General features: G+C 62.8%; 55 protein-coding genes and 1 pseudogene (2 of these 56 only partly in view). 35 read left to right on the forward strand and 21 right to left on the reverse strand.

The features are described 5' to 3' along the window. On the forward strand, positions 1 to 52 hold the end of the coding sequence (locus DQG19_RS12285) for an MIP/aquaporin family protein (protein ID WP_116126563.1). Its footprint begins 695 nt before the window's first position; only the last 52 of its 747 coding nucleotides appear in the window; its start codon lies beyond the left edge, outside the window; its stop codon occupies positions 50 to 52. A 15-nt stretch (positions 53 to 67) separates the two neighbouring features. Here the strand turns inward: DQG19_RS12285 and DQG19_RS12290 are convergent, their stop codons facing one another. The 3 genes from DQG19_RS12290 to DQG19_RS12300 form a co-directional block, all read right to left on the reverse strand. Then, positions 68 to 1054, reverse strand: coding sequence for a Kelch repeat-containing protein (locus tag DQG19_RS12290; RefSeq protein ID WP_116126564.1), 987 nt, complete (start codon positions 1052 to 1054; stop codon positions 68 to 70). Positions 1055 to 1060: 6 nt separating this feature from the next. Continuing rightward, positions 1061 to 1651 (reverse strand): DUF1080 domain-containing protein, encoded by a 591-nt coding sequence (locus tag DQG19_RS12295; protein ID WP_116126565.1) that lies wholly within the window; start codon positions 1649 to 1651, stop codon positions 1061 to 1063. 68 nt (positions 1652 to 1719) lie between these two features. Next, complete coding sequence (locus DQG19_RS12300; protein ID WP_157974480.1) at positions 1720 to 2301, reverse strand: hypothetical protein; 582 nt, start codon at positions 2299 to 2301, stop codon at positions 1720 to 1722. A 310-nt stretch (positions 2302 to 2611) separates the two neighbouring features. Between DQG19_RS12300 and DQG19_RS12305 the strand changes: the two genes are divergently transcribed. Both DQG19_RS12305 and DQG19_RS12310 read left to right on the forward strand, forming a co-directional pair. After that, positions 2612 to 4456, forward strand: coding sequence for a glycoside hydrolase family 13 protein (locus tag DQG19_RS12305; protein WP_116126567.1), 1845 nt, complete (start codon positions 2612 to 2614; stop codon positions 4454 to 4456). Positions 4457 to 4632: 176 nt separating this feature from the next. Continuing rightward, positions 4633 to 5226 carry a hypothetical protein gene (locus DQG19_RS12310; RefSeq protein ID WP_116126568.1) on the forward strand — a complete coding sequence of 198 codons (594 nt, stop codon included), beginning with the start codon at positions 4633 to 4635 and terminating at the stop codon, positions 5224 to 5226. Here DQG19_RS12310 and DQG19_RS12315 read toward each other — a convergent pair. Beyond that, positions 5215 to 5916 (reverse strand): hypothetical protein, encoded by a 702-nt coding sequence (locus DQG19_RS12315; protein WP_116126569.1) that lies wholly within the window; start codon positions 5914 to 5916, stop codon positions 5215 to 5217. The genes DQG19_RS12310 and DQG19_RS12315 overlap by 12 nt on opposite strands. 279 nt (positions 5917 to 6195) lie before the next feature. Here DQG19_RS12315 and secDF point away from each other — a divergent pair, with 279 nt between their 5' ends. After that, a complete protein-coding gene (gene secDF / locus DQG19_RS12320) occupies positions 6196 to 9258 on the forward strand; it encodes a protein translocase subunit SecDF (RefSeq protein ID WP_116126570.1) in 3063 nt (1020 codons plus the stop codon). 203 nt (positions 9259 to 9461) lie between these two features. Here the strand turns inward: secDF and DQG19_RS12325 are convergent, their stop codons facing one another. Continuing rightward, the gene (locus DQG19_RS12325; protein ID WP_116126571.1) at positions 9462 to 9725 is read right to left on the reverse strand and encodes a hypothetical protein; all 264 of its coding nucleotides are present in this window, start codon (positions 9723 to 9725) and stop codon (positions 9462 to 9464) included. A 159-nt stretch (positions 9726 to 9884) separates the two neighbouring features. Here DQG19_RS12325 and DQG19_RS12330 point away from each other — a divergent pair, with 159 nt between their 5' ends. Beyond that, a complete protein-coding gene (locus tag DQG19_RS12330) occupies positions 9885 to 11039 on the forward strand; it encodes a Gfo/Idh/MocA family protein (RefSeq protein WP_232826510.1) in 1155 nt (384 codons plus the stop codon). Between the two features lie 266 nt (positions 11040 to 11305). On the opposite strand, the gene DQG19_RS12340 is transcribed toward DQG19_RS12330, so the two are convergent. Both DQG19_RS12340 and DQG19_RS12345 read right to left on the reverse strand, forming a co-directional pair. Further along, positions 11306 to 12634 (reverse strand): sugar porter family MFS transporter, encoded by a 1329-nt coding sequence (locus DQG19_RS12340; RefSeq protein WP_116126573.1) that lies wholly within the window; start codon positions 12632 to 12634, stop codon positions 11306 to 11308. 57 nt (positions 12635 to 12691) lie between these two features. Continuing rightward, positions 12692 to 13051: a hypothetical protein gene (locus tag DQG19_RS12345; RefSeq protein ID WP_116126574.1), complete on the reverse strand. Its 360-nt coding sequence runs from the start codon at positions 13049 to 13051 to the stop codon at positions 12692 to 12694. A 99-nt stretch (positions 13052 to 13150) separates the two neighbouring features. Between DQG19_RS12345 and DQG19_RS12350 the strand changes: the two genes are divergently transcribed. Then, positions 13151 to 14422, forward strand: coding sequence for a metal-dependent hydrolase family protein (locus tag DQG19_RS12350; protein ID WP_116126575.1), 1272 nt, complete (start codon positions 13151 to 13153; stop codon positions 14420 to 14422). A gap of 7 nt (positions 14423 to 14429) precedes the next feature. On the opposite strand, the gene DQG19_RS12355 is transcribed toward DQG19_RS12350, so the two are convergent. Next, complete coding sequence (locus DQG19_RS12355; protein WP_116126576.1) at positions 14430 to 15938, reverse strand: ArnT family glycosyltransferase; 1509 nt, start codon at positions 15936 to 15938, stop codon at positions 14430 to 14432. Next, entirely contained in the window at positions 15935 to 16717 is a 783-nt protein-coding gene (locus DQG19_RS12360) for a ParA family protein (protein ID WP_116126577.1), read from the reverse strand. Before DQG19_RS12360 ends, DQG19_RS12355 begins: the two co-directional genes overlap by 4 nt. Before the next feature lie 115 nt (positions 16718 to 16832). On the opposite strand from DQG19_RS12360, the gene DQG19_RS12365 reads away from it, so the two are divergent. The 13 genes from DQG19_RS12365 (at position 16833) to DQG19_RS12425 (ending at position 26571) form a co-directional block, all read left to right on the forward strand. Continuing rightward, entirely contained in the window at positions 16833 to 17144 is a 312-nt protein-coding gene (locus DQG19_RS12365) for a hypothetical protein (RefSeq protein ID WP_116126578.1), read from the forward strand. Further along, positions 17131 to 17799, forward strand: coding sequence for an ATP-binding cassette domain-containing protein (locus tag DQG19_RS12370; RefSeq protein ID WP_116126579.1), 669 nt, complete (start codon positions 17131 to 17133; stop codon positions 17797 to 17799). Before DQG19_RS12365 ends, DQG19_RS12370 begins: the two co-directional genes overlap by 14 nt. 65 nt (positions 17800 to 17864) lie before the next feature. Next, positions 17865 to 18749 (forward strand): type I methionyl aminopeptidase, encoded by an 885-nt coding sequence (gene map, locus DQG19_RS12375; RefSeq protein WP_232826511.1) that lies wholly within the window; start codon positions 17865 to 17867, stop codon positions 18747 to 18749. A 247-nt stretch (positions 18750 to 18996) separates the two neighbouring features. Continuing rightward, a complete protein-coding gene (gene infA, locus DQG19_RS12380) occupies positions 18997 to 19215 on the forward strand; it encodes a translation initiation factor IF-1 (protein ID WP_099105792.1) in 219 nt (72 codons plus the stop codon). 36 nt (positions 19216 to 19251) lie between these two features. Then, a complete protein-coding gene (gene ykgO / locus DQG19_RS12385; RefSeq protein ID WP_072010990.1) occupies positions 19252 to 19368 on the forward strand; it encodes a type B 50S ribosomal protein L36 in 117 nt (38 codons plus the stop codon). A gap of 17 nt (positions 19369 to 19385) precedes the next feature. Next, complete coding sequence (gene rpsM, locus DQG19_RS12390) at positions 19386 to 19763, forward strand: 30S ribosomal protein S13 (RefSeq protein WP_116126581.1); 378 nt, start codon at positions 19386 to 19388, stop codon at positions 19761 to 19763. Next, positions 19763 to 20161 carry a 30S ribosomal protein S11 gene (gene rpsK / locus DQG19_RS12395; protein WP_116126582.1) on the forward strand — a complete coding sequence of 133 codons (399 nt, stop codon included), beginning with the start codon at positions 19763 to 19765 and terminating at the stop codon, positions 20159 to 20161. The genes rpsM and rpsK overlap by 1 nt, the downstream gene beginning before the upstream one ends. A 109-nt stretch (positions 20162 to 20270) precedes the next feature. Then, entirely contained in the window at positions 20271 to 20885 is a 615-nt protein-coding gene (gene rpsD, locus DQG19_RS12400) for a 30S ribosomal protein S4 (RefSeq protein WP_116126583.1), read from the forward strand. 161 nt (positions 20886 to 21046) lie between these two features. Further along, positions 21047 to 22048 carry a DNA-directed RNA polymerase subunit alpha gene (locus tag DQG19_RS12405; RefSeq protein ID WP_116126584.1) on the forward strand — a complete coding sequence of 334 codons (1002 nt, stop codon included), beginning with the start codon at positions 21047 to 21049 and terminating at the stop codon, positions 22046 to 22048. Positions 22049 to 22260: 212 nt separating this feature from the next. Continuing rightward, positions 22261 to 22800, forward strand: a complete 540-nt coding sequence (gene rplQ, locus DQG19_RS21650; protein ID WP_116126585.1) for a 50S ribosomal protein L17 — start codon at positions 22261 to 22263, stop codon at positions 22798 to 22800. Positions 22801 to 22906: 106 nt separating this feature from the next. Then, positions 22907 to 23935 carry an LLM class flavin-dependent oxidoreductase gene (locus tag DQG19_RS12415; RefSeq protein WP_116126586.1) on the forward strand — a complete coding sequence of 343 codons (1029 nt, stop codon included), beginning with the start codon at positions 22907 to 22909 and terminating at the stop codon, positions 23933 to 23935. A gap of 41 nt (positions 23936 to 23976) precedes the next feature. Next, on the forward strand, positions 23977 to 25173 hold the full coding sequence (locus tag DQG19_RS12420) for a multidrug effflux MFS transporter (protein ID WP_116126587.1): 1197 nt from the start codon (positions 23977 to 23979) through the stop codon (positions 25171 to 25173). 15 nt (positions 25174 to 25188) lie between these two features. After that, complete coding sequence (locus DQG19_RS12425) at positions 25189 to 26571, forward strand: sodium-dependent transporter (RefSeq protein ID WP_116126588.1); 1383 nt, start codon at positions 25189 to 25191, stop codon at positions 26569 to 26571. Between the two features lie 166 nt (positions 26572 to 26737). On the opposite strand, the gene DQG19_RS12430 is transcribed toward DQG19_RS12425, so the two are convergent. The 3 genes and pseudogenes from DQG19_RS12430 to DQG19_RS21660 form a co-directional block, all read right to left on the reverse strand. Then, the gene (locus DQG19_RS12430; RefSeq protein ID WP_116126589.1) at positions 26738 to 27880 is read right to left on the reverse strand and encodes a DUF819 domain-containing protein; all 1143 of its coding nucleotides are present in this window, start codon (positions 27878 to 27880) and stop codon (positions 26738 to 26740) included. Positions 27881 to 27995: 115 nt separating this feature from the next. Beyond that, positions 27996 to 28451, reverse strand: coding sequence for a TPR end-of-group domain-containing protein (locus DQG19_RS21655; RefSeq protein WP_410503629.1), 456 nt, complete (start codon positions 28449 to 28451; stop codon positions 27996 to 27998). 126 nt (positions 28452 to 28577) lie between these two features. Beyond that, positions 28578 to 28775, reverse strand: a pseudogene (locus tag DQG19_RS21660) (TM2 domain-containing protein); the annotation flags it as partial. Positions 28776 to 28956: 181 nt separating this feature from the next. On the opposite strand from DQG19_RS21660, the gene DQG19_RS12440 reads away from it, so the two are divergent. The 4 genes from DQG19_RS12440 to DQG19_RS12455 all read left to right on the forward strand — a co-directional run bounded on the left by DQG19_RS12440 (position 28957) and on the right by DQG19_RS12455 (position 35522). After that, positions 28957 to 29373: an acyl-CoA thioesterase gene (locus DQG19_RS12440; RefSeq protein WP_116126591.1), complete on the forward strand. Its 417-nt coding sequence runs from the start codon at positions 28957 to 28959 to the stop codon at positions 29371 to 29373. Then, entirely contained in the window at positions 29360 to 30373 is a 1014-nt protein-coding gene (locus DQG19_RS12445; protein ID WP_116126592.1) for a YihY/virulence factor BrkB family protein, read from the forward strand. Before DQG19_RS12440 ends, DQG19_RS12445 begins: the two co-directional genes overlap by 14 nt. A 246-nt stretch (positions 30374 to 30619) precedes the next feature. Further along, a complete protein-coding gene (metH, locus tag DQG19_RS12450) occupies positions 30620 to 34303 on the forward strand; it encodes a methionine synthase (protein WP_116126593.1) in 3684 nt (1227 codons plus the stop codon). A gap of 76 nt (positions 34304 to 34379) precedes the next feature. Next, positions 34380 to 35522 (forward strand): T9SS type A sorting domain-containing protein, encoded by a 1143-nt coding sequence (locus DQG19_RS12455; RefSeq protein ID WP_116126594.1) that lies wholly within the window; start codon positions 34380 to 34382, stop codon positions 35520 to 35522. 13 nt (positions 35523 to 35535) lie between these two features. On the opposite strand, the gene DQG19_RS12460 is transcribed toward DQG19_RS12455, so the two are convergent. Next, the gene (locus tag DQG19_RS12460) at positions 35536 to 36303 is read right to left on the reverse strand and encodes an ion transporter (protein WP_232826512.1); all 768 of its coding nucleotides are present in this window, start codon (positions 36301 to 36303) and stop codon (positions 35536 to 35538) included. A gap of 63 nt (positions 36304 to 36366) precedes the next feature. Here DQG19_RS12460 and DQG19_RS12465 point away from each other — a divergent pair, with 63 nt between their 5' ends. Beyond that, a complete protein-coding gene (locus DQG19_RS12465; RefSeq protein ID WP_116126595.1) occupies positions 36367 to 37173 on the forward strand; it encodes a sterol desaturase family protein in 807 nt (268 codons plus the stop codon). 210 nt (positions 37174 to 37383) lie between these two features. Beyond that, positions 37384 to 37785, forward strand: a complete 402-nt coding sequence (locus DQG19_RS12470) for a four helix bundle protein (RefSeq protein ID WP_116126596.1) — start codon at positions 37384 to 37386, stop codon at positions 37783 to 37785. 51 nt (positions 37786 to 37836) lie between these two features. Here DQG19_RS12470 and DQG19_RS12475 read toward each other — a convergent pair whose 3' ends face one another. Continuing rightward, positions 37837 to 39246 carry an exonuclease domain-containing protein gene (locus DQG19_RS12475; RefSeq protein ID WP_116126830.1) on the reverse strand — a complete coding sequence of 470 codons (1410 nt, stop codon included), beginning with the start codon at positions 39244 to 39246 and terminating at the stop codon, positions 37837 to 37839. A gap of 149 nt (positions 39247 to 39395) precedes the next feature. Between DQG19_RS12475 and DQG19_RS12480 the strand changes: the two genes are divergently transcribed. Together DQG19_RS12480 and DQG19_RS12485 are read left to right on the forward strand one after the other, a co-directional pair. Next, entirely contained in the window at positions 39396 to 40544 is a 1149-nt protein-coding gene (locus DQG19_RS12480) for an exo-beta-N-acetylmuramidase NamZ domain-containing protein (protein ID WP_232826513.1), read from the forward strand. 77 nt (positions 40545 to 40621) lie between these two features. Then, entirely contained in the window at positions 40622 to 41629 is a 1008-nt protein-coding gene (locus DQG19_RS12485; protein WP_116126598.1) for a hypothetical protein, read from the forward strand. Positions 41630 to 41639: 10 nt separating this feature from the next. Here the strand turns inward: DQG19_RS12485 and DQG19_RS12490 are convergent, their stop codons facing one another. Beyond that, positions 41640 to 42047 carry a hypothetical protein gene (locus DQG19_RS12490; protein ID WP_116126599.1) on the reverse strand — a complete coding sequence of 136 codons (408 nt, stop codon included), beginning with the start codon at positions 42045 to 42047 and terminating at the stop codon, positions 41640 to 41642. Continuing rightward, positions 42040 to 42441, reverse strand: a complete 402-nt coding sequence (locus tag DQG19_RS12495; protein WP_116126600.1) for a hypothetical protein — start codon at positions 42439 to 42441, stop codon at positions 42040 to 42042. Before DQG19_RS12495 ends, DQG19_RS12490 begins: the two co-directional genes overlap by 8 nt. A gap of 187 nt (positions 42442 to 42628) precedes the next feature. Here DQG19_RS12495 and DQG19_RS12500 point away from each other — a divergent pair, with 187 nt between their 5' ends. Genes DQG19_RS12500 through DQG19_RS12510 form a run of 3 tightly spaced genes read left to right on the forward strand, consistent with a single transcriptional unit; the run spans position 42629 to position 46156 of the window. Next, complete coding sequence (locus DQG19_RS12500) at positions 42629 to 44098, forward strand: nicotinate phosphoribosyltransferase (protein ID WP_232826514.1); 1470 nt, start codon at positions 42629 to 42631, stop codon at positions 44096 to 44098. 26 nt (positions 44099 to 44124) lie between these two features. Then, a complete protein-coding gene (locus tag DQG19_RS12505) occupies positions 44125 to 44838 on the forward strand; it encodes an NUDIX hydrolase (protein WP_116126601.1) in 714 nt (237 codons plus the stop codon). A gap of 52 nt (positions 44839 to 44890) precedes the next feature. Further along, a complete protein-coding gene (locus DQG19_RS12510) occupies positions 44891 to 46156 on the forward strand; it encodes an aminotransferase class I/II-fold pyridoxal phosphate-dependent enzyme (protein ID WP_116126602.1) in 1266 nt (421 codons plus the stop codon). A 49-nt stretch (positions 46157 to 46205) separates the two neighbouring features. Here the strand turns inward: DQG19_RS12510 and DQG19_RS12515 are convergent, their stop codons facing one another. Beyond that, complete coding sequence (locus tag DQG19_RS12515) at positions 46206 to 47384, reverse strand: cystathionine gamma-synthase (protein ID WP_116126603.1); 1179 nt, start codon at positions 47382 to 47384, stop codon at positions 46206 to 46208. A 626-nt stretch (positions 47385 to 48010) separates the two neighbouring features. On the opposite strand from DQG19_RS12515, the gene DQG19_RS12520 reads away from it, so the two are divergent. Next, the gene (locus DQG19_RS12520) at positions 48011 to 50176 is read left to right on the forward strand and encodes a PQQ-binding-like beta-propeller repeat protein (RefSeq protein WP_232826515.1); all 2166 of its coding nucleotides are present in this window, start codon (positions 48011 to 48013) and stop codon (positions 50174 to 50176) included. On the opposite strand, the gene DQG19_RS12525 is transcribed toward DQG19_RS12520, so the two are convergent. Next, positions 50173 to 51762: an ArnT family glycosyltransferase gene (locus tag DQG19_RS12525; protein ID WP_116126604.1), complete on the reverse strand. Its 1590-nt coding sequence runs from the start codon at positions 51760 to 51762 to the stop codon at positions 50173 to 50175. The two genes, DQG19_RS12520 and DQG19_RS12525, sit on opposite strands and share 4 nt — an antisense overlap. Positions 51763 to 51800: 38 nt before the next feature. Between DQG19_RS12525 and DQG19_RS12530 the strand changes: the two genes are divergently transcribed. The 3 genes from DQG19_RS12530 (at position 51801) to DQG19_RS12540 (ending at position 53804) form a co-directional block, all read left to right on the forward strand. Then, the gene (locus tag DQG19_RS12530; protein WP_116126605.1) at positions 51801 to 52334 is read left to right on the forward strand and encodes a hypothetical protein; all 534 of its coding nucleotides are present in this window, start codon (positions 51801 to 51803) and stop codon (positions 52332 to 52334) included. 424 nt (positions 52335 to 52758) lie between these two features. Then, positions 52759 to 53319 (forward strand): phosphoribosyltransferase, encoded by a 561-nt coding sequence (locus DQG19_RS12535; protein ID WP_116126606.1) that lies wholly within the window; start codon positions 52759 to 52761, stop codon positions 53317 to 53319. Then, positions 53319 to 53804: a GNAT family N-acetyltransferase gene (locus DQG19_RS12540; RefSeq protein ID WP_116126607.1), complete on the forward strand. Its 486-nt coding sequence runs from the start codon at positions 53319 to 53321 to the stop codon at positions 53802 to 53804. Before DQG19_RS12535 ends, DQG19_RS12540 begins: the two co-directional genes overlap by 1 nt. Here the strand turns inward: DQG19_RS12540 and DQG19_RS12545 are convergent. The 3 genes from DQG19_RS12545 to DQG19_RS12555 are packed head-to-tail and all read right to left on the reverse strand — an operon-like array spanning position 53801 to position 55751. Then, positions 53801 to 54571 carry a TIGR03915 family putative DNA repair protein gene (locus tag DQG19_RS12545; RefSeq protein ID WP_116126608.1) on the reverse strand — a complete coding sequence of 257 codons (771 nt, stop codon included), beginning with the start codon at positions 54569 to 54571 and terminating at the stop codon, positions 53801 to 53803. The genes DQG19_RS12540 and DQG19_RS12545 overlap by 4 nt on opposite strands. Then, complete coding sequence (locus DQG19_RS12550; protein WP_116126609.1) at positions 54568 to 55467, reverse strand: TIGR01777 family oxidoreductase; 900 nt, start codon at positions 55465 to 55467, stop codon at positions 54568 to 54570. The genes DQG19_RS12545 and DQG19_RS12550 overlap by 4 nt, the downstream gene beginning before the upstream one ends. Positions 55468 to 55472: 5 nt before the next feature. Next, complete coding sequence (locus DQG19_RS12555; protein WP_116126610.1) at positions 55473 to 55751, reverse strand: hypothetical protein; 279 nt, start codon at positions 55749 to 55751, stop codon at positions 55473 to 55475. A 119-nt stretch (positions 55752 to 55870) separates the two neighbouring features. Between DQG19_RS12555 and DQG19_RS12560 the strand changes: the two genes are divergently transcribed. Further along, a protein-coding gene (locus DQG19_RS12560) for a Na+/H+ antiporter NhaC family protein (RefSeq protein ID WP_116126611.1) crosses the window boundary here: on the forward strand, positions 55871 to 56224 show its 5' portion. 1134 nt of this gene lie beyond the right edge of the window; 354 of the gene's 1488 nt are visible here — the first part of the coding sequence; it begins with the start codon at positions 55871 to 55873; its stop codon lies off the right edge, out of view.

Genomic DNA, 56224 nt, shown 5'->3' on the forward strand with positions numbered 1-56224 from the left:
CGGAGCGGCGGTTGCGGCGGGCCTGTGGCACTTCGTGCCGGTGGCCCTGTAGGCCGGATACGTCAGCTTACTCCAGGTCGGCGCGGATCATATCGTCCAGTTCCGGCTCGCCCCCGCGGTGGCCGCAACCGCTGGCCATGATGAGCCGGCCGCGGTCCCGTACGATGCCGGTGCCGTGACGGCCGCGCACCAGGGGCGGGGCGGCGGTCCAGGTGCTCGTACGTACGTCCAGCGCTTCCACGTCGGCGTGGGCCAACTCCTGGCTGTCGGATTCGCCGCCGATCACGATCAGGCGGTGGTCCAGGCCGATGGCGGCGCTACCGGCCCGCCGGGTGGGGATTTCGTTTTCCAGCGTAGACCACTCACCGGTGGCAAAATCGTAGACGTCCACCGCCCCGATCGTATTGGCGAAGGGGTTCGTAGCGGCCACCGTGGTGCGGCCGGCGGCGGCGTAGAGCTTACCGTCGACCACGGCCGCCTGGAAGTGGTCGCGTGCGCGGGGGGCATCGGGCAGGACCTCCCACGCGCCCGTGACGGGGTCGTAGGCGTCCAGCCAGCGCTTGTGGTCGCCGCGGTGGCCGTCGCGGATACCGGCGACCAGGTAGATCTTTCCCTCGTGCAGCACGGCTCCGGCACCGCCCCGGCGGCGGTCGGCGGGAATCTCGTGCCCGGTGCGCCAGCGGTCGGTCGCGGGCGAGTAGATATAGACGTTGGGCAGCGGCGTCTCACCGGGGTAGCCGCCCGTCATGGCTCCGAGCAGGTAGACCTCGTCGTTGTACACCACCGGCTGAAAGTGGTGGATCTCGACGGGGGGCTTCGCACCTTCCGTCCAGGCGCGGGTGGCGGGATCGTAGACGGATACCGGCCGGATCCCCCGGCCACCCAGCAGGTAGTAGCGCTGGCCTACCTGGACGAAGGCGGCTTCGTGCCGGGCAACGGGTCGGGTTTCCGTCGTCACCGTTTCCCACTCCCCGACGGGAGCAGAGGCCTGCTTCCGGTACGGTAGGCAGGCGGTCAGGCCGAGGAGGAAGGATAGGAGTAGCAGGTTCCGCACGAAAGTTTACTTGAGTGGCTTGATCTCGATGTCGCGCCAGAGTACTTTGATGCCACCACCGTCGTGGATCTGCAGGGCGATGGATCCGCGGCCTTCGCCGATCTTGTCGTCGGTGAAGTCGACCATCTCCACGTCGTTTAGCCAGGTACGGACACGAGGGCCCTGCACGCGGATCTTCAGGTCGTTCCACTCGCCCATGCGCAGGGCGTCCTCCGCGGAGGGGGCGGGCTTGACGAGCCAGCCGCGGCCGTAGGATTCGTAGATCCCGCCGGTGTGCAGGTCGGGGGGAGCTACCTCCACTTGCCAGCCGCTGATCTTGGTACCGTCGAGGGTCGAGCGAAAGAAGACGCCGCTATTGCCGTCGGCTTCCTGCTTGAACTGCAGGGTGAGCACGAAGTCCTTGTATTCCTTTTCGGTGGCGAGGTAGCCGTAGCCCGCGTCGGGGCCGCTTTCACAGATGAGCACGCCGTCCTCAACGTACCACTTCTCGGTACCGTGCACCTCCCAGCCGGCCAGGGATTCACCGTTGAACAGATCGATGGAGCGGCTGCAGGAAGCGAGCGAAAGCAGGCAGCAGAGGATTAGCAGGTTCTTCATGTCCGGAAAGTACGCTTTCGGACGGAAAACCTACGAATCGGACGTTCACCGCACCCGCGCGCCGCCGCCTAATTGTCAAACCGGAGCCGCAGGGAGATGCCCGCCTCCCAGGCGGCGTAGGCCACCGTGCTGTGTTCCAGGTGAAATTCGGTAGGGGTGGGTGCGTAGCTCACGAACGGCTCGATACCCACCACGAAGCGGTCGGCAATGTAGTGTTCATAGCCACCGAAGAGGCGCAGGCTATAGGGGCTATACGTAAAGGGGGGACGGTTGGAAGAACCGAAGTAAAAGGTGGTTTCCATGAGCGGATCGCCTACCCAGCGGGCCAGGGTACCCCCTACCCCGACCAGGAAGCGGTCGTTGTCGGGACCGTAATCGAAGTGATACAGCACGGCCGCGGGCGCCTCGATCGCCATGTATACGATACGGTTCTCGCCGGTCAGCGTGCTGAAGGCGGTATCCTGCCGGCTCTCGCTGACGTCGTAGCGGTATCGCCGGCGGCTGACGTCGATCCCGACGCGCACCGATAGCCGCGAGGTGATCGCGTACTCCAGGTAGCCCCCGACGGTATACCCAATGGCTACGCCGCTGCCCCCCGCGGTGTAGGCGAGTACGCCTTCCGAGAAGTCCTTCCGGGCGCGGGACTCCACAAAGTGGGTCCGGGGCGTAACGTGCACACCCATATCCAGGCGCTGCTGGGCAGCGGCCGGAGAACACAGAGCCAGAACCGCTAAACATACAAGCGCCAGAAGGCGAATACAATGCACGGGAATTCTCATCCAGTTACTTCAGTGGGGGGTCTAATTTCTTGTTGCTACAAACACCTGCCGGCGGGATAGGTCGCGCGGATGCGGACTTTAACATTTGCGACTTTGTCGTGGGTCGCCCGAATGGCAAAATCTACCCCGTGTGCACCGCGCCGGGGCTGGTGGCCCTTACCTTGGCGGCTAAAACGTCCACGTGCTCCCCGTTCGTCTCTGTCTACTCGCGGCCCTGCTGTGCTGGGAAACCGCCGCCGCCCAGGATTTCCGTGTCGAGCCCCCCAATTGGTGGGCCGGCATGCGCGACAGTACCCTGCAGCTCCTCATCCACGGAACCGACGCGGGCAGCCTAACCCTCACGGTCGACGCGCCGGGCGTCCGCCTTGCCGGCACGCATACGGCCGACAGCCCTAATTACCTGTTCGCGGACCTGGTGATTGCCCCGGACGCGCCGGCGGGTACCGTGACCCTCACCTTTCAGCGCGACGGGCGCACGGTGCGCACCTACCCCTACGCGCTACGGGAGCGGGAACGGACACCGGAAAGCTACGCGGGCTTCGACGCCGCCGACGCCATCTACCTGATCACGCCGGACCGCTTCGCCAATGGAGACCCCACCAACGACGTGGTCGATGCGCTACGGGAGACCGTGGTCGACCGCAGCGAGGGGTACGCCCGCCACGGCGGCGACCTGCGGGGCATCACCGACCACCTCGGATACATCGACAGTATGGGCTTCACCGCCGTCTGGCCCAGCCCGGTCCTGGAAAACGACATGCATGCGTACTCCTACCACGGCTACGCGATAACGGATTACTACGCGGTCGACCCGCGCTTCGGCTCGCTCTCCGACTACCGCGCGCTGGCCGACGCGGCCCGCGAACGGGGCATCAAGCTGATCCAGGACCAGGTCGTCAACCACTGCGGCAGCGGACACTGGTGGATGGAAGACCTGCCCTTCGCCGACTGGCTGAACCACCAGGGCGAGCCGGTCATTACCAACCACCGCCGCACCACCCACCAGGATCCTTACGCCGCCCGGGTGGACGCCGACCTGCTGACTACCGGCTGGTTCGTCGAGACCATGCCGGACCTCAACCAGCGGAACCCGTTCGTAGCCAACTACCTTATCCAGAATAGCCTCTGGTGGATCGAGACCCTTGGGCTCGGCGGCGTCCGGCAGGATACTTACCCCTACCCCGACGCCGACTTCCTGGCCCGGTGGTCGTGCCGCATCATGGAGGAGTACCCCAACTTCGCCATCGTGGGCGAGGAGTGGGCCTATAATCCCGCCATCGTGGCTTACTGGCAGCGGGGCAAGGTGAACGCGGACGGTTACGTTTCCTGTCTGCCCAGCGTGATGGACTTCCCCATTCAGGCCGCCCTCAATACCGCCCTGAACGAAGACGAGGGCTGGGACACGGGACTGATCAAGCTCTACGAAGCCCTGTCGAATGACTTTCAGTACGCCGCCCCCCAAGACATCATGGTATTCGCGGAGAACCACGACATGGACCGCCTGGCCACCCAGCTCCACGGTGACGTTGACCTGATCAAGATGGCCCTGACCTACCTGGCGACGGTGCGCGGCATCCCCCAGTTCTACTACGGCTCCGAGGTCCTGCTAGACAACGACGAGGCCCCCGGTGACCACGGGGTGATCCGCACCGACATGCCCGGTGGCTGGGCGGACGACGCCGTGAGCGCGTTCACGGGGAAGGGGCTCACCGCCGACCAGCTCGGGGTACAGGATCACCTGCGTACCTTGCTCAATTGGCGGGGCCGGCATCCGGTCGTCGCTACCGGCAATACCCTCCACTTCGTGCCGCAGGACGGCACTTACGTCTACGGCCGCTACGACGACAGCGAGCGCGTCGTGGTGGTGATGAACAAGAACGACCGGGCCGTCACCCTGCCCCCGGACCGCTACCGCCAACTCTGGGGAGCATCCACCACCGCTACCCCGCTCGACGGTCCGGCCCAGGAGATCGCGGCCGGACTCACCGTACCGGGGCGGTCGGCTACCGTTTTCGTCCTGCAGTAAACCGGCGTTCCCGCGGATTGCGGAGCCAGGCCCAGCGGGCGCTGCCGCAGGTGCAACGATCCCTACCGGGGAGCAGCGCAGACGGGTAGCCCACCGCGAAAGTCGTCGGGCGAAACAGGAGCGGACGGTGGCCAGCAGCCGGGAACGTACCTTAAGTCTTCTACAACTTATATCCAATGCCCCACCCCTACCTGTCCCCGCGCCGCGAGGGCGACCACCACGATACGGTGAGTATGCGTTGCCTGGACCAGGGCGGTGCGGCAGCCTACCACCGGGCCGTCGACCGCTTCTATGCCGTGGGCTCCTGGCACGAGCTCAACTCCGCCCTGCGCACGCACTTCCAGCTCTGTGACGGCGGCGGCAAGCCGGTCGAACGGCGACCGCGGGTGGGCGATACCATCCGTATTGACCTGGCCGGACCGGGCAGCCGCAGCGGGGGCGGTTACGATTGGGTAGCGGTGACCCTGCTCGACTCGGGGGAGGAGCCTTTGCCCTTCGTGGCGATGTCTATCGTCCCCTGTGCCGACCCGCGGTCCGCAACCACTGACGTGGCACACTTCTACGCGGCCGGCGCCGTGAACACCTTCGTGCTGCGGCGGCTCGGCGACTGCCTGCTGGCCGAGGTACACGGGCGCAACGAGGTGCCGAACGTCGGCACGGGCCCGCTGGTCGACCGCCTACGCAATGAGGCCATCGCGTTGGCCGGCCGGGTGGGGTTCAGCCAGGTACAGTGGAAAGACTGGACCGACGGGCTGGTGTCAGTTGTCTAGCCGCAGGCGCAGGGATAGTCCGGCCTCTACCCGTACCGTAGTGGTGGTCGTGCGCTCGAGGTCGAAGCGGGTGGGAACGTAAGAAAGGTAGGGCTCCACTCCCACGATCACGGACGGGGACAGGTTGTGCTCGTAGCCCCCGAAGACCGTCAGCGAATGGGCGGGGTAGCTGATCTTGTCCTTAGCAGAACCCCGATCAGCAAAACTTGTAAAGGCACGCGGCATACCCGTATTCCGGGTGAGGGTGGTGGCCACGCCGAGCAGGTAGCTGTCGCCGTTGTTGAGGTAATCGAAGCGGTAAATGATAGCCAGGGGAACCTCGATACTCGTAAAGACGATCTGATTCGAACCCCGCACCACGCTGTCGGACTCAATGAACACCCGCTCCACGGCGTAGCGGTTGCGCTTATACGACAGGTCGATACCGCTGCGTACGAACCAGTGGGGGGTGACCTCGTACTCCAGGTATACGCCGCCACCGGCGGCCATAGAGAGCCCGTCCAGTCCCCGCGTGTAACTGCCGCTGGCCGGTGGGTCGTAGCGGTCGGAGGAGGAGAGGTAGCGCAGCTGGGGAGAGAAGTGTATCCCCACGTCGAGGGGCGACTGCCCACGTACTCCGAGGGAGAACAGGGTAAGGAGTAGCAACAGCAGCGGCAGCCGGCGGGCGGCACGGAAAGGCAGGTTGGGCATTAAATTTGGCTTGGGGCGGTGGGAATAACCACCGTGAGACGCGCCGGCGGGGGCACCGTCACGCGCCGGGGATGTTAAAAAATCCGGCGGCCCGCCGGGCACGACAAAGGGCGGCGGGGGGCATACGCAATATTCCCCCGGCAGGACCGTATATTTGCGGCCCTTCGCGCTATCGGGTCTGGGAGGCCCCGTACGCGAAGTCCTATTCACCATCCTTCTTCAATGGTGGTGGTCCGCCCGTTTCCGACGGCGGCCCCGCCGGAACCTAAATTTTTAACTATGCAAGGCAAGGGACTTATTAAGTTTTTCCTTGTGGTCATGATCCTCGTGACGGTTGCGCAGTACCTGTTTGTCTTCCCCACCAACGCCGTGGAGAACGACGCCGACAATTACGCGCAGGACCTGACGGGAGAAGACTCAGGCGAAGCGTACCGCATTGCTCGCGCGTCCTATCTGGACAGCATCTCCGACCAGGAAGTCTTCCGGCTTCCGCTCATCAAATCGTACACCTACCAGGACCTCAAGGCCCAGCAGCTCGCGCTCGGCCTCGACCTGAAAGGCGGCATGTCCGTCGTTCTGCAGGTAGACCTCAGGGAGTTCCTGAGAAGCCTGGCCCGTAATACCAAGGACCCCACCTTTGAAGAAGCCATCAACGCAGCCTCCCAAGCTCAGCAGAACGCCGACGACGATTTTATCACCCTGTTCGGCGACGCCTGGATCGCGAATTCCGGCGACAAGACGCTGGCCTCGATCTTTTCGCGCAACGATGCCCTCCGCGACCAGATAGGCATCAACACCAGCGACGCCGAGGTAATCCGTATCCTGCGTGAGAAGGCCGATGAAACGGTGCAACTCACCTACGACATGCTGCGTCGCCGGATCGACGAGCTCGGGGTAGTACAGCCCAACGTGAGCCTCGACGCCGAGCGCGACCTGATCCTGGTCGAGCTCCCCGGCGTAGAGAACCCCGAGCGGGCGCGCAGCTTCCTGCAGGCCGCCGCCAACCTCGAGTTCTACGACGTGCTCAACATCGACCAGGCCACCGTCAATGCCCTGATCCAGGCCGACCAGCTGCTCGAGCGCCGCGTGGCCCTGGCCGCCGGCCGCGACAGCTCGGAGCTCTCGACTACCGAGATCGTCCTCGACACCACCTTTGCAGTCGACGAGAACGGCAACCTGCTCGACAGCATCGCCTCCATCGACGAGCGGGAAGTGCCCCGGCAAACCGCCGGCCCCCTGTTCTCGATCCTGACCCCCAACCAGGGTAATCTCGGCCCCGCTGTCGTAGGTATCGCCCGCAACAGCGACCGGCAGCAGGTCATGCAGTACCTCACCGACCCCGAGGTAGCCCGCCTGTTCCCCCGCAACGCGATCTACCGCTGGGCCGACGCGCCCCTGCAACTCGACGCCGACGGTACCACCGCCGACCTCTACCAGCTGTACCAGCTCAACCTGCCCCGCGGCGGCGAAGCTCCCCTCACGGGCGAGTACGTCACCCGTGCCAGTTCCGGTCCCGACCCCGACGGGCAGGTGGCCGTCAACCTCAGCATGAACTCCGAGGGCAGCCGCATCTGGGCCCGCATGACCACCGAAGCCGCCAACGACGGCAACCGGCAGGTAGCGATCGTGCTCGACAGCGCGGTGGTCTCCGCACCCAGCGTTCGCGGCCCCATCACCGGGGGCAGCACGAGCATCACCGGTGACTTCACCGTGCAGGAGGGTACTGACCTGGCCAATATCCTCCAGGTAGGTCGCCTCCCCGCCCGCTTGGAGATCATTCAGGAAAGCATCGTAGGTCCCTCGCTGGGCGAATCGAATATCCGCAGCTCCATCACCGCCCTGGTGATCGGTTTCGGCCTGGTGTTGGCCTTCATGCTATTCTACTACGGCGGCGCCGGCGTGGTGGCCATCGTGGCCCTGATCCTGAACCTCGTGTTCATCTTCGGTGCCCTGGCCAGCCTCGGTACGGTACTCACCCTGCCCGGCATCGCCGGTATCCTGCTCACGATCGGTATGGCCGTTGACGCCAACGTGATCATCTACGAGCGCGTCCGTGAGGAACTCCGGGCCGGCAAGACGGTACCCAATGCCGTACGCGACGGCTTCGGCAACTCCTACTCGGCGATCATCGACGCCAACGTGACCACCATCATCGTGGCTGCGGTACTGGCCTACTTCGGCCTAGGCCCCATCAAGGGCTTCGCCGTGGTACTGATCGTGGGCGTACTGGCTTCGCTCTTCACCGCCGTACTGGTGGGCCGCCTGATGGTCGACTACTGGGTGGAGAAGAAGGGAACCATGAGCTTCTGGACCGCCGGCAGCAAGAACCTCTTCGCCGACGTCAACGTGGACTGGCTCAGTTACCGCAAGCTCGCCTACGGCGTGAGCGGCGCGCTGGTGCTGGCCTCCCTGGTGGCGATCTTCGTACGCGGCTTCGACCTTGGCGTCGACTTCCGCGGCGGCTACTCCTACACCGTCGTACTGGCCGAGGACGTGACCGCCCAGGATCTCCGCTCCGCGCTCGAGGGCCCGCTGCAAGGTACTCCGACCATCAAGTCGGTCGACAGCGACAATACCTTCAACGTCACCACCAACTACCTGGTCGACGAGACCGGCCTGATCGACGGACGCGAACCGCAGGAGATAGTCCTCGGGGCCCTCTTCGAGGGCGTCCGTACGGCCACCGGCGAGGGCGACCTCACGGTCGAGACCTTCGGGGATATCGAGGCCAACAGCGGCTCCCACATCGTCAGCGTCAGCAAGGTAGGCCCCACGATCGCCGACGACATCAAGCGCTCCGCCCTCTGGGCCGGCGTGGTCGCCCTGCTGGGTATCTTCCTGTACCTGCTCCTGCGCTTCAAGGGTAAGCGGTTCTCGACGGGTGCCGTAGTGGCCCTGTTCCACGACACCGTCATCACGATGGGCGTCTTCGCGGCCTGCTGGGGCTGGATCGGCTTCAACATGGAGGTTGACCAGGCCTTTATCGCCGCCATCCTGACCGTGATCGGCTACTCGATCAACGATACGGTGGTTGTGTTCGACCGCATCCGCGAGTACCTGAACAACCACGTCAGCCAGGATAAGAAGACGATGATCAACAACGCCGTGAGCAGCACCATCAGCCGCACGGTGATGACCTCGTTCACGACCATCCTCGTCGTCCTGGTGCTCTTTCTGTTCGGTGGTGCCAGCATCAAAGGCTTTGCCTTCGCACTGCTGGTGGGCATCGTGGTCGGTACCTACTCCTCGATCTTCATCGCTACGCCGATCGTGTACGACCTTACGGACGAGGCGGAAGTTCGTGAGATCAAGACGCCGGAGAACAGCTCCGTAGGCGTATAAACCGGTCGTCCTCCCACGGCCTACACGATGCCCCGTCCGGTTCTCCGGGTGGGGCATCGTCGTTTAGTTGCTCCCCACGAATACCCACGACACCCCAAAACGGTCGGTCAGCTGCCCGTAGGTACCGAAGGGGGCCGCTGCGAGCGGCATATAGAGGTGTTCGTTCCGGTCGGCTCCCTCCGACAGTTCAGCGAATACGCGCTTCAGCTCGCCGTCCGATTCTCCCGTGAGGTAGATGCTGAAAGTATTGCCCGGTCGGCGTGCCAGTCGGTGGCGGAAAATTCCACCCTGTCGCTTTTCAGGTAGGCGTTGATGATCAGGTCGTGCTTTTCGGGAGGAAATTGCTCTCGCATGGGCGTGTCGCCGGTCCGGACGAGCTTCAGCTCCCCGCCGAAAATGCGGTGATAGGTGGTCATGGCGTCAGCGCAGTTGCCGGTGAACAGCAGGAAAGGTGTGGTGTAAAGCATGGTCGCTTGGATTTAAAGATCCTTTCCAAATTTAATCGCTGTCCGCGCATATTTGAAGGCGGAGGAAACGCAGGTGCAGGGGTCGTTGGCCAAACCCGCCAGCGTCCGCAGCGAACATCTTTTTCCTATACTTGTCCCCCTTACCAAATCATGCAAGCAATGGCTAGAAAACTAAGAATGGGAATGGTAGGCGGCGGTCGCGGCGCCTTCATCGGCGGCGTGCACCGGATCGCCGCGGCAATCGACCAGCAGATCGAGCTGGTCTGCGGCGCCTTCAGCTCCAACCCCGAACGCTCGCGACTCTCGGGGGAGGATTTTTTCCTGCCCGCCGACCGGGTCTACGGCTCCTACGAGGAAATGATCCGGAAAGAAAAGGAGCTCCCGGAGGGAGAACGAATGGACTTCGTGTCGATCGTAACGCCCAACCACGTCCACTTCGGCCCGGCCAAGCTGGCGCTGGAAAACGGGTTTCACGTAGTCTGTGACAAACCTCTTGCCTTCAGCGTCGACGAGGCCCGGCAGCTGGTCGCCCTGGTCGAGAAGACCGGCCTGACCTTCGCCCTGACCCACAATTACACCGGTTACCCCATGGTCAAGCAGGCCCGGGCCATGATTCGGGACGGCAAGCTGGGCAAGGTGCGCAAGATCGTCGTGGAGTACCCGCAGGGCTGGCTGGCCGACAAGAAGGAGGACACGGACAACAAACAGGCGAGCTGGCGCTCCGACCCCGAGAAATCGGGACTTGGCGGCGCGATGGGCGACATCGGCACCCACGCCGAGAACCTGGCCGAGTACGTCACCGGCCTCAAGATCACCGAGGTCTGCGCCGACCTGACTTCCTACGTCGAGGGTCGCCGGCTCGACGACGACGCCAACATCCTGCTCCACTTCGAGGAAGGCGCCAAGGGCGTACTGCACTGCTCCCAGATCTGCGTCGGGGAAGAGAACGGCCTCAACATCCGCGTCTGGGGCGAAACCGGCGGCCTGGAGTGGCACCAACAGGAGCCCAACACCCTGATCTACAAGCGGCACGAGCAACCGGCCATTCATTACCGCACCGGCGTCGGCGAGCTCGACGAAGCCGCCGTAGCCGCCCAGCGCGTACCGCCTCCCGGTCACCCCGAAGGCTACTTGGAGGCCTTTGCCAACATCTACAAGAACTTTGCCGCTACCGTCCGCGCCGGCATGGAAGGTCGTGAGCCCACCGCCATCGAAAGCGACTTCCCCACCGTGCACGACGGCCTGCGGGGCATGCGCTTCGTCGAGGTAGTCGTGGAGAACGCCGATAGTGAGGAGAAGTGGAGTCGGGTTTAGTTCTGTAGTTCTGTAGTTCTGTAGTCGGGTAGCAGGGTCATCACTGGGCAGCTACGATGGCCACTTAGTATTGTCCAATAGCGAGGCGTAGCCAAGCGGGACTAACGAACTACCAGCGACCGCAGGGAGCGGGACTACAGAACTACCAGCGACCGCAGGAAGCGGGACTACAGAACTACCAGCGACCGCAGGGAGCGGGACTACAGAACTACCAGCGACCGCAGGAAGCGGGACTACAGAACTACCAGCGACCGCAGGAAGCGCAACTACCGCATCAATTCCGCCTGCAGGTCCTCCAGTTCCACGCCCTTGGTTTCCGGCATGAGGAAGTACACGAAGGCGAGCTGTCCCAGCATGCATACGGCGAAGAGGGCGAAGATGGGTCCCTCGCCGAAAGTACCGGCCAAAAAGGGGAAGTTGCCGCCGATGAGGGCCGCGAAGATCCAGTGGGTAGTGCTGCCCAATGACGCGCCGAGCCCGCGCACTTCGTTGCCGAAGATCTCGCTGATGAACACCCAGATGACGGCCCCCTGCCCGATCGCGTGACTGGCAATGAAGACAAACAACCAGATGGGAACCACCAGCCCCTCCAGGTTGCCGGTAAAGAAGGCCCAGCTGACGGAAGCGAGCGAGATCAGGTATCCGAAGGTACCGATGTACATCAGTTTCTTGCGGCCGCTGCGGTCAATGAGGTACATGCCGATGAAGGTGAAGAGCACATTGACCACTCCGATGCCCACGGAGCTCAGAAAGGCGCTTTCCGTGCCCAGGTTGGCTGCTTCGAAGATGCGGGGCGCGTAGTAGATCACGGCGTTGATGCCCGACACCTGGTTGAAAAAGGCGAACAGGAAGGCGTAAAGGATCGGCCGGTTATACTTGCCGCTGAAAAAAGTACTCAGCGCCACCGTCTCCTTTGTCGTATTGGACGCTTCGATGCGGTCGAGCTCGTACTGTGCGGTCACGGGGTTGACCCGCATGAGCACATTGAGCGCCTCCTCGCGGTTGCCCGCCTTGGTAAGCAACCACCGCGGACTGCGGGGCACGAAGAACAACAACAAAAGGAAGAGCACGGCCGGCACCACCTCCACGCCGAGCATCAGCCGCCAGTCCAGGCCGTCGTTGGCCTCTACGATCAGGTAATTGCTGAAGTAGGCTACCAAAATTCCGATCACCAGGTTCAACTGGAAAGCCGCCACCAACTGCCCCCGCTGGTTGGCCGGTGCCACTTCCGTGATGTACAGCGGTGCGACGACCGAGCTGGCGCCTACCCCCAGACCGCCCAGAAAGCGGAAAATATTTAGCTGCAGCGGATCCGCCGCCACGGCGGAGCCTAGGGCCGATATCAGGTACAGCACGGCTATAGCAATCAGGGTGATTTTTCGGCCGTAGCGGTCGGCCGGCACGCCACCGAAGATGGCGCCAATGATCGTGCCGTACAGGGCCATGGCCACGATTTGGCCGATGGCCAGATCACTCAGCCCGAACTCGGCCTGGATGGCCCGCTCGGCCCCGCTGATGACAGCCGTATCAAATCCGAAAAGAAAGCCCCCGAGGGCAACGGTAATGGCCCAGGTCCAGACGCGTGCGGTATTCATGCAGATGCTTTAAGCAGTCGCGGACATCTCGCGACCACGCTAATGTAAGTGTTGCGGTTAGTTGCCGGCATACGGACTGTCGGCACCCCGTGTCAGCCAGGGACGGTATAGGGCGGCCCCTGCGTACAGCAAGGTATTGAGCAGCACGCCCGCTACGGGAAAACCGGGCATCTGTAGCCACTCGAAGGCGATCACACCACCGAGGTAGCTGGCCACCAGCAGTACGCCAAGTAACCGCGTGCGGGGGATTGCCAGTGCAACCACGGTCCCCAGTTCGACTATAGCGAGTAACACCAGGTTGCTGCCCATCGACTCCCGGACTTCGGGCGGCGGAGCGAACAGCTTCATCCCGGCACTTCCGGCGAGCGCGAGCCCTACGAGCCCCATCAGAAGCAAACCGATTCGTTCCCTGGACATAACTAAATGGTTTTAGTGCAAGCTAGTGCTTCCCAGGCTAACCTACAAATCTGACCGATGGCCCTGGCAAAGCGCAGGGATGTTAATACCTTCCCCGGTATGAAAGCGCTACTCACCCTGCTCCTCCTGTTTCCTCTGCTGCTCATCGGTCAGGAAGTGACCTACCTGCACTGCGGCCGCCTGATCAACGGAGAATCCGATGAGGTACTGACCGGAAAGACAGTTGTCGTAACCGACGGCACCATCACCGCGGTAGAGGACGGCTACACCCAACCGGCCGAAGGTGGCGAGGTAATCGACCTCCGCGACCGCACGGTCATGCCCGGCCTGATCGACCTTCACGTACACATCGAAGGAGAAAGCAGCCCCAATCGCTACCTGGAATCCTTCACCCTGGACCCGGCCGACGTAGCCCTCCGAGCTACCGGCTACTGCGAAAAGACGCTGAAGGCCGGCTTTACCACGGTTCGTGACCTGGGGGGCAGCGGGGTCAACGTAAGTCTACGTAACGCCATCAACCGCGGGTACATCCAGGGGCCCCGCATCTACACGGCCGAAAAAGCCATCGGCACCACCGGCGGCCACGCCGATCCGAGTAACGGCCGCAACCGCGAGCTGGCCTACGACGCCGGCCCCGCCGAAGGAGTCATCAGCGGTCCGGAAGAAGCCTACGACGCCGTCCGCCACCGGTACCAGAATGGTGCCGACTGCATCAAGGTGACCGCCACCGGAGGCGTGCTCAGCGTGGCCAAGGACGGTTCCGGCCCCCAGTTCACCCAGGAAGAACTCAACGCCATCGTGGCCGCGGCGAAAGATTATGGGATGACCACCGCCGCCCACGCCCACGGTACCGAAGGCATGAAGCGTGCGGTCATCGCCGGTATCAACACCATCGAGCACGGCAGCCTGATGGATGAGGAGGTCATGGACCTCATGATCGAGCACGGCACCTACTACGTGCCCACCCTGAGCGCGGGCAAGTTCGTCGCGGAAAAGGCCAAGGTGGAAGGGTACTTTCCCGCCATCATCGTACCGAAGGCCCTGAACATCGGTCGCGAGCTGCAGGCCACCTTCAAACGGGCCTACGCCCGGGGCGTACCGATCGCCTTCGGAACGGACACCGGCGTGAGCCCCCACGGCGACAACGCCCGGGAGTTCATCTACCTGGTCGAAGCCGGTGTACCCGCCCTGGAGGCGATCCGTTCGGCCACCGCCACCGCGGCCGGGGTGCTCGGTCGCGGCGATGACCTGGGCCGCATTCGCACCGGTTACGTAGCCGACATCGTGGCCGTCCCCGGTAACCCGGTCGATGACATCGCCACGATGACCGAGGTCAACTTCGTCATGAAGGAGGGAAAGGTGATCGACTGATTCGCCGCTATTGCCGCTCGAGGCCGAACCGGCGCTGACGGATAATGGCCCGACCCCGCACCTGCGCGCCGCCGCCCGCCGCGGTGCTGTCGCTAAGGGGGTACTCCACCAGGCGGTATTCGCCGGTGTCGCGGACCAGCGTCCAGCCCGCCTGCCGGAAGTAGGGAAGCGCCGTACTCAGTTCGCTCTCGTAGGCCTCGTCGGGTATCTGCAGGGTGGACGGGGCTACGTCAGCCACCCGCAAAAGGTCGTCGGGCCACGACCGTTCCACCTCTACGTAGGGGTACACCTGCACCCAAAAGAACAGTACGGTGAGCACTCCCGACAGCACGGAGCCGCCGATGGCGAAGTCGCGCCGTTCGCCGAACAACCCCAGCACGGCCAGCAGGCTGAAGATCCAGTAGGCCGCGCCCATACCGAGGGCCGCCCGAAAGCCCTCCCCGGGAAAGGCGATCGCGCCGCCCGCCAGCAGGACGACGGCCGCGACGAAGGCGAACACCAGGTGAATGACGGCGGTACTCTTGACCCAGTCCTTCCAGGGGTAGTTTTCCTCGCGGAAGTAGAGTTGCATCTGTTTGCCTGCGACCAGCGCCACCAGGTACATGAAAAAGAGTGACTGCGCCAGCAACGTCACCACCAGCGCCATAACCACGATAAGCGCGAACTGCTCGAACTGCCGGCCCTTGAACACGAGATCGCGGACGCCGCCCACCACCCAGCCGGCCACCGGCAACATGCCGAGCAGGCCGTAGTAGAGCAGATCGAAGGCGCGACTGTCCTCCTGCCCGTAATACCAGTAGGTATTGGCCCCCTGAGGACCCTGGATGGCAAGTACCAGGCAGCTGATCCCGACGGCGACGGCCGCCGGGGTCTGCCAGGCGTATTCGGTGCGCTGGAAAACGGCCAACACCACGAGCATCATGGAAAGCAGCAGGGTGGAGACGGGCGCGGCAATGGCCCCGAGCAGGGCAAACACCCCGAAGGCGTAGATCTTCTTGTGGTCGTCGGCGAGGCCGTACAGCAAGACCGACCAGAACATTCCCGAGTGCCCGAGCAGGGCGAGGGTATCGGCGGTAGCTACCTTGCCGAAGAAGGGTAGGAAAAAGGAGGAGGCGGCGCAGAGCAGCGCCAATTGGGCGGTCTGCTTACCGAAGAGCCGGCTGGTCCATCGGTAGGTAAAGAAGGCCGCCAGCACCAGCCACAGGGCGGAAAGCAGGCGGGGGAAGAGAAATTCGGCGTCGGTGGCCGGATCGATCGCCTCCCCGGGAGCCATGAGGGCGTGATTTATCGCGGCGGGCAGGTAATCGCCCCAGCCGGCATCGAGGGCCCGCGCCAGAGCGTATCCTTCCCCGCCGGGCCAGGCGGTAATCACGTCGAGGCGCACCACCAGGGCGGCCAGGAAGAAGAAGCCCACCATCCAGGTGAAGAATCGCCACCGGCCGGTGACGCCTGCCTCCGCAACGGTGGGGGCGGTAGCGGGGGCTACCTGGGGTTTACGGCGTTTTTTTCTGCTCACCGGGTAATGCGTTCGCCGTTCTTGATCAAAAATTCCTCGGCCAGGGTCAGGAAGTTCTTGGCCCCGCGGCTGCCGGCGTTGATCATCACCACGGGCAGGTGCATGTTCGGTGCCTCGCTGATGCGCGCATTGCGGTGAATGATAGTTTTGAAGGCCTCGTCGCCGAAGCTTTCCCGCACCCGGTCGACGACCATGTTGGCCAGGCGCAGGCGCTGGTCGTACATGCTCAGCAGGATACCTTCCAGTTCGAGGCGGGGGTTGAGCTGCTGCTGTACCAGCTTGATGGTATTCTGCAGCTTGGTCAGCCCCTCCAGGGCGAAGTACTCGCACTGTACGGGTATGAGCACGGAGTCGGCGGCCGTCAGGGCGTTGATGGTCAGCAGCCCCAGGCTGGGGAGGCAGTCGATCAGGATGTAATCGTAGTGGTTGCGCAGCGGCTCGGTGATGTTGTTACGCATCACGTCCTCGCGGCGGAAACGGTTGATCAGCTCCACCTCGGCCCCTACCAGGTTGATGCTGGAGGGCAGAATGTGCAGGTTGGGCGTCTCGGTTTCGTAGATGACCTCGTTGACGTCGAGGTCATTGATCATCACGTCGTAGATACTGGCCTCGACCTCATCGGCCGGGATGCCTACGCCACTGGTGGCGTTGGCCTGCGGGTCGGCGTCGACGATGAGCACCCTGCGCTCCAGGATCGCCAGGGAAGCCCCCAGGTTGATCGTGGTCGTGGTCTTCCCCACCCCGCCCTTCTGGTTCGCTATTGCAACTACTTTCGCCATTTGCGCGAAGGTACGTAAAAGCATAAATGGATAGCCGCCAACCAGAGGCGCGCGGACGCGGGTGCGGTGAACGGGGGCAGGAGAACGCCCGGCGGGTTAACGGTATCTTGCTTCCGTGGCAACCGGAATTTCGGCGGTACGGGTACTGTGGTGGTACGGCAGGGGCTTTCTGGCCGCCGGCACCCTGGTGTCCGCCTTCGTAGCCTCGGAACTGTACCAGTACGGGGCGGGGCCGCTGCGGCCGCTACTTTACTTTAAGGTTATTACCACGCTGATCTTCGGCTACTACGCGTACCGGCGGCAACGGCAGCACCGCTTTTTTTATCATAATATGGGATACGGCAGCGCGCGCCTGCTGGGGACAGCCGCGGCGGTGGACGGCCTCCTCTTCCTGCTGCTCGCAACCCTTGGGTATGTTGCGGGCTGATTCCATCCGTCTCAGCTACCGCCGTCGACCGGTGCTGCGCGACGTTTGCCTGCGGGTGGCCCCGGGCGAGGTGGTCGGCTTGCTTGGCCGCAACGGGAGCGGCAAGAGTTCGCTCCTCCGCATCCTCACGGGCCTGCAACGGCCCGACTACGCCTTTCTGGAGGTCGACGGACGGCGCCTGCGGTTACCCTATCGGGAGGACGGCCTCATCAACCTGTTGGATCAGGCGGGGACGCATCCGCACGCGCTTACCCTGGCCTGCCTGCTGATGGCCTACGGGCTGGAGTCGGCGACCTGGCTGGACCGCTACCCCGACTTCGACCACCCGCTGGATGTCCGATTCGGCACCCTGAGTGCCGGGCAGCGGCGGTTGTTCGGCTGTCGCCTTGTCCTCAACGCGGCCACCCGTTATACGCTGTTGGACGAGCCCTTCGCGGGCCTGTCGCCCCACATGATTGACGCGGTACTGACGGACATTCGTCGCCTGCGGAAACACAAGGGAATCTTGCTCACCGACCAACACTATGCGCGGGTGCTGGAAATGGCCGATCGGCGCTACTGCCTGATCGACGGCAACCTGCGCCCCTTCAAAACGGAGGACGAACTGCGCATACTGGGGTACCTGCCGTTCACCGGCGACGGGGGCCCCGGCTAATCCTGATATCCACTCAACCACCGCGGGTTCGCCGTGTTACCTACCCCTAAACCGAATAGAAAACTATGGCGAGGAAAGGCCGCAAGATGATCTACAAGACGCCCGAAGAGATCGAGCGCAGCCGCGCCGCCTGCCTGCTGGTGTGTGAGACCCTCACCGAGGTGGGAAAGATGCTCCGCCCCGGCATGACCGGACGGGAGATCGACACCTTCGCCGAGGAATTTATCCGGGACCATGGAGCCGTACCCGGCTTCAAGGGGCTGTACGGCTGTCCCTCTACCCTGCTGGTGTCACAGAACGAAGAGGTCGTGCATGGACTGCCCAACGAAACCCAGGTTTTCCGTGACGGTGATATCCTTTCCATCGACTGCGGTACGGTGGTCGACGAGTTTTACGGCGACGCCGCCTATACCTTCTGCGTCGGCGACGTCGCGGAAGAGACCATGGAACTTTGTCGCCGCACCAAGCACAGCCTCTATCTAGGTATCGACGCGGCCCGCGCCGGCAAGCGCGTGGGGGACATCAGCCACGCCGTTCAGCACTATACCGAGCGGGAATCCGGCTACGGGGCCGTCCGCGAACTCGTCGGCCACGGTCTCGGCCGCAGCCTGCACGAGGCGCCTGACGTACCCAACTTCGGAAAGCGCGGCCGCGGCCCCGTCCTCAAGGCGGGATTGATCATCGCCATCGAGCCCATGATCACCCTCGGGAAGCGCAACGTCGTCAGCCGCGAGGACGGCTGGACCATCATCACCATCGACGGTAGCCCCGCGGCCCACTACGAACACTCCATCGCCATCAGCCCCGATGGCGCCCCCGCCGACCTCATGAGCGATCACCGCCCCATTGAGGAAGCCATCCGCAACAACCCCAACCTCAAGTTCGTCGACAACATCGACGAGGAACTGGTGGCGGTTTATCAGCCGCTGGATAGCCCGGTGGCTCGGTAGGTACCGCTCCGGACGTCGTATGAGGCCTCCTGCGTCGGCGCGCATCCGATGACCTGCGCTGGCCCGGGCGCGCAGCGACCGGCAGGTGAGGCGAGCTACGGTACCACCGTACTACACTACCACCATACTACTACCCCACTATTTCAACCCTTTACCCCCGGCAGGCCTTTACTTAGTGAAATAAGCTTAAGAAACCATTTGGGCAGGTGAGAAAATAATCTTACCTTTGCCCTCCGAAATTTAAAACATGTCCAAAAAAGACCTGATCAAGCAGGATGGCGTGATTGAAGAGGCCCTCTCGAACGCAATGTTCCGCGTGCGGCTGGAAAACGACCACGAAATCAAGGCGACGATCTCCGGAAAGATGCGGATGCACTACATCAAAATCCTTCCGGGAGATAAGGTAGCCGTGGAAATGAGTCCCTACGACCTGAGTCGTGGACGCATCACCTACCGCTACAAATAACCCCGCCCGCTGCCGCTGGTTGTAAATCTCTTTACTATGAAAGTCAGACCCTCCGTCAAGAAGCGCTCGGCCGATTGCAAGATCGTCCGCCGTAAGGGCAAAGTGTACATCATTAACAAAAAGAACCCCAAGTTCAAGCAACGTCAGGGATAAGCTAAGCTAGAGTTACTATGGCAAGAATTGCAGGAGTAGATCTGCCGCGTAACAAGCGCGGCATCATCAGCCTGACCTACGTTTTCGGCGTAGGCAGCACGCGCGCCGGGGAGATCCTCGATCGCGCTAACGTTGATCACGACACGAAGGTGCAGGACTGGTCCGACGAGGACATCCGTACCATCTCCAACCTCATTACCAACGAGTATAAGGTGGAGGGTGATCTGCGTACGGAAGTACAGACCAACATCAAGCGTCTGATGGATATCGGCTGCTACCGGGGCCTCCGCCACCGGAAGGGTCTGCCGCTGCGCGGCCAGCGTACCCAGACCAACGCCCGTACCCGCAAGGGCAAGCGTAAGACTGTAGCGAACAAGAAAAAAGCGACTAAGTAATGGCTAAAAGACAGGCAGGCGGCCGCGTCGTCAAGAAACGTAAGGTAAAAGTTGATAACGAAGGACTGGCCTACATCCAGGCAACCTTCAATAACATCATCATTTCGATCACCAACAAGCAGGGTGACGTCATCAGCTGGGGCAGTGCCGGTAAGGAGAAATTCCGCGGCAGCAAGAAAAGCACCCCCTACGCCGCTCAGGTGGCTTCCGGTAACGCCGCGCGCGTAGCCTACGAGGCTGGCCTCCGCGTCGTCGAAGTGTACGTTAAAGGTCCCGGCTCCGGTCGCGAGGCCGCTATCCGCGCCATCGACGGTGCCGGTATCCGCGTAGCAAAAATCAAGGACGTAACCCCAATGCCCCACAACGGCTGCCGTCCTCCCAAGCGTCGTCGCGTCTAAGCACGACCGCTTATTCCCTCCGGGCTTGCCACCCTCCCGTGGTAAGATGCAACTCTGTCTCTCGTCCCGGAAGAGACCATTCAGCAACAACTAAAGACATCACGTCACTATGGCCAGATATACCGGTCCCAAGGCTAAGAAAGCCCGTGCGTTAGGCGAACCCATTTTCGGGTACAGCCGCGCCTTCGAACGTAAGAAATACAAGCCCGGCCAGCACGGCAACAGCCGCGGCCGCCGCCGCCAACCCTCCGACTACAAGCTTCAGCTGACGGAGAAGCAAAAGGCCAAGTACACCTACGGTGTTCTCGAACGGCAGTTCCTCAACCTGTTCAAGAAAGCCGCCGCCTCCCGGGGTATTACCGGTGAGTTGTTGCTGCAGTACCTGGAAGCCCGTTTGGACAACGTGGTATTCCGTCTCGGCCTGGCTCCTACCCGCCGCGCCGCCCGTCAGCTCGTGTCGCACCGCCACATCATGCTGAACGGCCGCCTCAATAACATTCCCTCTACGCAAATCCGCCCCGGCGATGTCGTGTCGGTCCGCGGTAAGTCGCAGGGCCTCGAGGTAATCCGCGATACCATGAACGGTAAGAGCGATGTCCGCAATCACGGCTGGCTCACCTTCAACCCGGAGAAGATGGAAGGAACCTTCCTCGATTACCCGGAGCGCGAGAATATTCCCGAGAAGATCAACACCCAGTTGATCGTCGAGCTTTACTCGAAGTAATTTTCAGACAGGGGTGGCCGCGGTCCACCACCGGGCTACGGCCACCCCTTCTTCGCCCTGATTCGGCTGCCCGCCGGTTGGGGCAACCTAATTTTTATAGTCCCGGTGTTGTTGCCCCGCCCTCCCCGCGGCCCAATGCACTCTAAGTCAGATAATAACGTATGAGCAGTATCCTAAATTTCCAGAAGCCGGACAAGATCACGATGCAGAAGTCGGATGACTTCCATGGCAACTTTGAGTTTAAGCCCCTGGAACCCGGATTCGGTCAGACCATTGGCAACTCGCTGCGGCGCGTGCTTCTGAGCAGCCTGGAGGGTTTCGCCATCTCCGCCGTCCGTATCGCCGGTGTCGACCACGAGTTCGGAACGATCCGCGGCGTCGTTGAAGACGTTGTCGAGATCATCCTCAACCTCAAGCAGGTCCGTCTCAAGCAGACCATCGAGAACGACGAGATGGAGGAGGAGAAGATCTACCTCACCCTGAGTGGCCGCGAACAGTTTACCGCCGCCGACATCGACGAGCACACCAATGTGTTCAAGGTGATGAACCCCGACCTGGTCCTCTGCACCATGGAGCCCTTCGTCAACCTGGAGGTAGAGCTCACCGTCACCAAGGGATACGGTTACATCCCGGCAGACGAAAACCTGCCCAAGAACGCCCCCATTGGCGTGATCCCCGTAGATGCTATCTATACCCCTATTAAGAACGTTGCTTACCGCGTGGAGTCCACCCGCGTAGGCCAACGCACCGACTACGAGAACCTGATCCTGGAGGTCAAGACCGACGGTACCATCCACCCCGAGGATGCCGTTCGGGAAGCCGCCCGTATCCTGATTCAGCACCTGATGCTGATCACCGACGAGCCGATCGAGTTCCAGAGCACCGGTGCCCGCGAGGAGACCATCGTCGACGAGCACATCCTGCACATGCGCAAGCTGCTCAAGACCAGCCTCGAAGACCTCGATCTATCGGTACGTGCCTACAACTGCCTCAAGGCCGCCAAGATCAACAGCCTCGGCGAACTGGTACGCTACGATACCCACGAGCTGCTCAAGTTCCGCAACTTCGGTAAGAAATCCCTCGTGGAGATTGAAGAGCTGCTGGTTGAGAAGGGCCTGACCTTCGGTATGGACCTCAGCAAGTACAAGCTGGACGAAGAGTAGTTAGTTCTGTAGTTCTGTAGTTCTGTAGTTCTGTAGACTACCATACTACAGAACTATAGAACTACCGTACTACAAAGCGGCTCCGCCGCCATCCCGGGTCATCCGCAAGGATGTAGTTTCTATGTAAACCACTCGGTAATTACCCCTCCCCCTCCGCGGTTGCCCGATCCGCATACGAGCGGGAGGTGCGTGTTGCCGGCAAATTTCCTGACATGCGTCACGGTAAGAAATTCAACCACTTAGGTCGCAAGACCGCCCACCGTAAGGCCCTGCTCCGCAACCTCACGATTGCGTTGATCACCCATAAGCGGATCAACACCACCCTGGCCAAGGCCAAAGCCCTGCGTACCTACGCCGAGCCCATCATCACCAAGGCCAAGACCAACGATACGCACAACCGGCGTACCGTTTTCAGCTACCTGCAGAACAAGGAGGCCGTAGCCGAGCTGTTCAGCACTGTGGCCGATAAGGTTGCCGACCGCCCGGGCGGTTACCTGCGCGTGATCAAGACCGGTTTCCGTCTCGGTGACGGTGCCGAAACCGCCATGATCGAGTTCGTAGACTTCAACGACGTCTACAACAAGGAAGGCGATAAGTCGAAGGGCCGTACCCGCCGCAGCCGCCGCCGTCGCGGAGGAAGCGGAAGCGGATCCAGCGCCGAAGGAAACAGCAACACGGACACGGGCGCAGCCGCTGCGACCACCGCTGCCGCCGCTGCTGCCACCACGGACGAAACCAAGGAGGAGGAATAAGCATTCCCCCTGCCAGAGACAAGCCCGGAACGCCCCGCGTTCCGGGCTTTTTCTTTTGAAGACAACTCTGTCCGGCTTTACAGGTTGGTACACGAAATATCCCGGTATGGAAATAGGATTTGACAGCTTCGGCTCCGCAGTACTCGACGAACGCACCGGCGACGTGCTCCACGCTGAGCAGTCCATGAGTGATCTGCTCGACCGCATCGTAATGGCGGATAAATCCGGCATCGACGTTTTTGGCATGGGCGAGCACCACCGGCCCGACTACTTCGACTCTTCTCCCGTGACGATCCTGGCAGCGGCGGCCGCCCGCACGGAACAGATCAAACTGTCCAGTGCGGTAACCGTACTCAGCGCGGCGGATCCCGTCCGGGTCTTCCAAAGCTTTGCCACCCTGGACCTTATTTCCCGGGGGCGTACCGAGATGGTGGTCGGTCGCGGGTCCTTCATCGATGCTTTTCCCCTTTTCGGCTTCGACCTGAAGGACTACGATGAGCTGTTTACCGAGAAGCTGGGCCTGTTGCTCCAGATCCGCGATAATAAGCGGGTGACGTGGTCCGGCAAGTTTCGCCCCTCACTCAACGACCAGCCGGTGTACCCGCGGCCGGCCCAGGATACCTTGCCGATCTGGCTCGGTGTAGGTGGCACCCCCGCTTCCTTTGCCCGCGCGGGTCGGCTGGGCCTGCCGCTGATGGTGGCCGTAATCGGCGGGGAGACCCACCGCTTCCGGCCCCTGATCGACCTGTACCGCGAGGCCTGGACGGAGGCGGGACACGATCCTAGCGGTATGCGGGTCGGTCTGCACTCCCTCGGCTACGTCGCCGAGACCACCGAGCGCGCGGTTGCCGATTTCCAGCCCGGCCACACCCGTACCATGAACAAGATCGGCCGTGAGCGCGGCTGGCCGCCCCAGGGCCGCCCCCAATTCGACGCCCAGGCGGGTCCGCGGGGAGCCCTGCTGGTAGGTGGCCCGGAAGAGGTGGCGGAAAAGATTCTCCGCCATTCCGAAGCCCTCGGAGGTATTGATCGCCTTACCTTTCAGATGGACAGCGCCGAATTGTCCCATGAACAACGGCTGCGGGCCATCGAACTGATCGGCCGGGAAGTTGCCCCCCGAGTTAAGGCCGGCTAAGTACCTCCGCCGGCCCCCTGTTTACGTTTTACCCCTACCCCATGCCAGATCCCAAAGAAAACCGCTTCCTACTCATTCTGGTGCTCGGATCGCTGACGACCATCGGGCCGCTGTCGATCGACATGTACCTGCCCGCCTTCGCGGGAATCGCGCGGGATATGGACACGGAGATCAGTCGGGTATCGCTGTCGCTGTCGAGCTTCTTCGTCGGTCTGGCCATCGGTCAGCTCATCTACGGTCCGCTGCTGGAGCGCTTCGGTCGCAAGCGGCCCATGTACATCGGCCTGCTGATCTACGCGGCCAGTTCGGTGGCCTGTGCGCTGACCACTTCGGTGGAGGCGCTGATTCTCTTCCGATTCTTTCAGGCCCTAGGTGCTTGCGGGGGACTGGTCGCTTCGCGTGCCATCGTGCGTGACCTCTTCGAAACCAAAGAGATGGCCAAGGTTTTCTCCTTGCTGATGATGGTCATCGCCGTCTCCCCCATCATCGCGCCGACCCTCGGGGGGTTCGTGACCACCGCCTTCGGCTGGCAGTACGTGTTTGCCATCCTGGCGGGAATGTCCCTGCTCATCCTTACCGGCGGCTACCTGCTGCTGTCCGGGTACGACCGCATCAACAAAGAGTATTCCCTGCGTCCGCGGGCTATCTTTCGCAACTACTGGTCCATCCTTACCGACGGACACTTCATCCTGTACGCCATGACCGGAGCCTTCTCCTCCGCCGGGCTATACGCCTACATCAGCGGTTCTCCTCACCTCTACCTCGAGCTGTTTGGTATTTCGGAGCAGGAATACGGCATTGTGTTCGCGATCATCGCGGCGGGCCTGGTGACGGCAACCCAGCTTAACAACCGCGTACTGAAGAACCGCTCGAGTGAGCGTATCGTGCATCTGGCGCTCCTAGGGCAGTGCGCGGCGGCTCTCCTGCTGTTGGTAGACGTTCTGGTCGGCTACAGCGGCCTGTACGTGACCACGGCCCTGATCTTCAGCTACCTGTTCTGCCTGGGCTTCATTTTCCCCAATGCTTCCGCGCTGTCGCTGGACACAATGCGCCACACCGCCGGCAGTGCATCGGCCCTGATGGGGTCGGTCCAGATGGCCGTCGGCGCGCTGGGCTCGGCGGTGGTGGGCGTCCTGCAGGGCGACAGTCCCCTGGCCATGGTGGGCACCATGACCTTCTGCGGTCTGTTTGCCCTGGGGTTGCTGACCATGGGCAGTCGGAGATTGGCGCTGGCGTAGGGTATCTTTCCGGCCATGTCTATTCGTTTCTCCCGCCTCGGCCACGTACTCGCCTCGGCCAGCGCCGCCATCGGCGTAGCCAACCTTGTGATCTTTCCCTACCGGGTCCACTACTTCGGGGGCAGCGCCTATATTCTTATGTTCGTTTTGTTCACCCTGCTGCTCGGCATTCCGCTGATGGTCCTGGAGAACGCGATGGGCAAGCGCCGGGGCACGGACGCCACGGAGGCATTCGAATGGCCGGGTGCCTCCCGCAACTGGCAACTGGTGGCGTGGCTGGGCATACTCACCGCGATCATGGTGGCCTCCTTTTACCTGGTCCTCGCGGGGTGGACGCTGGAGTACGTGTGGAAGTACCTTACCGATTACGCTACCGTAGCCGCGACCCCCGCCGCGCCGGCCTTCGGCGAGTCGATCGGTACGATTCCCCGTGCCCTACTGTTTACCGGCCTATTCACGGCCCTTGTCTCCCTGGTTTGCTCACGGGAGCTGCACCGGGGTATCGAGCGGCTCAGTCGGTTCGCCATGCCCGTGCTGGCCGTACTCCTGGTATTCCTGATCGTCTCTCTGCCGATCCTGCGCCCCGCCGCAGTAGACTACGCCAATCTGTTCAAGTTCGACTGGCGGGGATTGCTGATCCCCACCGAATCGGGCGAGCTCGGGATACTCCACGCTCTCGGTCAGGCATTTTTCAGTCTGGGACTCGGCGCGGTATCCATGCTGACCTTCGCCGCCCACGCCGACCGGGACACGAACGTACTGCGCGCCGCGCCGCAGATCGTGCACCTCGACACCGTGGTCGCGATACTTGGTGCGCTCCTGGTGGTCCCCCTGCTGGGCGACGTGGAGGGGGCGGTATACGGCGGTCCACCGCTGGTCTTCATCAACCTGGTAGAGATTTTCAAGACGTACGGCGCCGCGGCGCAGTGGGTCGGGCTGCTCTTTTTCTTTCTGCTGGGCGTGGCGATCCTTACCTCGGCGGTGTCGCTGTTCGAGCCGGCGCTCCGCACGATGACCGAGCGCTTCGGCTGGAAACGGAGTTGGGGCGGTCCCGTCATCGGCGCGCTGGTGTTCGTGCTGGCGGTACCGGTGGTCAGCTCCTGCTCCTCCGACGGACCGGCGTGGCTGACCAACTTTGCCGGCATGGGAGACCCCTTGCTGGGGTACTTTAATTTTCTGCTGGAGTGGTTCGGCAGCATTTCCCTGCTGGTCGGGGAATTGCTGCTGTGCTGGTTCCTGCTGCGGGTGTGGGGGCTGCCGGCGCTGTTCGAGGAACTGGCCTACGGCGGGCATCCGGTCACGGCCGCAGACCGGCGGCGGCTTACGCTGGAGTTTCGCTACGTGATTCCGGTGGGCATCGGGCTCTTGCTGCTGGCCAAGGTATGGACGTTGTTGTAGGGGAGAGCGGTAGGGATGCGGAGTTAGTGATTCCGCCCTATTTTGATGAGAAACGTCGGGCGTGGGCTGCGCGCTCGGAGAGCGCGGGCTACTGCGCAGCCGGAAGCAGCATCGTACTGCGCAGCCGGGGGCAGCGTTGTACTGCGCTGCCGACGGTAGCTCCGTATCAGGCGAGGCCGGCGACCAGGAATCCGAGGTAGGTGCCCAGCCCGTTGCCGAGGGCTCCGACCAGGATACCGGGGAGGTAGAGGTCCATGCGATCGAGACTCTTGGCCAGGGCCAGCGCTGAGGAGGAGCCCCCAATGTTGGCTTGAGAGGCGACGGCGGCCACATCCGGGTCCAGTTTGAACAGGGTGGTCACTCCAAAGACCAGCGTACCGTGTATTAGGACGATTACCGTAACGAGCGCCAGTAGCGCCCACGCCAGGTCACCAATCTGCCCGAGGGCCGCCAGATCGCAGAAGGCCCCGATAACCGCCAGAAAGAGGTAAACGAAGAATAAGCCCAGGACCTGTCCACCCTCCAGCCGGTGGAAGTACGGCAGCTGGGCCAGCACGAGTGCGAGACTGGTCAGGACGAGGATCGAGGGCACGTCGTAGCCCAGGTCGGCCAGCCAGAGCGTGATCGCGTCCGCAGCGGCCAGGCTGAGGAAGCCCACTCCGAGCAGTATTCCCAGGGATAGCACGCTCACCGACTCGCTTTCCCGTTCCACGTCGTCGTCAACCGCTACTGCCCGACGGACTTCCCCGGTCCCCCACCTCCGCAGCACCAGCGGTACCGCCAGCGTGATGACCATCCACACCGCCGTGATGATGTTGTCCACGGCCGTCATACCGGCGTAGAGGACGCCCTCCCGCATCATGTCGTAGTGGATGGCAATGGCGTTGTAGTTGACGCTGCCCCCCGTGTACGTGCCGGTGAACATACCGCTGATGGCGGGGTAGAATTCCCCGAATTGCCCGGGACCGTCGATTAGGTACATACCGGCCACCACGCCAAGCGCCGTGCCTGCGCTGCCCAGCAGGAACAGCAGCAGCATCGGGGCGCCCGCCCGCCGGATACTGGCGAGGTTGACATCGAGGAGCAGGTAGAAGATCGACAGGGGGGCCAGGTAGCGGAAGACGCCGTCGTATACCGCTGATCCCTGCGAGGCCGAAGGGATCAGGCCCAGGTTGGCCCACACCGCCACCACGATGATGACCACCAGCGCGGTACCCAGGTGCCGCAGCGGCGTACGCCGGACCAACCACTCCGCCAGCACCACGCTACCGCAAAGAATAGCGAGGATAAGGAGGGGGTTACTGGCCATACGCGTGGGGGGACCCGCGGGGTCCGATGGAGGAGGTGAGGAAACGTCTCCCACAAAATAGCGTACGGCGGTTACATTTCTCTATGCGCTGCCCGTCAGCACGTAGCAGACAGGACTAGGAGCGCAGGATTTTTTCCTTTTCCCGCTGGAAGGCCGCCTCCGAGAGGATGCCCTCTTCCTTCAGCCGGGCCAGGCGTTCGATACGGGTGATGAGGTCGTCGCTGAGTTCCAGGATATCGGGCTCGGCGGCGGCGGTGGCTTCGCGCTGTGGCGTGGGCGAGGGTCCGCTGGCGGGGATGCGGTAGCCGTTGGACTTGAAGGCCTGGTACTCCGGGGTGCTGCGCAGGAAGGCCAGGTGGTCGTGCTTTTCCATCTCGTCGAAGTCATAGAAGCCGTGCTCCAGCGACTGACTGAGGTGGTAGATGGCCGTGTCGGTATCCTCGTGGATAGAGTGAAGGCAGGCGAGCTTGAAGTGGACGTCGGCCTGCCGGGGGTCGACGTTGAGGGAGCGGCGGTAATCGTGAATGGCCCCCTCGAAATCGTAGTCGGCGTACTTGCGGTCCGCGCTGATGCGGAAGGGGTCCTTTTTCGGTCCGGAGGTTTCCGGAGCGTAGGCGGGTTGGGCGGGCGGCGGCTGGGGAGCGTTGTAGTGGTAATGATGGTGCTCCTGCTGTTGCCGGGAAGCCCAAACTTCGGGATTATACTTCCGGTCGAACTTCTCCTCGTCCTGGGTGAGAAAGACGATGCCGTCGATCATGGCGATTACCGTAGGGATCAGGGTCCAGAAAAAGAGGAGGTACAAAATGCCGAGCCCTTTCTGCCCCAGGTAGAAGCGGTGCACGCCCAGCCCGCCGAAAACGAGGGCGAAAATGCCGGCGGTGGTCTTGTTTTTCATACGTCAAAGGTCGCTGTGGGGAAAGATAACTCAAAATACATGCTCCGTATTTCGACCGACGGGCACCAGCGCCCGACCGGAGGGGACCTGCGCACCCGCACCGGGAATCGCCGGCAGCCCAACCGCATTGCCCCCCAACCGGTTACCTTGCACCCGCCCCCGGGCCAAAAACCCCCTCCGCATGCTGACCACCAAAACGACCCACCGCGTACGCTACGCCGAAACCGACCAGATGGGGTACCTCTACCACGGCCACTACGCCCTGCTGTACGAAATCGGGCGGGTGGAAATGCTGCGCGACGTAGGCCGCAGCTACGCCCAACTGGAAAACGAGGTAGGCATCATGATGCCCGTGATGAGCATGAACCAGCGGTTCGTGCGGCCGGCCCGCTACGACGAAGTGCTGACCATATCCACCAGCCTCCGCCACGTGCCCGACCGAACGATCACCTTCCACTTCGAGATCCACAACGAAAAGGGTAAATTGGTCAACGGCGGGTCGATCAAGCTCTGCTTCGTGGAGGTTGCTACCGAGCGGACGGTCTCCGCGCCCGAATACCTGCTACAGGTCATACGACCCCATTTTGAGCAAGCTTAACTTCGATTTCGCGGCCTTCAAACGTTTCTTTACCGAGCATCCCCTGGTGATCGGGACGACGAAGTATGCCAAGGAGAACAGCTTCATCGGCTTTCACGGCGTGCCCATCTACGACGTGGTGGTCTTCGTCATCAACGAGGCTACGCGCGACGATCTTTTCACCCGGGCCAACAGCGTGGCCTTCAGCATTTTTCTGGCGCTCTTTCCCAGTATCCTGACCCTCTTTACCCTTGTCCCCTTCGCACTGAATTTCCTGACCATCTGGTTTCCAGCCCTGGACAGTTTCAACATGACACTGTACGACGAGATCAAGCGGGTGATGCCGGGACAGGCGGGCGATATCGTTTTCGGCTTCGTACAGGAGATCACCAACTCGCCGAAGGTAGGCCTGCTGAGCTTCGGTTTCCTGCTGGCCATCTTTTTCTCCAGCAACGGGATGCTCTCGCTGATGCAGGCCTTCGAGAAAAGCTACGTCAAGGTATTCCGGCAGCGCGGCTTCTTCCGCAAGCGTATGGTGGCGGTGGGCCTGACCTTCCTGGTGGGCCTGTTCATCATCGCCAGCGTGATGTTCGTGATCCTGGGCGACAGCGTCATCAGTTGGATCAATTACTGGGCCAAGCTGGGCGGCTTCAGCCGCTTCCTGATCAACGCGATCCGGTGGATGACCATGCTCACGCTCTACTACGTCATTATCGGCACCCTGTACCGTTATGGCGCGGCCACCATCAAGCGCTTCAGCTACGTGAGTCCGGGCGTCACCCTCGCGACCATCCTGAGCCTGCTGACCTCCGTGGCCTTCAGCTTCTACATCGACGGCTTCAACCGCTACGATACCTACGCCAAGTTCTACGGGTCCATCGCCACCATCATCATCGTCATGCTCTGGCTGCAGCTGAACGCCCTGATCCTGATCATCGGCTTCGAACTCAACGCGGCCATTGCCGTGCACCGGGACCTGACTGCGGTGGAGACCAAGGATAACCTTGTAGAAGAAGAGTAGCAGTGGAGTCGGGTAGCCCAAGTCATCGGATGCGGCTGACGCAGGAGGCCACATCCGATGTCCGTAGCGGACAATAGCGCAAGCCATCGGATACGGCTGAAGCAGGAAGCCTCATTCGATGCCTGTAGCGGATCTTCAATCCACCACTCCTTGGGTCCCTCAATCCATACTCCCTAGTCCCCGGCTACCTATCTTTGCCCCCCGCAAGCAACACAGAACCGGCCTCGCCGACCCCAACTACCACCTATGAATCGTCCGTCCCTTTCCCAGCGGTTTTCCGAGCGTATCCTGGTACTTGACGGGGCCATGGGCAGCCTGATCCAGGGGTACGGACTTATGGAGGAGGACTACCGCCACGGCCACTTCGAGCAGCACCCCAACGACCTGAAGGGTAACCACGACCTGCTCGTCCTGACCCGCCCGGACGTGATCGAGGAGATCCACCGGCAGTACCTGGAGGCGGGCGCCGACCTGATCGAAACGAACACCTTCAGCGGTACCTCGATCGCCCAGGAGGACTACGGTACGCAGGGCATCGTGTACGAACTCAACAAGGCCGCGGCCGAGGTGGCCCGCCGCGCGGCGGATGCCTTCCACACCGAAGACAAGCCCCGCTACGTGGCCGGCGCCGTAGGGCCCACCAACCGGACACTGAGCATCAGTCCCGACGTGAATGATCCCGGGTACCGCGCCATCACCTTCACCGAACTCGCCGCGGCCTACCGGACGCAGATCGAGGGTTTGGTGGACGGCGGGGTGGACTGTATCCTCATCGAGACCATCTTCGATACCCTCAACGCCAAGGCCGCCCTGTTCGCCCTGCAGGAGGTGCGCGACGACCGCGGTATCGAACTGCCGGTCATCATTTCCGGGACGATCACCGACGCCAGCGGCCGCACGCTCTCCGGCCAGACCGTCGAGGCCTTCTATATCTCCGTCGCCCACGCCCGCCCCCTCTGCATCGGGCTCAATTGCGCACTGGGTGCCCGGGAGATGCGTACCCACCTCGCGTCCCTGTCCAAGATCGCCGAGTGCTACGTCCACGCTTACCCCAATGCCGGCCTGCCCAACGAAATGGGCGAGTACGACCAGGACGCCACGGAGATGCGCGGTTACATCCGCGACTTCGCCGACAGCGGGCTCGTCAACATGATCGGAGGCTGTTGCGGCACCACGCCGGCCCACATCGCCGCCATGGCCGACGCCGTGCGTGACCTGCGCCCCCGCCCCGTGCCCGGCCGTCAGACCAACACCCGGCTCAGTGGCCTGGAACCGCTGGAGATCCGTGCGGAAACCAACTTCGTCAACGTAGGCGAACGCACGAACGTCACCGGCTCCCGCAAATTCGCCCGCCTCATCAAGCAGGGGGACTACCCTACCGCCCTCGACGTGGCCCGCGACCAGGTTGAGGGCGGCGCCCAGATCATCGACGTGAACATGGACGAGGGCCTGCTGGACAGCGCCGAGGCCATGCAGACCTTCCTCAACCTCGTCATGGCCGAGCCCGACATCGCCAAACTACCCGTCATGATCGACTCTTCAAAGTGGTCGGTCATCGAGGCCGGCCTGCGCTGCGTGCAGGGCAAGTGCGTCGTCAACTCCATCAGCATGAAGGAAGGTGAGGAGGAATTTCTGCGGCAGGCCCGGCTGGTACGGCGCTACGGGGCGGCGGCCGTGGTCATGGCCTTTGACGAGCAGGGGCAGGCCGACACCATCGACCGCAAGGTCGAGATCTGCGTACGCGCCTACAAGATCCTGACCGAGCAGGCCCACTTCGACCCGCAGGACATCATCTTCGACCCCAACATCTTCGCCGTGGCCACCGGCATCGAGGAGCACAACAACTACGGCGTGGATTTCATCGAGGCCACCCGCCGCATCAAGGAACTCTGCCCCGGCGCGAAGGTCAGCGGCGGCGTCTCCAACGTAAGCTTCTCCTTCCGCGGCAACGACGTGGTGCGGGAGGCCATGCACTCCGCCTTCCTCTACCACGCGATCCGCGCGGGTATGGATATGGGCATCGTCAACGCGGGCCTCATCGAGGTCTACGCGGATATTCCCAAGGACCTGCTGGAGCGCGTCGAGGACGTCATCCTCAACCGCCGCGACGACGCTACCGACCGCCTCATGGAATTCGCCGAGCGGCTCAAGGACGTCGGCGGCCGCACCGTACAGCGCGACCTGGGCTGGCGGGAGAGCACCGTGGAGGAGCGGCTGCGCCACAGCCTTGTCCGCGGCATCACGGAGTACATCATCGAGGATACCGAGGAGGCCCGGGAGAAATATCCCCGTCCCCTGCACGTCATCGAGGGCCCGCTGATGGACGGCATGAACGTGGTGGGTGACCTCTTCGGTGCCGGTAAGATGTTCCTGCCCCAGGTGGTCAAGAGCGCCCGTGTGATGAAGCAGTCGGTCGCCTACCTCCAGCCTTTCATCGAGGCCGAGCGCATCGAACTGGGCGGGGACGCAGGTGCCGAGGAAACCCATAAAGGCAGTGTCCTGCTGGCTACGGTGAAGGGCGACGTCCACGATATCGGAAAGAACATCGTGGGCGTCGTACTCGCCTGCAACAACTACCGCATCCACGACCTGGGCGTGATGGTGCCGGCGAACAAGATCCTGGACGAGGCGGAGCGGCTCGGCGTGGACGCCATCGGGCTGTCGGGCCTCATCACCCCCTCGCTCGACGAGATGGTCAACGTAGCCGCCGAGATGGAACGCCGCGGCCTCACCACTCCCCTGCTGATTGGCGGAGCGACGACCAGCAAGACCCACACCGCCCTGCGCATCGAGCCCGCCTACAGCGGCCCCACCGTACACGTACTGGACGCAAGCCGGGCGGTAACGGTGGTGAGCGAACTGCTGAGCGAGGACAAGGAGGGGCAGGCCCGGTACCGGCAGGCCATCACCGACGACTACGAGCGGGTACGGGTACAGCGGGCCAATAAGCAGTCCGCGAAAAAGTCCGTCTCCATTGCCGACGCCCGCAAGAACGGACTGAAGCTGGATTGGGATAACTACACCCCACCGGCCCCGACCTTCACCGGTACCAAGGTGTTCGAGGAGTACCCGCTGGCCGAGCTCGTCGACTTCATCGACTGGACGCCCTTCTTCAGCAGCTGGGGACTGGCCGGCAAGTACCCGGACATCCTGACCGACGAGGTCGTTGGCGAGCAGGCCACCCAGCTCTACCGCGAAGCCCGGGAGATGCTCGAAAAGATAGTGACAGAAAAGTGGCTCACGGCGCGCGGCGTGATCGGGTTCTACCCCGCCGTGGCGGACGTAAGCACGGACACCGTTCACGTTACCGCCGCGGGTCGCAGTTACGAGCTCTACCAGCTGCGGCAGCAGAGCAAGCGGGCCTCCCACCTCCCCAACTTGTCCCTCACCGACTTCATCGCTCCGGCCGACAGCGGCAAACAGGACTACCTCGGCGCCTTCGCCGTTACGGCGGGCATCGGCATTGAGGAGCACGTGAAGCGCTTCGAGGAAGCCCACGACGACTACAGCGCCATCATGCTCAAGGCCCTGGCCGACCGCCTCGCCGAAGCCTTTGCCGAAGCCCTGCACCAGCGCGTCCGGCGGGAGTACTGGGGATACGCCGCCGACGAGGCCCTCGACAACGACGCCCTCATCTCGGAACGGTACCGGGGTATCCGCCCCGCCCCCGGTTACCCCGCCTGCCCGGAACACACCGAAAAGGAAAAACTCTGGAAACTGCTGGACGCCGAGGCCGCCACGAGCATTAAGCTGACGGACAGTTTTGCCATGTACCCTACCTCCAGCGTCAGCGGTTGGTACTACAGCCACCCCGAATCCACCTACTTTACGGTGCGGGGCATCCAGCCCGACCAGGAACGGGACTACGCCGAACGAAAGAACTGGGATCCGGTAACCGCCGATCGGTGGTTGGCCCCCATTCGTGGTTAACACAGCATTAAATTTGGTGCGATAGCACGTTTTGCCCGTTGCAGCGTTTAACTTTATGATGCTCTGAAACCGCCCGATGCTGAAACCTTACGCCCTTTTTGTTCTCCTGCTGGCCGGCGCTGTCCTCCCCGGGCAGATCGTCCTGACGGACGCGTACTTCCCCGTGGTGGGCGATACGCTCCGCTACAGCCGCGCGGCGGCGGACGTCTCCGTCGACCTGCTCACCGGCGGGGCCAACCGGGTGTGGGACTTCGGCACCATTGCGTCAATCGGTGACTTCAACGTTGTTGCCGCGCCCGTTCCCGCCGACGCGCCCTTCCCCGGTGCGGAGCTCATCCTCGAAACGGAGACCAACGAAGTGGCGTACTACTCGGTAGTCAACGGAAACTTCTCGCTGGTGGGGATTAGCGGCGTAGTTGATTTTTTGCCCACCATGGATCTTTCCGCTCCCCTGAACCCCGCACGCCCCGAGCGTCGCGCGCCGCTCACCTTTGGAGAATCCTTTACTACCTCCACGATTAACCGTATTGCGGTGAGTACGGATAGCCTGCCGACCCCGATCTTCGAGGAGTTCGGTCCCCTCCTGACCGGCGTGGATTCCGTACGCATCTCTTCGTCCAGCGAGCGGCAGGACTTCGTTGATGGTTACGGTACGCTCACCATCAACGGACAGACCTATACCGTACTTCGCGAGCGACGCACCGAGGTGATGGACAACCGCGTGGAGGCGCGTCTCAGCATTATCGGGTATACCGACATCACGGGCACCCTGGCCAGTGCGGCTCCCGATCTGGCCGACTTTCTGGGCCGTCAGCCGGCGCAAACCACTTATTACTACTGGGCCGCGGGGGAGAAGGAAGCCATCGCTACCGTTGCGGTGGACGGTTCCGGAAACATTACCGGCCTTACCTTCATCCGGGGCGACGCCACCAACTCGGTCGGTGAACCCTTTCTGCGCCAGGCCAGCGTAAAACTGTACCCCAACCCCGCCAGCCGCGAAGCCACGTTTGAGTTGGAAGGCCTCGACCCGGGCACCTATACCCTACGGGTAGTCAACGTACTGGGCCGGCAAGTATCCAGCGAAACCTTTTTCCCAACGGCCGGCACGGCACGGGTGGATCTCGACGTGAGCCGGCTGCCCCGTGGCACCTACCTCTACAGCGTGACCAACGAGCGGGGCCGGACCCTCACCACCCAGCGGCTACTGGTGGGCGGATAATGTCCGATTATCGCTAGCCTTCCAGGCTCCGGCGGAGGGCCCGGATCTCTTCGGTAAGGGCATCGACCTTGCGCTCCAGGTCGCGATTATTATCCATGGTCATTTCGTCCACGAAAATGGCGTTGGCCAGTCCGATACCGAAAATACCGCCGATCAGTACCACGGACGCGAAGTAAAAGCGGGTAAGTCCCACCCGCAGCGGGCTGGCGCTATTCGGAGTGATCGCGTTCGGAATTTCGTTCCACCCCTCCAGGGTAAACATCTGGAAGATGCTATAAATGCTGACCAGGGGATCCCCGAAGTACTGCGGCGCGGTTTCCGCGTAGAAGTGGCAGGTAACCAGGGCAAGCATCAGGTTGAGAAATAAGAGCGCCGCCAGTACCAGCACGGAAGACTTCAGGGCGCGGCCCAATCCCTCTACTACCTGTTCGATATTGGGGATGAACCGGAGAAACCGCACCAGCCGCACCAAACGGAAGAGCCGCAGAAGGATTAGGACCGTCGTGTCCGGCACGTCGAAGAAGGCAAGCAACAGCACCGGTAGCGACCCGATAATGATGATGAAATCAAAGCGGTTCCAGGCACTAGCGAAGTACCGCCGCGGCCCGAGGATCGACAGTTTCACGATCGCCTCAAGCAGGAAGAACAGGATGAAGGCATAGTCCAGTCCGAGCAGCAGGGCATTGTCCGCGAGGTGAGGGAAGTACAGCAGAAAGATTACTGCTGCATTGAGGATGATGGCCACCAGAATGGCCCGCTCGTTAAGAAAAAGACGTTTCACGGAGGGAGGTTCTTGTCCGCCAAAGTACCGCCCGCGACCGACAGGGTACCCTATCTTCCCAGGATGGAAGCGATCACTGCCTACTTTGAAACCATCCCCAGCAGCCACCGCACCCTCATTCTGGTGGGCGGGCTGACCCTATTCTGGTTGCTCGAAAGCGCGGTCCCCCTGTTTACTTCCGAATACGGCAAGTGGCGGCACGCGGGCATCAACTTCTTCTTCACCCTCACGACCATCGTCGTCAACTTCCTGCTGGCGTTTATCCTGGTGAAGGGAAGCGACTGGGCCGTGGACCACAATTTCGGCGTACTCCAGTGGCTTGACCTACCCCTCTGGGCGATGGCTATGGCGGGCCTGCTGCTGCTCGATCTGCTGGGCGCTTACCTGGCCCATTGGACGGAGCATCGTGTCCCCCTGTTCTGGCGCTTTCACCTCGTGCACCACACCGACCAGAACGTGGATACCACCACCGCCAACCGCCACCACCCGGGCGAGAGCGTGATCCGCTTTGCCTTCACCACGGCGGCCGTCGTGGTACTGGGCGCCCCCATCTGGCTGGTGTTCCTGTACCAAAGCCTCAGCGTCATCCTGAGTCAGTTCAACCACGCCAATATTACCGTCCCGAGCCGGCTCGACCGTGCCCTGCGTACCGTCTTCGTCACGCCGGACATGCACCGCGTACACCACCATTACGTACTGCCCTATACCGACAGCAACTACGGCAATATCTTCAGCGTCTGGGATCGCCTGTTCGGCACCTACTCCGAGCTCGACAACCGCGAATTACGCTACGGGGTGGATACACACATGGACGAGCGGCATCACTCGAGTATCCGGGGGATGTTGGGGATTCCTTTTGGGAGTGAGTAGTTCTGTAGTTCTGTAGTTCTGTAGTTCTGTAGTTCTGTAGTTCTGTAGTTCTGTAGTTCTGTAGTTCTGTAGTTCTGTAGTTCTGTATAATGAACTGATTTACAATTATTTATGCTTTGTGAAGTGTAAGTAAACGCATATATTCGACTATATACGCATAAATGTTGCTAAGGAATTAGCGCAGGGGGAGATTTGCGGATAAACCGTCATATGCAGCGATCATACTTCACCTCCTGGCTGGCCTACCAGAAAGCGCATACGCTAGCAAGCTCCATCTGCAGGCTGACCGCAAGCTTTCCCGTCCACGAGCGGTATGCACTCTCGGATCAAATACGCAGATCCTCGAGATCAGTATGTGCAAACTTGGCGGAATCCTACGCCAAGCGGCGGTACCCAAAACACTTTCTCGCTAAACTGACCGACGCCGCAGCGGAAAACTACGAATCACAGGTGTGGCTCAGTTTCGCCAGGGAACACGGCTACCTCAACGATGAGTATTATGCTAGCTACCAAAGGGCATGTGAAGAAGTCGGCAAACTGCTGAGCTATATGATGAACCACCCCGACCAGTACCTTCCCGGCATCGCACACACAAAGGCGACTCGGTCCTAGCAGGCCCCCAGCCACCCAGCTACAGAACTACAGAACTACAGAACTAACCTACTACCTAACCACCTTCCCACTACGCAAATTCACCATCTTCCCCCCCTTCTCGCTCACGTAGCGCTGAATGATGCGCGCCGTATCCGGATACGTGACCGAGCGCTTCACGCTGTCGATGGCGGTGGCCAGGTCGTGGCACTGCTCCTTGTCGATGTAGCCAAAGCCCTGGTACTTGCCCTCCTCTACGAGGATAACGGAGGCCTCGTCGTGGGTGCGCCCACAGTCGAACAGGAGAAAGTCGTCGTCGAAGACGTTGCGCAGGTGCAGGCGAGCGTCTTCGGCCCGGAGGTTGTAAGTTTCGGGGGCTTCCTCGCCGGCACAGCCGCCGCGGCACTGCTTGAGGTGGTAGTGGAAGCAGGCCGACTTGCTGGGATAGATATTGGTGAAGGCACTGCACAACTCCAGGTGCTTGCGCACGAAGTTCAGGCGGCCCTTAGCCCGAGAGATGCTGGGGTACTCGCTGATGATGTCGAGTTCCTTGCGGGCCTGGGCCGTATTGCGGACCACGTCGAAGCAGCGGAAGCCCCGCTCGTTGACGTAGCTGTGGATGGCGTGGCTGAAGCGCTTGCCCCGCTGCGCCCGGTTGATGCGCGGTTGCAGACGCTTGATCTCCTCGCTCTCCAGCAGCAGGGCGACCAGCTCGCTGCCGGTGACCTCATAGGTGATGTCGGCCACCTTCTCGGCGATGCGGCTGCCCTTGCTAGTGTGGTCGTTGAAGTGCTGCGCGATGCGCTTGCGAATGTTGGTGCTCTTGCCGACGTAGACCACGTCGCCCTTCGCGTCGTGGAAGTAGTAGACGCCCGTATCCTCGGGGATCTCCATGATCTGCTCCAGCTTGATCTGCTTGGGCAGCCGCGTTTCCTTGATGCCGTGGTTGATGAGGCGGCGGGCTTCCTCGGCGCAGTCCTCGCCGGCCAGACAGCGGGCGAGCAGATCGGTGGTGGCCTGGGCGTCGGCCAGGGCGCGGTGACGGGCGTCGACCTCGATACCGAAGTGTTTGATCAGGTTGCCAAGGCTGTAACTTTTGAGGCCGGGGAAGCACTTGCGGGCCAGCCGTACGGTACAGAGCTGGCGGCGGGAGAAGGTGTAGCCCAGTCGCCCGAACTCGGCGCGCAGGAAGCCGTAGTCGAACTTGGCGTTGTGGGCTACGAAGATGCGCCCGTCGGTGAGCTCGACGATCCGGCGCGCCACTTCGTGAAATTTTGGCTGCCCGGCCACCATTTCCTGGGTGATGCCCGTTAACTCCACGATACCGGCGGGGATGTACTGTTCGGGGTCGAGCAGCGTCTCGTACGTTTCCGTTACCTTCTCCCCGTCGAAGATCACGATGCCGATCTCCGTAATGCGGGAGCGGGAGGCCCGGCCGCCCGTCGTTTCGATATCTACGATCGCGTATTCTCTCTTACTCATAGCTACGGTCCGCCCCATCCGGCGGTCTTCAATGCACTGGAATGTCCAAGGTATATCTTATAATTTGTTTTGCCTTTACGCTTACCGCAAATTGTTTTAAATCCGGCGGGCCCGCAGGTGCCGTGGAAAGCACCGAAACCACGGCGGATATGGGCTCCGAAACCCAGCATCCACGCGACCCCGGTACCCTCGCCGCACCCGCGTTCCCCGCCGCCCACCACCCCGAATCCTACCTCGGTCACCTCCGGGGAAAAAGGCTGGGCTTGGTCGTCAATCAGACATCCACCGTGGGCGCGACCCACCTCGTCGATACCCTCCTCGGGCTGGGGCTGGACGTACAGCGCATCTTCGCCCCCGAACACGGCTTCCGCGGGGAGGCCGACGCCGGCGCGAAGATCACCGACGGCCGCGACCCGCGCACCGGCCTGCCCATCAAGTCGCTCTACGGCAGCAACAAGAAACCGAGCCGCGAAGACCTCGCCGACCTCGACCTCATCGTCTTCGATATCCAGGACGTGGGCGTGCGCTTTTACACCTACATCTCCACCCTGCACTACGTCATGGAGTCGGCCGCCCGCTACGGCAAGCCGGTACTCATCCTCGATCGCCCCAATCCCAACGGCCAGCTCATCGACGGCCCGGTCCGGCAGGCCGGTTTTGAGAGTTTCGTGGGGCTGGACCCGATCCCCGTCGCCCACGGGCTTACCGTCGGAGAGTACGGCCGCATGGTCAACGGCGAAGGCTGGCTCGGCGAAGGGCTCACCTGCGACCTGACGGTCATCCCCTGCCCGGGCTACACCCACGACGCCGCCTACGAACTGCCCGTGCCCCCCTCCCCCAACCTGCCCAACCAGCGAAGCATCTACCTCTACCCCAGCCTCTGCTTCTTCGAGGGCACGGCGCTGAGCGTGGGCCGCGGAACCAGCAAGCAATTTCAGCTGTACGGCCACCCCCAGCTCACCGGACCGGATACCTTCACGCCCCGGCCCGGACCCGGCGCCAGTGATCCCAAGCTCAACGGCGAAACCTGCCACGGCTACGACCTCACCGCCCGGCCCGCCGCCGCCTACCGCGCCGACCGGCTTGACCTCGGTCCGCTGCTGGCCAGCTACCGCGACCTCAGCGGCAAAGGCGTGGAATTCTTCACCCGCGCCGATTTCTTTGACCTGCTGGCCGGAACGGACACTTTCCGCGAGCAGATCCTCGCGGGCCGCTCCGAAGCCGACATCCGGGCCGGCTGGGCCGCCGGGCTGGCGGACTACCGGGTCATGCGCCAGAAATATCTGCTCTACGAATAGCCGGTCACCGGTGAAAATATAGCGGTACCTTCACCGCAGCGCTACCTCCACCTTCGGTCGTTCGCCAACCGGATTGAATGACCAAGTTTGAGACCCTCGCCTCCATCACCGATGTCCTCCTCGACGATGCCACCGGCCCCGACCTCCTGCGCGATACCATCGACATCTACCGCGACCTGCTGCTGACCGCCTCGGGCATCGACCTGGGCGGCGAGGAAAGCATCGACCACTTCGACACCGGCACCGGAGTGGCCATCGGCGCCACCTGGGCGGCGCTCTGCATAGACGACCTCGTGCGCACCAAGCGGTTCGTGAGTGGCCTCCACCGCGCGGTACAGGACGTACTGGCGCGGAAATCCGGCCCCGTCCACGTCTTCTACGCCGGCACCGGCCCCTTCGCCACCCTGGCCCTGCCCCTGATGACGCGTTTCACGCCGGAGCAGCTGCAGTTTACCTGCCTGGAGATCACCGACGCCAGCTACCTGGCGGTGCAGCGGGTCTTCGCGGACCTGCGGCTGGAGCAGTACGTCATCGACGTGATCCAGACGGACGCCTCCACCTTCCGCATCGCCGGCGACCTGCCCGTGGACATCATGCTCAGCGAAACCATGCAGTACTGCCTCATCGACGAGATGCAGGTACCCATCGCCCTCAACCTCATGGCGCAGCTCCCCCCGGAGGTCATCATGCTGCCCGAGCGCATCACCCTGATGCTGGGCGTGCTGGAGGATACCCGCGACCAGGCGGTGGCCGTCGAGCTCGGTACCATCTTCACCGTAGACCGCGCCAGCCTAGCGGCCTACCGGCCCACCCCGGGGAATACGGACTTCCCCACCGTGCGCCTGCCGGTACCCGCACCGAACGGCGTGGCCTACGGGCAACTGGCCATCCGCACCGCGGTGGACGTGTACGGCGGCTACGGACTGACCGACTACGAAAGCGGACTGACGGTGCCGCGCATCATCGGCGACTACCCCACCGCGGGCGACCCGCTAGAGGCCATCGACTTTACGTACGAGATCGACCCCTCCCCCCTGCTGTGGATGGACTTCGTGCTGCCGGGCGTGGCCCTGGCCGGGGCCTGATAGCTGGGGGTTATTCGCCGGGCGGCACCGGCATTTCCCGGGTGGCCCGCTTCTTTTCCTGGTGCACCCGCCAGCCGAGGTATATGGCAGCCAGTAAGCAAACGATCGATACGCCGGCTACGTACCAGGGCAGCTTCGCACCGCCCCGCAGGGGAAGGAAGATGACCCCCCACATAAAGAGGTAATTGGACCACCACTGCCGCCGGGCGAGTGGGGAGCGGGTCTCCATATCGTGGTACAGGGCCGTACCAGAAGTCAGTAGCAGCCCGGATATGGTGAGTACTCGCGCCGTGAGCTCACCCGGCTCTACGGGCCACAGGGCCAGTCCGAATGCGAAAAGCACGGTGACCAGGCCAAACCAGTAGCGCGGGCTGCGGTAATAGGTGAAGGGGCGGTCCTTGGTAGGTGAATTACTCATTACCGGTAACGTTGTTTTCGTGGGGAAGGGGGCGGCGCATATCCTCAAAACCGGAGCGCCAGGTGAGGTAGCCGCCGATACCCATGCAGGTGAACATGGCCAGGGCAGCGAGTGCCTGTACGGTATCCGACCCAAGATCCGTATGAAACAAAAAGGTGGCCGCGGCGAAGCACAGCGCACCCAGTTCCATCAGTCGCCGCCCGCGGTACAGCTTCGGTCGGCTCCGGATCCAGCACACCGCTCCTACCACGTACAGCCCTCCGGCCAGCACCCTGGGCAGGGCGGGCCAGACGGCCGGTTGCCAGGGCACGAAGAGAAGGATCGCCCACGCGACAAAGCAGAGGATCGCGACGGCGAGCTCGGGTTGGCGGTAGGTGCGTAGGGTAGAAAACATAGGGAAATATATACGAGCGGATGGCCCAAGACCACGGTACGCTAATATAGGGCACAGCATGCCGGCGCGGGAACCTACGTGGTGCAACGGCCCCCAGCCGTGAGGATTGCCCGTACCCGCAGCGCTAACGGTCAGCGTAGCGAACTTATCCCGGTTTCTCACCTTAGCTTAGAACCTAAACTAAGCAATGGCGCATTCCCACCTTTCCGAGATCTACCGCCCGGGCTTCGGCCTGCTGACCGATCTCTACGAGCTCACGATGGCCGCGGGCTACTACCACGCGAAACTCCACGAGCGGCGTGCGATTTTCCACCTGTTCTACCGGACGGCGCCCTTCGGGGGCCGTTTTGCGCTGGCGGCGGGCCTGCCGCTGGCCATCGATCTGATCGAGAACTTCCGCTTCAGCGCCGACGACGTACAGTACCTCGGCCGGCTCACGGGCAGCGACGGCAGCCCCCTCTTCCGGGAGCCCTTTCTCAACTACCTGCAGCGGATGAAGTGGACCGGCAGCGTAGATGCCGTACCCGAGGGGGAAATCGTGCTGCCCCACGAGCCCCTGCTGCGCATCGAAGGGCCGCTACTGCAGGTACAGTTGCTCGAAACGGCGCTGCTGACGGTGATGAACTTCAGCACCCTGATCGCCACCAAGGCCGCCCGCATCAAGGCCGCGGCCGGCGACGACCCCGTCCTGGAGTTCGGACTGCGGCGGGCGCAGGGCATCGACGGCGGCCTGACCGCCTCCCGCTCCGCCTACCTCGGCGGCTGCGACGCGACCAGTAACGTATGGGCGGGTCGCTACTACGGCATTCCCGTCAAGGGGACCCACGCCCACAGCTGGGTGATGGTCTTTCCCGACGAGCTGACCGCCTTCGAGGCCTACGCCGCCGCCCTGCCCGCCAACTGCATCTTCCTGGTGGATACCTACGACTCCCTGGAGGGGACGCGCAACGCCATCCGCGTCGGCCGAGCCCTGCGCGAACGCGGCCACGAGATGAACGGCATCCGGCTCGACAGCGGCGACCTGGGTGCACTCTCGATCGAAGCGCGCAAACTGCTGGACGAGGCCGGCTTCCCGGACGCGCAGATCGTGGCCAGCGACAGCCTCGACGAGTACGCCATCCGCGACCTGAAGGCGAAGGGCGCGAAGATCGGTATCTGGGGCATCGGCACCCGGCTGGCCACCGCCCACGACCAGCCGGCGCTCGGCGGCGTCTACAAGCTCTCGGCCGTGCAGGACGCGTCGGGTAACTGGCAGTCGCGCGTAAAGGCCTCGGAAACCGCCGCCAAGTCGAGCAACCCCGGCAAGCTGGCCGTCCGCCGCTACCACCTGGAGGACCGGCCGGTTGCCAGCCAGCTGTACGATGCCCTGGCCGGACCGCCCAGCCAGACCGTCACCGACGCGGCCGACCAGACCCACACCCTGGCCGGGGACACCACCGAATTGCTCCACCCGGTCTACCGCGACGGAACCCTGGTACACGAGGCCCTCGACCTCCCCGGCACCCGCGACCGCGCCCTGAAGAACTGGCAACTCTGGACCGCCCTGGACTGGAATGACTTCCACTACGGCCTCAGTCCCGAACTGCTGGCGGAGAAAGAAGACTTGCTGAAAAAAATGGAAGTCTTAGGCCCCGAGGACGAGCGGGGCCAATTTTAAATTTCACATTTTAAATTTAAAATTTAATGCCCACCTACAAACACCCCCGCCCCTCCGTAACCACCGACGTGGTCGTGTTCGGCTACGACGGCGGACCCGAACTGAAGTTGCTGCTGATCCAGCGTGGCGGCGAGCCCTTCAAGGGGCAGTGGGCGCTGCCGGGCGGATTCGTGGAGATGGACGAGGACCTGGAAGCCGGCGCCCTGCGTGAACTCGAGGAGGAGACCGGCGTGAAGAACCTCTACGTGGAGCAGCTCTTCACCTTCGGCGCACCCGACCGCGATCCCCGCGGCCGCGTGATCAGCGTGGCCCACTACGCCCTGGTCAACCTGGGCAACCACCCGGCGGCCGCCTCCTCCGACGCCGAGCGGGTGGAGTGGTTCCCGCGCAACGCGCTGCCCGAGCTCGCCTTCGACCACGCCCGGATCATCGAGCTGGCGACCTCGCGGCTGCGGGCCAAGGTGCGCTACCAGCCCATCGGCTTCGAGCTGTTACCGGAGGAATTCACCCTGGGCGAATTGCAGGCCCTCTATGAAACCGTACTGGGCGTGCCGCCCTTCAACAAGCGAAATTTCCGCACACGTATCCTGAAGACCGGCATCCTGGAGGAGGTAGGTAGGCAGGAAAACGTCGCCCACCGTCCCGCCATGCTGTACCGCTTCAACGAGGACCGCTACCGCAAGCTGGTGGAGGAACGCGACTCGGCGGTGCTGCGGCGCGCCCTGGACTTCGAGTTGTAGGCGGAGGCGTGGGATCTGGATTGCGGGGAACGAATAATCCGGATATTGCGCCATGCTATCTACCAGAGGACAGAAGAAGGCCAATGAGCCACTGCGACCGGATTTTGCGCTCTTCGAGCGGGCGATGGAGCAACCCTACACACCAGAGGATACCGACGGCGCCGTCACCCTGTGCATCGCCGAAAACCTGCTGCAGTGGCCGACGCTGCGCGACAAGCTGCAATCGATCACCCGCGAGGCACCCTGGCCCGACTGGATCGCCGCCTACACCCAGCTCTCGGGTGCCCCGGAGTTTCGGGAAGCGGTAGCGGGCTTCGTGGGCAGGCACATCGCCGGTCAGCCGCTGAACGCGGACTTTTTTTGCGGGAGCGCAGGTGCAACGGCGGTGGTGGAAGTAAGCGCCATGTGCCTGGGAAAGGACGGAGACTACGCCGTATTCCCGGCCCCGGCGTACCAGGCCTACGCGCCGGACGTGCAAAACAAGGCGGGGATGCTCCGCCACGACATCCGGGAGTACGCGGCGGAATTCGGCACCGGTTTCCACCCCCTGTCGGTGGCCGAGCTCGACGCTACCCGCGATACTCTGGGCGAGAAGTTCCGTATGCTCGTACTTACCCAGCCGGATAATCCGACGGGGGCCGTATACGCGGACGACCAATTGCGCGGTATTGCTGGGTGGTGTATCGAGCACGAGATTCACTTGGTGGTGAACGAGATCTATGCCCTGAGCCAGTTCAGTCGCGACGCGGAGGGGGTCGCCAACGTATCGGCTTACACCTCCTTCCTGCCCATCCTGGAAGAGCTGGACAGTCCCTACCTGCACTGGTGGTACTCTTTCTCGAAGGACTTCGGCGTATCCGGCTTCCGGGTAGGGCTGATGTACAGCCGCAACGAAGACTTCCGGGCGGCCTACACCAACTTCAACGCCCCGCACCAGATCAGCAACCTTACCCAGTGGGTACTGGCCGAACTGCTGCGGGACGACGCCTGGGTAACGGAATTTCAACAAGAGAACCAGCGGCTGCTGACCGGCGCCTACCAGACGGTCACCGACACCCTGGATGAACTGGGGGTACCCTACACCCCCGCCCGCGGGAGCCTGTTCGTCTGGGCCGACTTCAGCCGCTTCCTGCCCGAACGGACTCCCGCAGCCGCGGAACAGCTGTGGGAACGGATCTTCGAGGAAACCGGTATACTGCTCACCGCCCCGGGCGGCCTCGGGCAGCCGGACGCCGGTTGGTACCGGATCGTGTACAGTGGGGTAAGCCCGGAGGCGCTGGGAGCCGCTATGGATCGCTTACGCACCTTCTTCCGTTAACGAGCTGTACGATGCTGCCTCCGGCAGCGCACTACAGGACCCCGCCAGCCTAAACCGAAGCCGGTACGGCCGCGGCCAGGGCGTTCTCCAGATCCCGGACCAGGTCGTCGGCATCTTCCACGCCTACGCTCAGGCGGATCAGGCTATCGGTAAGCCCCACGCTCAGGCGCTGCTCGCGCGGAATACTGGCGTGGGTCATGGAGGCCGGGTGGCCGATAAGGCTTTCCACGCCACCGAGGCTTTCCGCCAGGGTGAAATAGTGGGTGTTCTTCATCACCTCGGTAGCGGCCTCCTGGGTGTCCTCCTTTAGGTCGAAACTGACCATTCCCCCGAAGTCGCGCATCTGCTTAGCGGCGATGTCGTGGCGGGGGTGATCGGCCAGTCCGGGGTAGTATACGTTGGCAACCAGGTCGTTGCCCTGTAGTACCTCAACGATACGGCGGGCGTTCTCGCAGGCCCGCTGTACGCGCAGGTGCAGGGTCTTGATACCGCGCAGCACCAGGAAACAGTCCTGGGGGCCGGGGACGGCACCGACGGCATTCTGCAGGTAGTAAAGCTTGTCGGCCAGTTCCTTGTTGCGGGTGATGATGGCCCCCATGACCACGTCGCTGTGGCCGCCGAGGTACTTGGTGGCGCTGTGGAGCACCATATCGGCACCGAGTTCGAGGGGCTGCTGCAGGTAGGGGCTGGCGAAGGTATTATCGACGCAGGTGGTGATGCCCTTTGCCCGGGCGAGGTCGGTGAGGGCCTGGATGTCCACGATGTTGAGCATGGGATTGGTGGGCGTCTCGATCCAGAGCAGCTTGGTGTCGTCGGTGATCTCACCGGCAAGTTTATCGGCATCGCGCATGTCGACGAACCGGCTCTTGAGCCCGAAATTGCCCATCACCGCCGTGAGCAGCCGGTAGCTGCCGCCGTAGAGGTCGTCGCTGGCCAGGACCTCGTCGCCGGGCTTCAGCGTGCGCAGGATGGTATCCATGGCGGCGAGTCCGCTGCTGAAGCAAATGCCGTATTTCCCCTTTTCCAGGGCGGCCAGGTTATTCTGCAGCGCGCTGCGGGTGGGGTTGCCCGTGCGGGCGTACTCGTAGCCCTTATGCTCGCCGGGGGCGGACTGGGCGTAGGTAGAGGTCTGGTAGATCGGGGTCATTACGGCTCCGGTCTGGGGGTCGGGCTCAAGTCCTCCGTGAATACACTGGGTAGCGAAGTTGGCGTCTGGGGCGGCTTTCATACGTTCGGTTTGGTCGGTAAACGGGTGGGGAGGGGTTGGGGTTGTCGGGTGCTGGTTGCGGGTTGCTGGTTGCTGGTTAGCGGAAGTCATCCGATGCGAGCCGACGGTAGGAGGCCTCATCGGATGCCTGGAGCGGGGGGTGCTGGGTGCTGGGTGCTGGTTGCTGATTGCTAGTTGCGGGTTGCGGGTTAGCGGAAGTCATCCGATGCGAGCCGACGGTAGGAGGCCTCATCGGATGCCTGGAGCGGGGGGTGCTGGGTGCTGGGTGCTGGGTGCTGGTTGCGGGTTGCGGGTTTGCGGAAGTCATCCGATGTGCGCCGACGGCAGGAGGCCTCATCGGATGCCTGGAGCGGGGGTGCTGGTTGCTGGGTGCTAGTTGCGGGTTGCGGGGTAGCGGAAGTCATCCGATGCGAGCCGACGCCAGGAGGCCTCATCGGATGACTGGAGCGGGGGTGCTGGTTGCTGGTTACGGGTTGCGGGGTAGCGGAAGTCATCCGATGCGAGCCGACGCCAGGAGGCCTCATCGGATGCCTGGAGCGGACGGGTTACGGATGCCTGGAGCGGGGAGGCGCAAGGTTACGGACGCCCGAAGCGGAGCGAATGCAGGAATTTCGCATCTTACTCCTATGATGCCTAACTACCTCCCCCTACTGCTCGTGGTGGCCTTGACCTTTGCCTGCGGGGGTCCGGAGGTCGGGGGTGAGGATGCCGCAGACTGGGGGCACTACCTCGGCGACCGGGGAACCCGGCAGCACAGTACCCTGACCCAGATCGACACCACCAACGTGGCCGGCCTGACGATCGCCTGGTCCTACGCCTCGGGCGACGGGGACTCGCTCGGCCGCAGCCAGATCCAGTGTAACCCGCTTATAGTGGAAGGCGTGCTCTACGGCACCAATCCCGTACTGAAGGCCTTTGCCATAGATGCCGCGACGGGCGACGAGCGGTGGACCTTCGACCCCGCGGTCTTCAGCGACGAGCTGTTCGGCATGGGTACCAACCGGGGCCTCAGCTACTGGACCGATGGTACCCACCGCCGGATCTACTACCCCGCCGGCCCCTACCTCTACGCCCTCGATGCCGAAGATGGTACGCCACTTGACCACTTTGGCGACGGCGGGCGCGTAGACCTTCACACCGGCCTGGGAGCGGCGGCGCGTGACCAGTTCGTCATCTCCACGAGCCCGGGCATCATCTTCGAGGACCTGATCATCGTCGGAGGCCGGGTGAGTGAGGACCTCGGAGCCGCACCGGGCTACATCCGCGCCTTCGACCTGGAAAGCGGGGCACTACGGTGGACCTTCAAAACGCTGCCCGACCCGGGCGAACCGGGAGCCGATACCTGGCCCTCTTCCCGCTCGCCGCTGGTGGGCGGCGCCAATGCCTGGGCGGGGCTCAGCGTGGATGTGGAGCGGGGCTACGTGTACGTTCCTACCGGCTCGGCCTCCTACGATTTCTACGGGGGCAACCGCCCGGGCCAAAACCTATACGCCAACAGCGTGCTCGCGCTCGACGCACGGACGGGCGAGCGCATCTGGCACTACCAGACGGTCCACCACGACATTTGGGACCGCGACCTGCCCGCCCCGCCGGTACTGGTCACGGTGGATCATGGCGGTGCACCGACCGAGGCGGTGGCCCAGGTGACCAAGGGAGGCTACCTGTTCCTGCTCGACCGCGATACCGGCGAGCCGCTGTTTCCCGTCGAGGAGCGCCCCTACCCCGCCTCCGACCTCGCCGGTGAGGTGAGTCACCCCACCCAGCCGATGCCCACCGCTCCCCCACCCTTTACCCGGCAACGGCTCACCCCCGATGAACTGTACCCTTTCGACTCCACCATGAACCGGGAGGCCCGCGAACTGCTGGCCCGCAGCCGCTACGGGGGGCCCTTTATACCGCCGAGCGAGGAGGGCACCATCCTGTTTCCCGGCTTCGACGGCGGGGCCGAATGGGGCGGGGCGGCGTGGTCGCCCGACGACGGCCTGCTGTTCGTCAATGCCAACGAGATGCCGTGGATGCTCAAAATGAACCCCGTAGCGGGGCTGGAGGGTGATGACTCCGGCCAGGGGGTATACGCGATTGCCTGTCAGGCCTGTCACGGTCCCGATCTTCGGGGCGGTGGCGTCTTTCAGAGTCCGTCGCTGCTGGGGCTGGCCGCACGGTTCGACCAGCCGCAGGTCACCGCCCTGGTCCGAAACGGTCGCGGGGCCATGCCGGCCATCGGCTGGCTGGACGACGAGCAGGTAGCGGCGGTATCCGACTGGCTGCTCGGCCTGAGCGAAACCGCGACGCCGGAAGACATTCGGCCGGAGGTGACCGGTGGTGACAAACAGGAGGCCAGCGGGAAGGGCGCGTGGCCCTACCCCTACATCATGGACGGATATACCCGCCTGCGCACATCCGACGGCCACCCCATCACCTCGCCCCCCTGGGGGACGCTCACCGCCCTGGACCTGAACGCCGGCAAAATCCGCTGGCAGGTACCCCTGGGTGAGTACCCCGACCTGGTGGCGCGGGGCATCCGCAAGACCGGGAGCGAAAACTATGGGGGACCGGTGGTTACCGCGGGGGGCGTCGTCTTCATCGCCGCTACCCTCGACGAAAAGATCCGCGCGTTTCGCGCCCGCGACGGCGCCCTGCTCTGGGAAGCCGGTCTGCCCGCGGCGGGCTACGCTACGCCCGCGGTCTACGCCGTAGGGGGCCGGCAGTACGTGGTCGTGGCCTGCGGCGGCGGCAAGCTCGGCACGCCCTCCGGAGACCAGTACGTGGCCTTTGCCCTGCCGGAAAACTAGGGGTCCGCGCGCCGCCGGAAAAAGGTGAAGCCCCCGCGGCGGTACAGGATCTCCGCGCCGGGAGCATCCGCCAGGGCCCGGTCGGTCAGGCGCAACGGACTCGAAAAGTAGACGTCACGGTCGATGGGCCCAGTCAGCATTGCGTGGACCGGCCGGCCGGCGGTAGCCGCCGATACCCGACCGTAAAAGAGCGGCGTGTACGACTTGTAACGCGCGGTGGTCAGGTACACCGATTCGTCCCGCAGGTCCCCGTAGAACTCCAGGGCCGCCCCCTGGGTATAGGCCTGGATTCGCGGCAGCACGATCGGTAAGCCCAGGAGACACAGCACGAACATCCCCACCAGGTGGAAACCGGCTCGCCGGCGTACGGACAGGTCGGGACGCCGGTCCAGTATGAATATGGCGACCACCACCAGCGCCGGGACGATCGTGTACCACGGCCAGGCTACCGGTAGCCTGAGCCGGGAAGCCAGCTCTGCATCCCCCACCTTGGGTAGCCACATGGACATTGTCCAGGCCGCCACCGCCAGAGCAACCAGCGCCAGCAGGTAGACGCCCCACAAACTCCGCAGCAGGAGCAGGAGCCTACGGGGAAAGGTCAGCTCCGCCCGGTGCGTTACCGTCCAGCGGGCCGCGAACCAGGTCAGGGGGTAGTAGCACAGGCTGGAATAGTGCACGATCTTGGTATTGACCAGCGAAAACAGGATCAGCACTACCCAGAACAGGATCCGCAACCCTCGATCCACATCTCCGCCGTACACCCGCCACCGGAAGAGCGCGGGCACCGCGAATACGGAGGCGGGAAAGCAGCCGAGGAGCAGCACGACGACGTGGTAGCCCGGAAAGCCCCCGTGGCCCGCATCCTCCTGTAGCAGCAGCCGCCACTGGTAAGCCGTGAACTCCTGCAGGAATGCACCCCCGTCGCGCGCCGAGAGACTCCAGAGCCACGCCACCCCGGGAAGGAGGGCCAGCAGCCCCACCCCCAGATAGGGAAGGATGCGGCTGACGCCCCGCCGCCGAAGCGTGATTGCGTATACCAGGGCCACCACCAAGCCCGCTACCGGCCCCTTGGTCAGGACGGCCAATCCCAGGCTCAACCCACAGGCCAGCACGGTTGCCGGGGAAAGCCGCCCACCGCGGAAGACGGGCAACAGCGCCAGCAGGATGAAGAGATTAAACCAGGGATCGATGATTCCCGACCGGAAATACAGGGTGGGCAGGAGGCTCCCCGCGTAAAAGGCAGCCCACCACCCCCCCACCCCCCGCCGGCGGCCGTACCAGCCAAGCAGCCCGAGGGTAAGCACGCCGCACGCGATGTTCGGGAACCGCGCACCGAATGCCCCTACCCCGAACAGCTGGTACGCCCCCACCTGCAACCAGGCGAAGAAGGGCGGTTTCTCGTAGAAGGGAAGAAAATTAATGGTTGGCTGCAGAAAGTCGCCGCGTACGGTCATCTCCCGGGCGATCTCGGCAAAGTTGATCTCGTCCCAGTCAAACAGGGGCAGGGCACCCAGTCCCCAGCTCCACAGGAGGGCGACTCCGATCAGGACCGAAACGGCCCCTGCGTACTTCCTTCGACTATTCACCCGGCTGCGCGTTATGATGCTAAAGTAATCCACCGCCTATGCTTCGGCTTCTTCCCGTACTCTTTCTCCTGTCCGCCTGCTACGCCGAAGAACTGGAGCAGGAGCTGCAACAAGACCCCTTTTTCGACCTCGCCGCGTACATGGACCGGCAAGTTGACAGCCTGAGTCAGTCCGCTACGGAAGTCACCAAGACCATCACCCTCAACGGCACGACGGAAACCCACGAACTCCCCGCGCTGAACTTCCGGAACGACCTGCGGGTATTCCGGGAATCCGACATCAACAAGCCGGCTTACCGGGACAAGTATCGAGTGGAGCGCGAGGAGAGCGGCGGCAGCCTCACCCGCATCTATACCGCCACCGACAGCAGCATGCAAACGCGAAGATTGACGGTAGTCTCCCGCGATAGCCTGCCGTCCTTCATCGAGATCATCCGTAAGACCGGAACCGTCCTTTCCGACGGAGACCACCGGCTGGTGTACGACCCCCTGCTCGGCTACTCTATGCACACCGAACAGATCAACACCTTCGGCGAGGACCTCAACGCCAATATCGAGGTCAGATGGAAATAAAAAAGAGGCAGTGCCACCACAGCACTACCTCAGCCCTAACCAAATAAAACCAAATTATTCTTAGTCACGTAAAAGGCCTGTTGGCCTTGCGTTGATTCAAATATAAGGGCCCAGGACCGGCAAATTGCCATTCAAACACCAGAAATATTGGACAAGTCCAATTTTGCCGATCTTCGCAATCGTAAAAATAATCTTCCGCGATTTAAGATTTTAGCCTACTAAATCCTTTTCAGCACCCCAGCCACAGAACTATTCTAACCACGCAAATAACTTTACCCACCCCAGGGAACCTTAGGGCGAATTTTATTTGTCTCATTGACAAAAATCGATCGTATGTTCTAATGTTGTCGTACGAACCTTCTTTTCCCCTTCCGTGGCCGCCGCCAGTAATACTTCCTTTCGCGTCGTAAAAACCTCGCTATTTATGTCCTCCCAGCCGTCCGGGCGCATTCGCCTTCATTCCCTCAATTTTCGCCCGTTCCTGACCGAGGAGAACATCCAGGAGCGTGTCCGCGAGCTCGGAAACACGCTACGGGAACGGCTCGGGGAAGGCAATCCCAGCTTCGTGGTCATGCTGAAGGGGGCCTTCGTTTTCGCCGCCGACCTGGTACGGGCCAGCGGTCTGGGCGGGGAGGTTTGCTTCGTCCGCACCAGCAGTTACGCGGGTACCGAGAGTGCCGGCCGGGTAAAATTACTCGTGGCTCCGGAGCCCGAGTTGATCCGGGGCCACGACGTGGTTCTGGTGGAAGACATCGTCGACAGCGGCCTCACCATGCAGGCGTTCCTGCCCATGCTGGAAGCCATGGAGCCCTCCTCCATAACGCTGGTCACCCTCCTCCATAAGCCGGAAGCCCAGCGCGTCGAGGTCCCCATCGACCTGATCGGATTTTCCATTCCGTCTAAATTCGTGGTGGGCTACGGTCTCGACTACGACGGACTTGGACGCCACCTGCCCGCCATCTACCAACTTGACGAAGAATATTGATGCTTAGCCTCCGCGAAATCACCCCGGCCGACAACGCCGCCGTAGGGCACGTCGTACGTACCGTTATGCCCGAGTTCGGCTGCGTTGGCGAAGGGTACTCCATCAACGACCCAGAACTGGCAGATATGTACGGCAGCTATGCCGCGGACCGCTCCGCCTTTTTCGTGCTTACCGATAGTAACGGCGACGTAGTGGGGGTCGGAGGCTACGCCCCGCTGGCGGGAGGCGACGGGACGGTGTGTGAACTGCGTAAAATGTATCTCCTATCCTCCGCACGCGGCCTGGGCGGTGGCGGCATGCTGCTTGCGCGCTGCCTGCGCGACGCGGCGGCCGACGGATATACCCGTATGTATCTGGAAACGGTTGCCGCGATGACCACCGCGGCGGGGGTCTACGATAAGTACGGCTTTCGGCCGCTCGACGGCCCGCTGGGCAGTACGGGGCACTCCGCCTGTGACCGCTTCATGTTGCGGTCCCTGGTTTAGGTCTTTTCGGTCAGGTACTTCCAGTAGCGCTTCGGTACGTGCTGCAGGTGCAGCTTCAGGTTCTTGCGCTCGGGGATGTCCACGGCGCGGAAGTACGTCTGCCATAGTTCCTGGTAATCGCCTTCCGCCGCGTCCAGCATATCGGCGCTCAGGCTACGCAGACGTCCGTCCTGGTTGGCTTCGAGCGTGATGAACTCGGCGCGTTTGCGTTCGCTGTCCCAGTGCAGCCCGTAGTGGCGACCGGTGTCGTAGATGAGCCATTCCATGGCAGGGTAGCGGGCCGCGAAGTGATCGCCGATGAGGGGCAGGCAGTTGAAGTCCGGGTTGACGAGCGCGGCGTACAGTCCGTCGGGCGTCTGCTGAAAACGCACGAAAGCGTGCATCCGATGCACTTCTCGCGCCATCTGTTGCTTCAGGCGGAGCAGTTGCCGGATGCGTTGGTCGCCCGCGTCCTTGCTCACGTCCAGCCCGTGCACCGCCATTTGTCGCTGCACGAAGTAGTAGATGAGCCGTTCCACTTCCGGTTGCTCGGTCAGGAAAGCATGGCGAAGTAATTCTACGATCTTGCCGTTTTCGCTGCGGTCCTTCAGACCGGCCGCTACCCGGCGGGCCCGGACTTCGTCGGTGGTCACCGGGGTGGCCGCGGAGAACAGTTGCTGTTGGTAGCGGTCCTCCGCGACGATATCCACAACCTCCGCCCGCAGGCGAAAGGCCTCGAAGATCGCCGACAGCAGGCCGGCGAACGTGCCGTCGTAGGTAAAGATCACCCCAGTAGCTGTTCCAGCGCCTGGCTCAGTTCGGGGTAGGCAAAGCGGTAGCCTGCCGCCTCGATCTTGGCGGCCGAGCAGCGGGCGCTGTCGAGTACGGTGTGTCGCATTTCCCCCAGCGCCACCTTCAGCGCGGCCTCGGGTGCAGGTACAACGAGGGCGTTCTTGTGCAGGGCCGGCCCGAGCGCGGCGGCGAATGGCTTGTTGCGGACGGGGTTCGGCGCGCAGCCGTTGTAGGTGCCGACCAGGTTATTTTCCAGGGCGAAGGCATAAATGCCGATGAGGTCCTCTATGTGGATCCAGCTGTAGTACTGCTGCCCGTCGCCGAAGTAGGTCGAGGTCCACACGTTCAGCGGGATGAGCATCTTTTGCAGGGCCCCTTCGTCGGGGTGCAGCACGATGCCGGTCCGGTTGACGAAGGTGGGGATGCCAAGGCGGTCCACCTCCTGTACGGCTTCCTCCCAGAGGATGCAGCTGCGGCTGAGAAAGCCATCGCCGGGCGAGGCCTCCTCCGTGAGGATCTCTTCGCCCCGGTCGCCGTAGTAGCCGATGGCGCTGGCCGACAGGTACAGTTTGGGCGTCACCTGCAGGCGAGACAGCGTCATGGCCAGCAGGCGGGTCGACTCCGTACGGCTCTGGATGATGACCTGCTTGCGCTCCTCCGACCATCGCTCGTCGGCGATGCCGGCTCCGGCGAGGTTGATAACGTAATCGACGTCCTGGAAGGCCGCGTCGTCGATCGTCCCTTTCTTGACGTCCCAGACGTAGGTGGGAAAGGTGGCGTCCGGGTCGGCCGTCCGGCTGAGGTGGCGCACCGCGTGACCGTCGGCCTGCAGCCGGCGCGAGAGGTGCATGCCGACGAAGCCGGAGCCGCCGCCGATGAGTACTACGGACATGGCGATCAGGAATTAGCGGGTACGAACTCGTAGTAGTAGAGATCGTCGCCGTCTTCTTCGTAGGCCAGGGCCAGTTCCCGGTTCTGCATTTCGGTAAAGAAGACCTCCCAGCTTACGGGGTTAACGTCGAAGCTATCCTCATTATCGACCTCGTCGAAGTGGATGCGCAGGGGTTGGCTGTTGTAGCCGTCCGCCACCTGATCGACCATGGCCGGCAGGCCCTTGCGGGATTCGGCGAAGGATTTAATGAGGTTGCGGTCGATGGTTTTTATGGTAGTGGCCATGCTATACGTAGGTTGTTATACCCCCCTAACCGTGGATTGGCCGGCGAATGTTTAGGTTTGTCTTGCATTGCACCTGCGGACCCGCCCCCTCCGCCTTCGTCACTTTCAGCGCCTCACCTATGTCCGAACAGCTTGGTTTCCTTACCCTCCTGCCGCCCGTCATCGCCATCATCCTGGCAATTCTGACGCGGCAGGTATTCATCTCGCTGCTCGTGGGCATCTTCCTGGGCTACGTGATCCTGGCCGGTGGCAACCCGTGGATCGGCTTTCTGGATACGCTGCAGGGGCTGGTCGACGTCTTCGCCGATGCCGGCAACACCCGCACCATCATGTTCTGCGCCCTCGTCGGGGCCCTGATCGTGTTCATGCAGCGCAGCGGCGGGGTCAACGGCTTTATCGAGGCGATCGACCGACGCCTGCGCAGCTACGAAAAGCGCAAGGATGGCTCCAGCCGCACGGTGGTGCAGTTGCTG

The sequence above is a fragment of the Lewinella sp. IMCC34183 genome (genome assembly GCF_003390915.1).
Lineage (GTDB): Bacteria > Bacteroidota > Bacteroidia > Chitinophagales > Saprospiraceae > Neolewinella.

Excerpts from the sequence above, each read along its gene's own strand:
- DQG19_RS12295 (WP_116126565.1), bottom strand. The coding sequence starts at position 1,651 with ATGAAGAACCTGCTAATCCTCTGCTGCCTGCTTTCGCTCGCTTCCTGC.
- DQG19_RS12310 (WP_116126568.1), top strand. The coding sequence starts at position 4,633 with ATGCCCCACCCCTACCTGTCCCCGCGCCGCGAGGGCGACCACCACGAT.
- DQG19_RS12315 (WP_116126569.1), bottom strand. The coding sequence starts at position 5,916 with ATGCCCAACCTGCCTTTCCGTGCCGCCCGCCGGCTGCCGCTGCTGTTG.
- secDF (WP_116126570.1), top strand. The coding sequence starts at position 6,196 with ATGCAAGGCAAGGGACTTATTAAGTTTTTCCTTGTGGTCATGATCCTC.
- DQG19_RS12325 (WP_116126571.1), bottom strand. The coding sequence starts at position 9,725 with ATGCTTTACACCACACCTTTCCTGCTGTTCACCGGCAACTGCGCTGAC.
- DQG19_RS12330 (WP_232826510.1), top strand. The coding sequence starts at position 9,885 with ATGGCTAGAAAACTAAGAATGGGAATGGTAGGCGGCGGTCGCGGCGCC.
- DQG19_RS12340 (WP_116126573.1), bottom strand. The coding sequence starts at position 12,634 with ATGAATACCGCACGCGTCTGGACCTGGGCCATTACCGTTGCCCTCGGG.
- DQG19_RS12345 (WP_116126574.1), bottom strand. The coding sequence starts at position 13,051 with ATGTCCAGGGAACGAATCGGTTTGCTTCTGATGGGGCTCGTAGGGCTC.
- DQG19_RS12350 (WP_116126575.1), top strand. The coding sequence starts at position 13,151 with ATGAAAGCGCTACTCACCCTGCTCCTCCTGTTTCCTCTGCTGCTCATC.
- DQG19_RS12360 (WP_116126577.1), bottom strand. The coding sequence starts at position 16,717 with ATGGCGAAAGTAGTTGCAATAGCGAACCAGAAGGGCGGGGTGGGGAAG.
- DQG19_RS12370 (WP_116126579.1), top strand. The coding sequence starts at position 17,131 with ATGTTGCGGGCTGATTCCATCCGTCTCAGCTACCGCCGTCGACCGGTG.
- map (WP_232826511.1), top strand. The coding sequence starts at position 17,865 with ATGGCGAGGAAAGGCCGCAAGATGATCTACAAGACGCCCGAAGAGATC.
- infA (WP_099105792.1), top strand. The coding sequence starts at position 18,997 with ATGTCCAAAAAAGACCTGATCAAGCAGGATGGCGTGATTGAAGAGGCC.
- ykgO (WP_072010990.1), top strand. The coding sequence starts at position 19,252 with ATGAAAGTCAGACCCTCCGTCAAGAAGCGCTCGGCCGATTGCAAGATC.
- rpsM (WP_116126581.1), top strand. The coding sequence starts at position 19,386 with ATGGCAAGAATTGCAGGAGTAGATCTGCCGCGTAACAAGCGCGGCATC.
- rpsK (WP_116126582.1), top strand. The coding sequence starts at position 19,763 with ATGGCTAAAAGACAGGCAGGCGGCCGCGTCGTCAAGAAACGTAAGGTA.
- rpsD (WP_116126583.1), top strand. The coding sequence starts at position 20,271 with ATGGCCAGATATACCGGTCCCAAGGCTAAGAAAGCCCGTGCGTTAGGC.
- DQG19_RS12405 (WP_116126584.1), top strand. The coding sequence starts at position 21,047 with ATGAGCAGTATCCTAAATTTCCAGAAGCCGGACAAGATCACGATGCAG.
- rplQ (WP_116126585.1), top strand. The coding sequence starts at position 22,261 with ATGCGTCACGGTAAGAAATTCAACCACTTAGGTCGCAAGACCGCCCAC.
- DQG19_RS12415 (WP_116126586.1), top strand. The coding sequence starts at position 22,907 with ATGGAAATAGGATTTGACAGCTTCGGCTCCGCAGTACTCGACGAACGC.
- DQG19_RS12420 (WP_116126587.1), top strand. The coding sequence starts at position 23,977 with ATGCCAGATCCCAAAGAAAACCGCTTCCTACTCATTCTGGTGCTCGGA.
- DQG19_RS12425 (WP_116126588.1), top strand. The coding sequence starts at position 25,189 with ATGTCTATTCGTTTCTCCCGCCTCGGCCACGTACTCGCCTCGGCCAGC.
- DQG19_RS12430 (WP_116126589.1), bottom strand. The coding sequence starts at position 27,880 with ATGGCCAGTAACCCCCTCCTTATCCTCGCTATTCTTTGCGGTAGCGTG.
- DQG19_RS12440 (WP_116126591.1), top strand. The coding sequence starts at position 28,957 with ATGCTGACCACCAAAACGACCCACCGCGTACGCTACGCCGAAACCGAC.
- metH (WP_116126593.1), top strand. The coding sequence starts at position 30,620 with ATGAATCGTCCGTCCCTTTCCCAGCGGTTTTCCGAGCGTATCCTGGTA.
- DQG19_RS12455 (WP_116126594.1), top strand. The coding sequence starts at position 34,380 with ATGCTGAAACCTTACGCCCTTTTTGTTCTCCTGCTGGCCGGCGCTGTC.
- DQG19_RS12465 (WP_116126595.1), top strand. The coding sequence starts at position 36,367 with ATGGAAGCGATCACTGCCTACTTTGAAACCATCCCCAGCAGCCACCGC.
- DQG19_RS12470 (WP_116126596.1), top strand. The coding sequence starts at position 37,384 with ATGCAGCGATCATACTTCACCTCCTGGCTGGCCTACCAGAAAGCGCAT.
- DQG19_RS12475 (WP_116126830.1), bottom strand. The coding sequence starts at position 39,246 with ATGAGTAAGAGAGAATACGCGATCGTAGATATCGAAACGACGGGCGGC.
- DQG19_RS12480 (WP_232826513.1), top strand. The coding sequence starts at position 39,396 with ATGGGCTCCGAAACCCAGCATCCACGCGACCCCGGTACCCTCGCCGCA.
- DQG19_RS12485 (WP_116126598.1), top strand. The coding sequence starts at position 40,622 with ATGACCAAGTTTGAGACCCTCGCCTCCATCACCGATGTCCTCCTCGAC.
- DQG19_RS12490 (WP_116126599.1), bottom strand. The coding sequence starts at position 42,047 with ATGAGTAATTCACCTACCAAGGACCGCCCCTTCACCTATTACCGCAGC.
- DQG19_RS12495 (WP_116126600.1), bottom strand. The coding sequence starts at position 42,441 with ATGTTTTCTACCCTACGCACCTACCGCCAACCCGAGCTCGCCGTCGCG.
- DQG19_RS12500 (WP_232826514.1), top strand. The coding sequence starts at position 42,629 with ATGGCGCATTCCCACCTTTCCGAGATCTACCGCCCGGGCTTCGGCCTG.
- DQG19_RS12505 (WP_116126601.1), top strand. The coding sequence starts at position 44,125 with ATGCCCACCTACAAACACCCCCGCCCCTCCGTAACCACCGACGTGGTC.
- DQG19_RS12510 (WP_116126602.1), top strand. The coding sequence starts at position 44,891 with ATGCTATCTACCAGAGGACAGAAGAAGGCCAATGAGCCACTGCGACCG.
- DQG19_RS12515 (WP_116126603.1), bottom strand. The coding sequence starts at position 47,384 with ATGAAAGCCGCCCCAGACGCCAACTTCGCTACCCAGTGTATTCACGGA.
- DQG19_RS12520 (WP_232826515.1), top strand. The coding sequence starts at position 48,011 with ATGATGCCTAACTACCTCCCCCTACTGCTCGTGGTGGCCTTGACCTTT.
- DQG19_RS12530 (WP_116126605.1), top strand. The coding sequence starts at position 51,801 with ATGCTTCGGCTTCTTCCCGTACTCTTTCTCCTGTCCGCCTGCTACGCC.
- DQG19_RS12535 (WP_116126606.1), top strand. The coding sequence starts at position 52,759 with ATGTCCTCCCAGCCGTCCGGGCGCATTCGCCTTCATTCCCTCAATTTT.
- DQG19_RS12540 (WP_116126607.1), top strand. The coding sequence starts at position 53,319 with ATGCTTAGCCTCCGCGAAATCACCCCGGCCGACAACGCCGCCGTAGGG.
- DQG19_RS12550 (WP_116126609.1), bottom strand. The coding sequence starts at position 55,467 with ATGTCCGTAGTACTCATCGGCGGCGGCTCCGGCTTCGTCGGCATGCAC.
- DQG19_RS12555 (WP_116126610.1), bottom strand. The coding sequence starts at position 55,751 with ATGGCCACTACCATAAAAACCATCGACCGCAACCTCATTAAATCCTTC.